The organism is Calothrix sp. UHCC 0171 (genome assembly GCF_034931845.1).
GTDB lineage: Bacteria > Cyanobacteriota > Cyanobacteriia > Cyanobacteriales > Nostocaceae > Brunnivagina.
Genome location: NZ_JAYGHN010000024.1, coordinates 1 through 57,671 on the forward strand (window position 1 = coordinate 1; position 57,671 = coordinate 57,671).

The 57,671-nt window shown below is 39.3% G+C and carries 38 protein-coding genes (1 of these 38 running past the window's edge); 18 read left to right on the forward strand and 20 right to left on the reverse strand.

All coding sequences use genetic code 11. The features are described 5' to 3' along the window. Positions 1-300 precede the first annotated feature (300 nt). Positions 301-813, forward strand: coding sequence for an outer membrane beta-barrel protein (locus VB733_RS17645; RefSeq protein WP_323341371.1), 513 nt, complete (start codon positions 301-303; stop codon positions 811-813). Between the two features lie 159 nt (positions 814-972). Here VB733_RS17645 and VB733_RS17650 read toward each other — a convergent pair whose 3' ends face one another. Beyond that, positions 973-2,811, reverse strand: coding sequence for an iron uptake porin (locus VB733_RS17650; protein ID WP_323341372.1), 1,839 nt, complete (start codon positions 2,809-2,811; stop codon positions 973-975). Between the two features lie 187 nt (positions 2,812-2,998). Next, the gene (locus VB733_RS17655) at positions 2,999-3,460 is read right to left on the reverse strand and encodes a molybdopterin-binding protein (RefSeq protein ID WP_323341373.1); all 462 of its coding nucleotides are present in this window, start codon (positions 3,458-3,460) and stop codon (positions 2,999-3,001) included. 94 nt (positions 3,461-3,554) lie between these two features. Here VB733_RS17655 and modA point away from each other — a divergent pair, with 94 nt between their 5' ends. Genes modA through modB form a run of 3 tightly spaced genes read left to right on the forward strand, consistent with a single transcriptional unit; the run spans position 3,555 to position 6,386 of the window. Further along, positions 3,555-4,349, forward strand: a complete 795-nt coding sequence (modA, locus tag VB733_RS17660; protein ID WP_323341374.1) for a molybdate ABC transporter substrate-binding protein — start codon at positions 3,555-3,557, stop codon at positions 4,347-4,349. 45 nt (positions 4,350-4,394) lie between these two features. Beyond that, on the forward strand, positions 4,395-4,550 hold the full coding sequence (locus VB733_RS17665; RefSeq protein ID WP_323341375.1) for a hypothetical protein: 156 nt from the start codon (positions 4,395-4,397) through the stop codon (positions 4,548-4,550). Positions 4,551-4,571: 21 nt separating this feature from the next. Continuing rightward, the gene (gene modB / locus VB733_RS17670) at positions 4,572-6,386 is read left to right on the forward strand and encodes a molybdate ABC transporter permease subunit (protein ID WP_323341376.1); all 1,815 of its coding nucleotides are present in this window, start codon (positions 4,572-4,574) and stop codon (positions 6,384-6,386) included. Positions 6,387-6,811: 425 nt separating this feature from the next. On the opposite strand, the gene VB733_RS17675 is transcribed toward modB, so the two are convergent. The 4 genes from VB733_RS17675 to VB733_RS17690 form a co-directional block, all read right to left on the reverse strand. After that, entirely contained in the window at positions 6,812-7,078 is a 267-nt protein-coding gene (locus tag VB733_RS17675; protein ID WP_323341377.1) for an NIL domain-containing protein, read from the reverse strand. 31 nt (positions 7,079-7,109) lie between these two features. Then, positions 7,110-7,949 carry a sulfate ABC transporter permease subunit CysW gene (cysW, locus tag VB733_RS17680; RefSeq protein ID WP_323341378.1) on the reverse strand — a complete coding sequence of 280 codons (840 nt, stop codon included), beginning with the start codon at positions 7,947-7,949 and terminating at the stop codon, positions 7,110-7,112. Beyond that, positions 7,939-8,814 (reverse strand): sulfate ABC transporter permease subunit CysT, encoded by an 876-nt coding sequence (cysT, locus tag VB733_RS17685; protein WP_323341379.1) that lies wholly within the window; start codon positions 8,812-8,814, stop codon positions 7,939-7,941. Before cysT ends, cysW begins: the two co-directional genes overlap by 11 nt. A gap of 205 nt (positions 8,815-9,019) precedes the next feature. Then, positions 9,020-10,174 (reverse strand): sulfate ABC transporter substrate-binding protein, encoded by a 1,155-nt coding sequence (locus VB733_RS17690; RefSeq protein WP_323341438.1) that lies wholly within the window; start codon positions 10,172-10,174, stop codon positions 9,020-9,022. A 324-nt stretch (positions 10,175-10,498) separates the two neighbouring features. Between VB733_RS17690 and recQ the strand changes: the two genes are divergently transcribed. Continuing rightward, on the forward strand, positions 10,499-12,661 hold the full coding sequence (recQ, locus tag VB733_RS17695) for a DNA helicase RecQ (RefSeq protein WP_323341380.1): 2,163 nt from the start codon (positions 10,499-10,501) through the stop codon (positions 12,659-12,661). Positions 12,662-12,690: 29 nt separating this feature from the next. Then, complete coding sequence (locus VB733_RS17700) at positions 12,691-13,860, forward strand: AGE family epimerase/isomerase (RefSeq protein WP_323341381.1); 1,170 nt, start codon at positions 12,691-12,693, stop codon at positions 13,858-13,860. A 40-nt stretch (positions 13,861-13,900) separates the two neighbouring features. Here VB733_RS17700 and VB733_RS17705 read toward each other — a convergent pair whose 3' ends face one another. Next, a complete protein-coding gene (locus VB733_RS17705; RefSeq protein WP_323341382.1) occupies positions 13,901-14,494 on the reverse strand; it encodes a chromophore lyase CpcT/CpeT in 594 nt (197 codons plus the stop codon). Between the two features lie 259 nt (positions 14,495-14,753). Between VB733_RS17705 and VB733_RS17710 the strand changes: the two genes are divergently transcribed. Continuing rightward, on the forward strand, positions 14,754-15,968 hold the full coding sequence (locus VB733_RS17710; protein ID WP_323341383.1) for a hypothetical protein: 1,215 nt from the start codon (positions 14,754-14,756) through the stop codon (positions 15,966-15,968). 70 nt (positions 15,969-16,038) lie between these two features. Here the strand turns inward: VB733_RS17710 and lepA are convergent, their stop codons facing one another. Further along, a complete protein-coding gene (gene lepA / locus VB733_RS17715) occupies positions 16,039-17,850 on the reverse strand; it encodes a translation elongation factor 4 (RefSeq protein WP_323341384.1) in 1,812 nt (603 codons plus the stop codon). Between the two features lie 761 nt (positions 17,851-18,611). Here lepA and VB733_RS17720 point away from each other — a divergent pair. From VB733_RS17720 to VB733_RS17730, 3 genes are all read left to right on the forward strand, one after another. After that, positions 18,612-19,322 carry an acyltransferase gene (locus VB733_RS17720; RefSeq protein WP_323341385.1) on the forward strand — a complete coding sequence of 237 codons (711 nt, stop codon included), beginning with the start codon at positions 18,612-18,614 and terminating at the stop codon, positions 19,320-19,322. A gap of 889 nt (positions 19,323-20,211) precedes the next feature. Beyond that, positions 20,212-20,448, forward strand: a complete 237-nt coding sequence (locus VB733_RS17725; protein ID WP_096616452.1) for a hypothetical protein — start codon at positions 20,212-20,214, stop codon at positions 20,446-20,448. Between the two features lie 200 nt (positions 20,449-20,648). Next, positions 20,649-22,424 carry an ATP-binding protein gene (locus tag VB733_RS17730; protein ID WP_323341386.1) on the forward strand — a complete coding sequence of 592 codons (1,776 nt, stop codon included), beginning with the start codon at positions 20,649-20,651 and terminating at the stop codon, positions 22,422-22,424. A 358-nt stretch (positions 22,425-22,782) separates the two neighbouring features. Here VB733_RS17730 and VB733_RS17735 read toward each other — a convergent pair whose 3' ends face one another. The 8 genes from VB733_RS17735 to VB733_RS17770 form a co-directional block, all read right to left on the reverse strand. Continuing rightward, complete coding sequence (locus tag VB733_RS17735) at positions 22,783-23,124, reverse strand: cupin domain-containing protein (RefSeq protein WP_323341387.1); 342 nt, start codon at positions 23,122-23,124, stop codon at positions 22,783-22,785. Between the two features lie 87 nt (positions 23,125-23,211). Then, a complete protein-coding gene (locus VB733_RS17740) occupies positions 23,212-24,531 on the reverse strand; it encodes a YcjF family protein (protein WP_323341388.1) in 1,320 nt (439 codons plus the stop codon). A gap of 419 nt (positions 24,532-24,950) precedes the next feature. After that, on the reverse strand, positions 24,951-26,042 hold the full coding sequence (locus VB733_RS17745) for a glycosyltransferase family 4 protein (RefSeq protein WP_323341389.1): 1,092 nt from the start codon (positions 26,040-26,042) through the stop codon (positions 24,951-24,953). A 612-nt stretch (positions 26,043-26,654) separates the two neighbouring features. Then, entirely contained in the window at positions 26,655-27,752 is a 1,098-nt protein-coding gene (locus VB733_RS17750; RefSeq protein ID WP_323341390.1) for an FAD-dependent oxidoreductase, read from the reverse strand. 287 nt (positions 27,753-28,039) lie between these two features. Continuing rightward, positions 28,040-28,588, reverse strand: a complete 549-nt coding sequence (locus VB733_RS17755; RefSeq protein WP_323341391.1) for a hypothetical protein — start codon at positions 28,586-28,588, stop codon at positions 28,040-28,042. A gap of 189 nt (positions 28,589-28,777) precedes the next feature. After that, the gene (locus tag VB733_RS17760; protein WP_323341392.1) at positions 28,778-30,031 is read right to left on the reverse strand and encodes a glycosyltransferase family 2 protein; all 1,254 of its coding nucleotides are present in this window, start codon (positions 30,029-30,031) and stop codon (positions 28,778-28,780) included. 473 nt (positions 30,032-30,504) lie between these two features. Next, a complete protein-coding gene (locus tag VB733_RS17765; RefSeq protein WP_323341393.1) occupies positions 30,505-32,694 on the reverse strand; it encodes an HAD-IIB family hydrolase in 2,190 nt (729 codons plus the stop codon). Positions 32,695-32,966: 272 nt separating this feature from the next. Continuing rightward, a complete protein-coding gene (locus VB733_RS17770; RefSeq protein WP_323341394.1) occupies positions 32,967-34,223 on the reverse strand; it encodes a glycosyltransferase in 1,257 nt (418 codons plus the stop codon). 578 nt (positions 34,224-34,801) lie between these two features. Here VB733_RS17770 and VB733_RS17775 point away from each other — a divergent pair. Continuing rightward, positions 34,802-35,632: an SDR family oxidoreductase gene (locus VB733_RS17775; RefSeq protein ID WP_323341395.1), complete on the forward strand. Its 831-nt coding sequence runs from the start codon at positions 34,802-34,804 to the stop codon at positions 35,630-35,632. An 86-nt stretch (positions 35,633-35,718) separates the two neighbouring features. Here VB733_RS17775 and VB733_RS17780 read toward each other — a convergent pair whose 3' ends face one another. The 4 genes from VB733_RS17780 to VB733_RS17795 form a co-directional block, all read right to left on the reverse strand. After that, entirely contained in the window at positions 35,719-36,201 is a 483-nt protein-coding gene (locus VB733_RS17780; RefSeq protein ID WP_323341396.1) for a DUF2141 domain-containing protein, read from the reverse strand. 159 nt (positions 36,202-36,360) lie between these two features. Further along, positions 36,361-37,344 (reverse strand): NAD(P)-dependent oxidoreductase, encoded by a 984-nt coding sequence (locus VB733_RS17785; RefSeq protein WP_323341397.1) that lies wholly within the window; start codon positions 37,342-37,344, stop codon positions 36,361-36,363. Positions 37,345-37,507: 163 nt separating this feature from the next. Continuing rightward, positions 37,508-38,683 carry an ABC transporter permease DevC gene (gene devC / locus VB733_RS17790; RefSeq protein WP_323341398.1) on the reverse strand — a complete coding sequence of 392 codons (1,176 nt, stop codon included), beginning with the start codon at positions 38,681-38,683 and terminating at the stop codon, positions 37,508-37,510. Between the two features lie 152 nt (positions 38,684-38,835). Then, positions 38,836-40,035: an ABC exporter membrane fusion protein gene (locus tag VB733_RS17795; protein WP_323341399.1), complete on the reverse strand. Its 1,200-nt coding sequence runs from the start codon at positions 40,033-40,035 to the stop codon at positions 38,836-38,838. A gap of 1,275 nt (positions 40,036-41,310) precedes the next feature. Here VB733_RS17795 and VB733_RS17800 point away from each other — a divergent pair. The 7 genes from VB733_RS17800 to VB733_RS17830 all read left to right on the forward strand — a co-directional run. Further along, complete coding sequence (locus VB733_RS17800) at positions 41,311-42,699, forward strand: ParB N-terminal domain-containing protein (RefSeq protein ID WP_323341400.1); 1,389 nt, start codon at positions 41,311-41,313, stop codon at positions 42,697-42,699. A gap of 738 nt (positions 42,700-43,437) precedes the next feature. Beyond that, positions 43,438-43,716 carry a hypothetical protein gene (locus tag VB733_RS17805; RefSeq protein ID WP_096618488.1) on the forward strand — a complete coding sequence of 93 codons (279 nt, stop codon included), beginning with the start codon at positions 43,438-43,440 and terminating at the stop codon, positions 43,714-43,716. Between the two features lie 525 nt (positions 43,717-44,241). Further along, a complete protein-coding gene (locus VB733_RS17810; RefSeq protein WP_323341401.1) occupies positions 44,242-49,935 on the forward strand; it encodes a polyketide synthase in 5,694 nt (1,897 codons plus the stop codon). A gap of 87 nt (positions 49,936-50,022) precedes the next feature. After that, positions 50,023-50,556 carry a carboxypeptidase regulatory-like domain-containing protein gene (locus VB733_RS17815; RefSeq protein WP_323341402.1) on the forward strand — a complete coding sequence of 178 codons (534 nt, stop codon included), beginning with the start codon at positions 50,023-50,025 and terminating at the stop codon, positions 50,554-50,556. 146 nt (positions 50,557-50,702) lie between these two features. Beyond that, positions 50,703-52,427, forward strand: coding sequence for an SDR family NAD(P)-dependent oxidoreductase (locus VB733_RS17820; RefSeq protein WP_323341403.1), 1,725 nt, complete (start codon positions 50,703-50,705; stop codon positions 52,425-52,427). Positions 52,428-52,613: 186 nt separating this feature from the next. Beyond that, entirely contained in the window at positions 52,614-57,326 is a 4,713-nt protein-coding gene (locus VB733_RS17825; RefSeq protein WP_323341404.1) for a PfaB family protein, read from the forward strand. Positions 57,327-57,426: 100 nt separating this feature from the next. After that, positions 57,427-57,671, forward strand: the 5' portion of a protein-coding gene (locus tag VB733_RS17830; RefSeq protein WP_323341405.1) for a PfaD family polyunsaturated fatty acid/polyketide biosynthesis protein. The gene runs 1,420 nt beyond the window's last position; the window shows 245 of its 1,665 coding nt (coding positions 1-245); its start codon is at positions 57,427-57,429; its stop codon lies off the right edge, out of view.

A 57,671-nucleotide genomic window follows, 5' to 3' on the forward strand; every position in this document is an offset into this window, starting at 1 on the left:
TTTTATACCAATTCGCAATTCGCAATACTCGCTCCGCGAGAAGCAAGCTACGCAATTCGCAATTAAAAAACTTAGATGCAGCAAAGCTTTCAGGATTTACATATGTATCAGATTTTTCGTGAAATGCTTTTAGGTAACTTTACTTTTCGTTATATACTACTCTGCGAGAAGCCGCTCCGCGTCTACGGTTTATTTGCACCGTTCTACTGACTATTGATTCCCTAAAATAGGGAACTTTTGGAAATAAAACTATTCTATAAGTGTGGAGAGATAAGACTTTCTCCAAGTGAGGTTAAGAGTATGAAGACTATTGCTTTAGTAACCTCCACATTAATAGCTGCTTCTATTTTTCTTTCCGCTAATATTGCGAATGCAAAACCAGCAGGCATGGATGGTAATTACATTGGTGCTGGTATTTCTGCGGGAACAACACGTGGTGTAGGTAATAGTGATGATGCAGTTTTTGGAGGTAATATCCAAGGAAGATATGCAATTCCTCAAGCACCTGTTTCCGTTCGTGGTGCGGTTCTATTCGGTGGTGATGCAACGGCTATTGTCCCAACATTAACGTACGATTTGCCAATAGCTAAAAATACCAATTTGTACTTTGGTGCTGGTTATTCATTTATTACCGACGGGGGAGAAAATACCCAATTAGGTGATAAAGATGCTGCTGTAATCACCCTTGGGGCTGAATCTGGAGTTAGTAAAAATGTAGTTGTTTACGGTGATGCTAAGTGGGCTATTGATGCTTATGAAAATAGCAGTGGTGATGCCCTTAGCTTCCAAACTGGTGTAGGTTGGCGTTTCTAATTATTAATGCCTATTGATTTTAGGAATGCTAAATTAAAGTGAAACTTTTCTACATTATTGAACCAAATAGGTTGGAAAACTGGAAATGATTAATTAATGATTGAGCGTCCTTTCACTTAAGGGTGTGGGACGCTCATTAGTAACCCTATTCAAAAATATTTAAAACCGGAAAGTAGTACGAATAACTCCTGTATATATTGTGTCGTTATTGCTGTTATGTTCTGGATTGAATATCACAATCAAACCCGGTGTAATCGAAAGATTGGGATTGACTTGATAGCGATACAATGCTTCAAGATGAAATGAAGTATCAGCATCTTTTCGACGTGCAGTTGTGGGAGTCAAGATAGTTGAACCAAAATCATTACTTGTCACCTTTGGTGGTTGACCAAAAATAATGCCACCTAAGTTACCTTTTTTACCCAAGTCAGGAAATGCCAGAGTCACAGCCCAGTTCCAAATATCAGCTTTGTCACCTTTGTTGACTTGGTTTGTCGTTGAATTTGTACCGGAACTGACTTCTGCTGTTGCCTGAGTATATCCACCCCACCCAGAAAGCATAAATTTGGGGTGAAAACGGTAACTTGCTTGAACACCGTAGTGATTGGCAGAAGTAGCGATCGCTGCACCAAAGGGTGTGTTTGCAAAGGCACTTCCATAGCTACCAGAAACCGTGACATCACCAGCAACACCGCTCAGATATGAATGAGCATAGGTTAATGCCAGAGTTGCATCTTTGTTGGGTTGAAATGCTAATTGTGCTAAAGTCCCGTAGCTACCATCAAATAAGCCTCTACCTGATGTTGGCTCGTTTCCTCGTCTGGCAATATAACCACCGGATAAGGTGATTTGGTCGCTGATTTTGAAGATGGCACTAACGCCGGAACCAACATTTTGCCCTGAGCCCGTATTACTGGCACGGTAAATGGGGGAGAAACGACCGAAGCGAGACACGGAGCCAATCGGAACTGAGGATAATAGGGGGTTAACTGTATTGAAGTTGTCGTAGAATTCTCCGCCAATCGCATCGACGATGACGTTGATTTTGTCGCCAACTGGGAAACGATAAAACAATTTACCCATGACAACATCATTACCATTGTTGCCATCCCAAGATGCACGAGTCATGTTTGTACCCGTGACAGCGCCACTAAAAGCTGTGGTGTTGTTTGCTTCCAGTCGGGTAAATAATTGGTCTTTACCAGTGAAGCTAGAAACTAAGTTCACACGAATGCGATCGCTCAAAATTGTATTATCTTGCAAGCGTGAACCAGCTGCACCAAATGCAGTTGCTTTTCTAGTCTCCCTTTGTGCGGGAGTTGTGGCAGCTTCGATATTGCGCCATTGATCGGAGTTGAGCGCTCTGTCCCCACCAAATACACCACCAAGACTAACTATCACTTCTGCTTGTAATTTGGTAGTGCTGGAAAATTGCTGACTTTCCAAAACGGCTGTTCTTTGTTCTAATGGGTCAATTCTGCCGCGCAGTTCAGTGAGTCCATCGGCAAATTCTTCAGATAGTTTACGTATGCTTTCAAAATCTTCTTTTCTGACTAGGTCAGCAGTACCAGTCGCAATCAATTCATTAACTCTTTCCAAACAAGCATTCAACCCAGCTGCAAATTCATACCGAGTCATGGCGCGATTGCCACGATATGTTCCATTCGGATAACCAGCAATGCAACCATAACGCTCTACCAATGATTGTAATGCTTGAAATGCCCAGTCAGTAGGTTGTACATCACTTAATTGTGATACCGATGTCACCTGTGGCATGGAAGTCTCATCGGGCTGTTGCAGTGAATCACCAATATTAATTGCGGATGTTTCGGGAAGTGAGCGATCGCCTATTTGTAGTTGAGTCAGGTGTATCTCATCATTTGATTTTTTCTGAATTTCTTGTTGATTTGGATTCGCGGATGCCATCCCCATCTCTGCAATACTAGACACAAGCAAAAACGGCACTACCCACAAGGGACTGCGTAATAATTTAGACATTTTCCTCACACCTGAAACATATACCAACTTTACTGGTAAAAAATATATTACCAACTAAGTTGGAAAACTGTATTATTAATTACTCAATTTTTAGTATTTCTATGTATTCTGTACGTTGGAAGAGAGTCACAGAAACAAATTTGTCAAAAATTCGTAACTACAGCAAAGCTAGTCCCCCTGAAGGGGTCTATTCCTTCGCGATCGCGATATCTGTAGATTTAATCACGGCGTAGGCTTCTTCCCCAACAGCAAGTTCGAGTTCTTCGGCTGAAACTTGGGTAATCACAGAAGTTAATTTGACTTTATGGACTATTTCTAATGTGACTTCGCTGTTAACCGCTCCAGCAACTACTTTTGTGACAACACCCTTAAGAACATTACGCGAACTAATTTTCAGAGGCTTTTTTGTCAAATAAATTTCAACTTCTGGGAGTTGAGCCTCTACTTCAGTAGGCGTTTGCACCTGCTCCTTTTTTGCGCGCTTGGTTGGTAATGATGGAGTTTGTGCTTCTTTCTCACTGAGACTACGTACAAACTCCCTCAATATCTCGGTTTTAGTACGCTGTGACTGCTGGCAAAACTCTTCCAGCACTTTGCGTTCTTCATCCGATGTTTGAAAAGTAATCCATCCTTGTTCTTTTCTTGGCATAAATATTACCAAATATCTTGGTAAGTAGGTAAAAAGTTGGTACGATACTACCAACAGTCAATTTTATGAGAGATTTCCCATTAGCATGTTTCATATGAACAGAAGACAACTTTTTGCCTTTATTGGTGCAGCAGTTGCCAGCTTGTTGCTGACTCTTAGTTTATCATTTTTGCCTTCCTCAAATGTTGTGGCGCAATCAAATGGGACTGTGTTAGTCTCTGCGGCAGCAAGTTTGAAAGATGTGATGGAGGAAATTAACACTGCTTATAAACAAAGCAATCCAGGAGTCACCATCAAATATAATTTTGGGGCTTCGGGGGCGTTGCTACAACAAATCCAACAAGGTGCGCCAGTAGATGTATTTATTTCTGCTGCGAAGAGGCAGGTGGATACTTTAGAACAGTCGGGACAACTGGTTGCAGGTACTCGTGGGGTGTTGGCAAAGAATCGCCTAGTTTTAATTGTGCCAAAAAGTGTGACGGGCGTTACGAGTTTCTTTAATTTGACGCGGGATAATATTAAGAAAATTGCGATTGGTGAACCGAGGAGTGTTCCCGCAGGACAATATGCGGAACAAGTTCTGCAAAAGTTGGGTATTTACAACAAAGTAAAGGCAAAGTTTGTCTATGCCAACAACGTCCGACAAGTTTTAGCTGCTGTGGAAGCTGGGAATGCGGATGCAGGTTTAGTTTATCGAACTGATGCGAAAATCTCTGACAAGGTAAAAGTTGTAGTTGCTGCGGATGAGAAGTATCATTCGCCAATAGTGTATCCAATGGCAGTATTGAAGAGAAGTAAAAATGTGGATGCAGCGAAGAATTTTATCCAGTATTTGTCGAGGGAACAATCGCAAGGCATTTTGAAAAAATACGGCTTTCTTCTACCTTAATTTTGGAAATTCTCAACTTATTAAGGAATCATGTAAAAATAAGTAGTGCAAGCGTCTCGCTTGCTATTTTTCAAAGGTGGGCAAGATGCCCACACTACTTGTTCAATGCTGAATATTCACTTTATCCACTTTCTCAGCAAAGTCAAACTAAAAAAACCTAGTGCAGACAAAGCCAATAATCAATTAATTTATAATTTATAATTCAAAATTCAAAATCATACCATGCCTCAAGATTTATCTCCTCTATGGCTATCAGTAAAGATTTCTTTATTGGCAACAGTGATTACTTTTTTTGTAGGTATTGCTGCGGCTTATTGGATGTTAGGGTATCGAGGTAAAGGTAAATCTTTGATTGAGGGACTTTTTATCTCACCATTGATTTTACCACCAACAGTTGTGGGTTTTTTATTATTAATGTTTTTTGGCAAATTTGGACCTGCGGGACAGCTGATGGATAAATTCGGCTTGAGTGTCGTTTTTACTTGGTATGGAGCTGCGATCGCGGCAATTGTTGTCTCTTTCCCATTAATGTATCGCACTGCATTGGGTGCTTTGGCACAAATTGACCAAAATCTGCTGTTGGTGGCGAAAACCCTGGGTGCATCTCAATGGACAATATTTTGGCGGATTATGTTACCTCTGGCATTACCGGGAATTTTGGCAGGGACAATGCTGGCTTTTGCCCGTGCTTTGGGTGAGTTTGGTGCAACCTTGATGCTGGCGGGCAATATTCCCGGACAAACCCAAACAATGCCCATCGCCATCTATTTTGCTGTGGAAGCAGGTGCGACAAATGAAGCTTGGTTTTGGTCATTAGTAATTATGAGTACATCCCTATCTGGGATTATTTTATTAAATATTTGGCAGCAATCAGGGGCAAGGAAAGGGAAAGGAAAAGGGAAACGACAGAAAAAAGCTAAAAGTATTTCTATGCCTGATTCTACGTCTTTTACTTTATCTCCTACTGCCCAAGGATTATTCGTAGATATTGAAAATATACTACCTGATTTTCACCTCAAAATTACTTTTAATGCAGACAATCAATCTTTAGGATTATTGGGTGGTTCGGGTGCAGGGAAAAGTATGATTTTACGTTGTCTTGCAGGTATCGAAACACCAACTAAGGGAAAAATTATTCTTAATGGCAAAGTTTTATTTGATTCGGAAAAAAATATTAATATACCTCCAAAAGAACGCCGAATTGGCTTTTTAGTTCAGAATTATGCACTTTTTCCCAATATGACTGTGGCGCAAAATATTGCATTTGGTTTACCGAAAGAGCTTTCTCAAGCTGCGGCAAAACAACAAGTAAATGCCCAATTAGTTGCAGTCCAATTACAAGGACTTGGAGATAGATATCCCCATCAGCTTTCTGGAGGACAACAGCAACGGGTTGCATTAGCAAGGGCTTTGGCAAGTCAGCCGGAAGCACTACTCTTAGATGAACCATTTTCAGCTTTGGATACTTACTTACGTAGTCAATTAGAACAGGAAATGGTAGCTAGATTAGCGGACTATCCAGGTGTCGCCCTATTTGTCACTCACAATATGGAAGAAGCATATCGAGTATGTCCAAATTTATTGGTTCTCGAAGATGGTTTAGCAGTCCAACATGGTTCTAAACATGATATTTTTGAACATCCAAATACAGTTAGTGTGGCTCAAATTACTGGCTGTAAAAATTTTTCTCGTGCAGAAGTAAAAGAATTAAACAAAATTGTCGCCATCGATTGGGGTTGTAATTTAGAAGTGATTGAGCCAATACCAAATAAATTATCCCATGTTGGTATTCGTGCCCATCAAATTAACTTTACAAATGATCCAAATCAAGCAAATACTTTTCCTTGTTGGTTGGTGAGAACTAGCGAAACTCCCCATCGGATGACAGTATTTTTAAAACTACACAGCCCTGCGGAAAATAGTAGTGATTATCATCTACAAGCGGAGGTTTTTAAAGAGAAATGGATAAGAATTCAAGATTTACCTTTTCCCTGGTACGTGCGCTTAGATGCATTTCGCTTAATGTTGATGGAATAGAAATCAATACGGTACTGCTCCGCAGTAGACGCGCTAGCGGCTTCTCGTAGAGTAGCAAGCTACAGTTAAGAATATAAATTAACTACCAAAATCTGAGTTCGGGTTAAGAGTTTTGTTTCAATTTGAATTAAGAAGGCTTATAATTCGTCACTCCCAAAAATTTTTGTATTTCTTATTTGGAGGGGGCTTGGGGGACGCAACCGTCCCCCAATTGGGGGTTTGGGGGAGAATCCCCCAAGTCTTGGTTCTCAACAAATCGATTACTGACAATAGAAATAGCCGTTTCCAAATATTTTTGCGAGAACAACTTGACAAAAAAAATCCTCCTCGCCATCAAGTGTGACGCAGGAAGATATCTACAAGTTCGAGAGGAGTTACTACAAGCTCAAAATTTAAACTAGCAAAAGGCTGGCAAATTAATTGATTCACCAACTACCTTTGTTAGTATTATCCCAAATTTCCAAAGCCAAATTACGCAAATAAGTTAGAGCAAGTTCAATTTGTTCGGTTGTTCCTTGTAAATCTAAGTCGAACCAACCATCACCAACAGCATTTGCCCCTAAGATAGCAGCCCGAATATTAATCACTAAACCATAGTCAGAAACGAGACGGGAAATAACAGGTTCCTCACGGTAATCTTTGGGGATTCTGACTCGGATTTGCTTATGTATGAGTGTATCGTTAGAAGTCATAACAAAATGAATCCTTTTGTAATACGATGCTTTATACTTTTTTGGAAGTGCCCGTTTTCTTTTCGAGAATATCCTTTAAAACCAATGTCACTAACGCCAATAAAGCCAAAATCACGGCAGCAGAATATGCAGCTTCAGTTTGATATTGTTTGTAAGCATCCTCAATAAATAGAGGTAAACTTTGAGTCTCACCACCAATATTTCCCGAAACTACCGAAACCGCACCAAATTCACCCATTGCTCTGGCATTAGTTAAAAGCACGCCATACAACAAACCCCAACGAATGCTAGGCAATGTAACGCGCCAAAAAACCTGCCAGCCACTTGCACCAAGAGTTTGTGCTGCTTCTTCTTGATCTTTTCCTAATTCATCCAACACAGGAATGACTTCCCGTGCTACAAATGGCATACTCACAAACGCTGATGCCAATATCATACCTGGGAGGGCAAAGACAACCTTGATATCATGCTCTATCAACCAGGCACCAAACCAACCAGTACGTCCGTATAACAAGACAATCATCAATCCAGCGACGACTGGGGAGATAGAAAACGGCAAGTCAATCACGCTTAAAACAAAAGCGCGTCCAGGAAAATTTTTACGAGTCAGCGCCCAAGCTGCACATAAACCAAATACGGTATTTACTGGCACAGTAACTACTGCCAATATTACTGTTAACCAAGCTGCATGGAGAAAGTTAGGTTCAGTCAGATTATTCAAAAAGGGACCAACTCCATTTTTGAAAGCTTGGACAAATACGTTAGCTGCGGGGATGTAAAGAACTAAAGCCAGGTAGGTAAGAGCGATCGCAATTAAAATTGTGGGAACCCAGTTTTTCTTCTGATTTGATCGGGATTTATTAATGGTCATATCTTCTTCCCCAGGCTTGTAAGAGGTTAATTGCGATCAACAATACTAACGAAATCAATAACATTACCACGCCAATGACAGTGGCACCTGAATAGTCATACTGTTCCAAACGTTGGAAAATTAGTATGGGTGCGATTAAATCCTGAAATGGTGTATTGGACGCAATAATTACTGTCGAGCCAAACTCCCCTACTGCGCGGGAAAATCCTAAAGCCACACCAGTCAAAATCGAAGGTAGCAAGGGTGGTAAGATGACTCGCGTAAATGTCTGTAATTGATTTGCCCCCAAACTCCAAGCTGCTTCTTCAATTTCTTTTTCCATCTCTTGAAGTACAGGTTGTACTGTTCGCACCACAAAAGAGAGGGAAATAAAGGTCATGGCGACACCAACACCAAGGCGAGTGAAGGCTATTTTGATGCCAAAAGGTGCAAATAAAGAACCAATCCAGCCATTCTCGCTGTATACAGTCGCTAACGTTAACCCTGCTACCGCAGTGGGCAGAGCAAACGGTAAATCTATGGAAGCGTCAATAATCTTCTTGAGGGGAAAGTCATAACGCACAATTACCCAAGCAAGTAAAGTCCCAAATATACCATTGATGAAAGCAGTTACTAAAGAGGTCGTAAAAGTTACATCATAAGCAGACAAGGCAACTGGACTAGTGGCAATTCTCCAAAATTCTGGTAGAGGTTCAGCACTAGATTTGACCAACATAGCGACTATCGGCACTAACAACATCACTGTTAGATACACGATTGTAATTCGCCATGCCCAAGAGCCTCCAGTCAATAGGCTGAAAATCTTGTTTGGGAGGTTATTTCGAGAATGCGATCGCGAAGCAACTTCGGGTGAGGATATTGTCATAGAAATTTGGGATTTGAGATTTGGGATTAGTAGTTGTCATTTAGTCATTAACCACGAGACAATGACTAGTGACTAATTACACTTGTTTAATGCCTAACTACTAGTCTGTCAGGGTTGAAATGAGGGACTGTAGTGCGGGCATCTTGCCCGCGTGAGCGAGACGCTCACACTACCAAAAACCCCTCAAAACAAAATTGACAGACTACTACGCTCTCTTCTTCGCCGCTTGGATTTTGTCAAAAATAGCTCCATCTTCAAAGAATTTCTTCTGAGCACCATTCCATCCTCCAAAATCTTGAACTGTTCCCAAAGTTTTGACTACAGGATACTTGTCTTTGACTTCTTTAGTTTGGGCGACAGTTTCATCTACAGGACGGAATCCAACCTTGGCGAACTCTTGCTGTGCTGCGGGGGTATATAAAAACTTCACAAATGCTTCAGCAACTTCGCGGTTTCCATGCTTATCAACATTTTTGTCAACTACGGCAATGGGGTTGTCAATAGAAATATTCACATCTGGAATCACATAAGATACCTTCTCACCCTTCTGCTCTGCGAGAATAATCTCGTTTTCATAGTTAATTAGAGCATCACCCTGATTTTGTTTGAAAAATGCATCAGTTGCTTCACGGGCATCTTTTGTTAGAAGTGGTACGTTATTATACACTTTAGTGACAAATTCAGTTGCTTTTGCCTCGTCTGCACCAGATTTAATAGCTGAATTCCACAAAGCTAGGAAATTCCATCGAGCGACACCAGAGGTTTTCGGGTCTGCGGTAATTACTTTAATTCCATCTTTCCCTAAATCTGACCAGGTTTTAATACCTTTAGGATTACCTTCTCTTGTCACTAATGCCGCAACAGATTTAGAAACAATACCATCATTGGGGGCTTCTTTTTCCCATCCCGGCTGAATTAACCCGGCTTTTTCAATTCTTGTAGTGTCTAATGCTAGCGCTAAGTGAACAATATCAGCTTCTAAGCCATCAATGACTGCACGAGTTTGCGAACCGGAACCACCATAGCTAGTTTTGAAAGTCACCTTTTGGCTATGTTCTTTTTGCCATTGTTCTGTAAACTTAGGAATGATAGCTTCGTGGGCAGCTTTTGTAACCGCAAAGGAAACTAGTGTCAGTTGTACATCTCCTGTTTTGGCAGCAACCGGACTTGCACCCTTGTCTGCACCAGCATCTCCAGAGGTTGAATTATTCGCACCGCCACCACTACAAGCAGCCAGTGTCAAGCTGAAAACTGTTCCGATTAAAAATAATGATACAAAGGTTTTTAAAGAATTAAATCTAAAATTCCTCCCCCGATTAATCAACTGTAATAATCTCTGGGGACTTTGCCAAAAACTCATTTTACGTTCTCTCATGTCAATCTACGGCTGTTCGATAGGGTTTTAGTATAATCTACCTATGGTCATAGATTACACAGAATTACATAAAAGTTCAAGAGCAAATCTACATTTTGTTTGTGGGGAATATGTAGATTATATGTTCATGGTAAATTAATTGAGAACTAAAATTAAGTGTCTGTGGCTAAATTTTAAGTTAAAAATATCCCCCATCACGATAGAATCACACAATAACCAAAATAAATATATCCATTTGTGGTTTGATAATTTTGGGTTTGATAAAATTGTCGCTGCATTGACTCGCACCCAGTGCCTGCTACCAAATCAATGATTACGCATTCTAATTTAGAACAATCGTTAAAATATTACTTTGGTTACGATAATTTTCGTCCCGGACAAAGGGAGATAATTGAAGCCGCATTGCACAATCGTGATTTATTGGTGGTAATGCCAACTGGGGGAGGGAAATCATTGTGCTTTCAGTTACCAGCACTAATGAAAAAAGGTCTCACGGTGGTGGTGTCACCTCTGATAGCATTAATGCAAGATCAAGTGGATGCATTACGTAAAAACGGGATTGCAGCGACATTTTTGAATAGTAGCTTGAATAGTTATAATGTGCGATCGCGGGAACAAGCAATACTCGAAGGTAAAATTCGCTTGTTGTATGTCGCGCCCGAACGGTTGATGAGTGAGAGGTTTTTGCCGTTTCTGGATTTGGTACACCATAAAGTTGGTGTTTCTGGTTTTGCCATTGATGAAGCGCACTGTGTCTCGGAATGGGGACATGATTTTCGTCCAGAATACCGTCAATTAATTGCTTTGCGATCGCGATTTGTGAATGTGCCGATGCTGGCACTGACTGCGACTGCCACAGATAGGGTGCGTTTAGATATTATCGAACAGTTGGGATTAAAACAACCGAATATTCATATTGCTAGTTTTAATCGCGAAAATTTGTATTACGAAGTTCGCCCTAAAAGTAAAAATTCCTATGGTGAGTTATTGGAGTTAATTCGGGAAAATGATAGTTCAACTATTATTTATTGTCTGACTCGCAAACAAGTTGACGAACTGGCTTTGAAATTGAAGCACGACAAGGTATCTGTCCTCGCATACCATGCGGGTTTAAGTGACGAAGAACGTAGCAGCAATCAAACCAGATTTATTCGCGATGATGTGCGCGTGATGGTGGCAACAATTGCTTTTGGTATGGGAATTAATAAACCTGATGTTCGCTTAGTTATTCATTACAATTTACCTAGAAATCTGGAAAGTTATTATCAAGAATCTGGACGTGCGGGTAGAGATGGGGAGCAGTCGAGATGTACTCTATTTTTTAGTTTTGGGGATGTGAAAACAATTGAATGGAGTATTAATCAAAAAAATGATGAGCAAGAACAAAAAATTGCCAAACAACAGTTAAGGCAAGTGATTGATTATGCCGAAAGTACGATTTGTCGGCGGACAATTCAACTGGGCTATTTTGGCGAACGTTTCTTCGGAAACTGCGGCGGCTGTGATAATTGTCGCTATCCGAAACCAACCCAAGATTGGACAGTAGAAGCAATGAAATTTTTGTCATGCATTGCCAGAACGAAAGAAAGATTTGGCATGACACATATTATTGATATTTTACGTGGTGCGAAAACTGAAAAAATCAAGCAATACGAACACGAGAAATTATCTACATATGGGATTGGTAAAGATAAAACTGTTGATGAATGGCGAATGTTGGGGCGTTCTTTATTGCATCAAGGATTACTCGAACAAAGGACAGATGGCTATTATATCTTAAAGTTGAATGATTTTAGTTGGGAAATTATGCGCCGTCAGCGTGAAGTTGCGATCGCAGTTCCGGTAGTACAAAAAGCTAATATTAAAGCAACAAGCATTAACACGATTGAAAGTGAAATGTTAATGCAAAAATTGCGTATCTTACGCAAGACTTTAGCTGATATTCAAGGTGTTGCTCCCTATATTATATTTTCTGATGCAACTTTAAAATCAATGGCACATATTCGCCCACAAACCAAAACAGATTTAAGTAAAATTTCTGGCGTAGGTAGTAAGAAGTTAGCTGATTATGGTGATAATTTCTTATCGGCTATTCGTGAATTTTGTCAAGAGCATAATTTAACACCTCAAAAACCCGAAGTCAAACCCACGCCCGTTAATAGTTCACCTTCCAGTACAGAATTAACTACATTGAGAATGCATCAGCAAGGGATGACGATTGATGAAATTGCCAGAGAAAGAAATATCCGTCCCACCACAGTCATTCGTCATTTGTCAGACTTGGTTGAAAAAAATGAGGCAATAAATCTTAGTGTATTAGTGCCAGAGAATAAGCAACAAGTAATTTGGAAAGTTTTAGATACTTTAGGTGATGTTGCACTCACACCAATTAAAGAATATTTAGGTGATGATTATAGCTTTGATGAAATTAGAATAGTTAAAGGTATGTGGCGACGGAAAAGTAAAAAATAAAAATCTTAAAATCTCATCAGGAAACATCCATGAAGTACAACTTTCAGGAATTAGCAACACTTTACAAAAATACTCTCCTTAATGACGTACTTCCATTTTGGCAAAAATACTCTCTAGATAAGGAAAAAGGAGGTTACTTCACCTGCTTAGATAGAACAGGCAAAGTTTACGATACTGATAAATTTATCTGGCTACAAAACCGTCAGGTATGGACTTTCTCAATGCTTTACAACCAGTTGGAAAAGCGAGAAGATTGGTTACAAATTGCAGATAACGGTGCAAAATTTCTCGCACAACATGGTAGAGATTCCCAAGGAAACTGGTATTTTGCCCTTAATCGCGAAGGACAGCCCTTAGTTCAACCCTATAATATCTTTTCAGATTGCTTTGCTGCCATGGCTTTTAGTAAATATGCATTAGCTAGTGGTGAAGAATGGGCAAAAGATGTGGCACTGCAAGCATACAATAATGTTCTCCGTCGTCAAGATAACCCGAAAGGCAAATATACCAAAGCTTATCCCGGTACTCGTCCCCTGAAATCCCTAGCTGTACCAATGATATTAGCGAATTTAACCTTAGAAATGGAATGGTTACTGTCGCCGGAAACTTTAGAAAATGTCCTCGATGCCACCGTTAAGGAAGTAATGGGGGATTTTTTCGATTCCGAAAGTGGATTAATGTTTGAAAATGTCACCCCCAATGGTTCCCATCTAGATTGTTTTGAAGGGAGGGTAATTAATCCTGGACATGGAATAGAAGCCATGTGGTTTATTATGGATATTGCTAACCGCAATCACGATACCAAAACAATTAATCAAGCTGTTGATGTGGTGTTAAATATTCTCAATTTTGCTTGGGATCAAGAATATGGTGGACTATATTACTTTATGGATGCCAAGGGATATCCACCCCAACAGTTGGAATGGGATCAAAAATTGTGGTGGGTGCATTTAGAAACTTTAGTCGCCTTAGCAATGGGGTATAAATTAACAAAACGTGATGCTTGTTGGCAATGGTATCAAAAAGTGCATGAATATTCTTGGCAGCATTTTGCGGATACAGAATATGGCGAATGGTTTGGTTATTTAAATAGACGTGGGGAAGTATTATTAAACCTCAAGGGAGGGAAGTGGAAAGGATGTTTTCATGTACCCCGTGCTATGTATTTATGCTGGCAACAATTTCAAGATTTAGTTTAATATTTTACTATTGCTGAATACTTCCCGATTTTGTGAATTGCTACAGCATTTTCACTTCATCTGCAAAATTATGCCATCTGACAAAGTGGAAAGCACCTGCAACCGAACCCCAAGCATGTTCGTCAGTTTCAAAGTCTCTGCCTCTATCTAAACTGAAAAATTTATCTGCATCGATTTCAAATTCATTATCCAGGTAAGTTTTTTGGTCATTTCGTACCACAACACAAGCTTTACCTGGTTCGACTTTCCCTTTAAAGCTGTTACCAGTCCATTCCACAATCATATTGCAACCACACATTTTTTCTAACTGATCGCTAGTTAGAGTTTGCAAGCGTTCAACATCACGGGATGCACCGTAATATTTTGACTCATCCTTAACTGTGTAATGTTCAATAATAATATGATTATCAGCCGCAGTAAGTTGCATAACTCGCATTCGGTAGGGCTGATTCAGGGCAAAATCATAAGCTTGTTCCAGAAATAAATTTACCCCAGGCAGAAGTTCTTGTGGTAGGGGACGGATACATACACGGATGTGAGCAAAAAAAGGTGGATTTTCAAATGCTTGTTCTTGGTTACTAAAATCTGCTGCCATCCAACGGGCGAGGGTGGTAATGTCTGTAGAATGAGTCATTGTGTAAGTTTGGGTAATCATGTCACAGCACTCTTCCCGTAGGGATTCAAGGGTAGAGAGTGGAAAATGAAACAATATTATCAATATTTATTTTAAAACCTATGGGAACTTGTTTCGCAGGAGAATTTCTAGCTTGATGTCGTCTATGTAAAAGGATAAATAGTTAATGGGTAATGGTGGCACAATACTGCTGTTTTGGATAAATTCTCCATACCCTATTTTCAATACTCAACACCTTACTCTCAATTCTAAATTACTTATGATTCACCGTTTAAGTATTATTACTACATTATCATTGTCCTTAGTATTTAGTTCTACCGCGATCGCCCAGACGAAAAAACAACCAACTCCTGATAAATTTCCGCCAAATCCTCTGGAAATTAAGGTATCTGATCCTTTGTTACCGCGCAATCCTGATAAACAACCCTTGACGGAACAGGAACAGCAACAATTAGCATTAGCACTGGATAAATTAGATCAAGAAGCGATAGCAAAGCTCCAAGCTGGCGACAAAATGGGTGCATTTGATACTTGGAACCGGGAATTACGGTTACGGCGATATTTGGGCACTCTCAACGAAGTACAAGCACTGGAAAGAGTTGGAGAAATTGCTTGGCGAGAAAATGACCGTCCCCAAGTGCAATTTATTACACAACGGTTGCAATCGATTCAAAAACCCAAAAAACTACCACCTGTCACTGATTTAGGGATATTACAAGCTCTAGGGGAAGCATATCAGAAAGTGCGATCGCCAAAATTAGCGATCGAAGTGTATGAGCAGGTTTTAGCTGGGGTTAGACAACAGAAAAATCAAGTTGAGGAAATTGAACTCCTCAAAACTATTGGCACAATTCACATGAGTTGGTTTGATTATCCGCAGGCGGCTGCTACTTATGAGCAATTATTCGGTTTAGCATCTGCAAGAGGCGAAAGCATCGACGAGTTAGCCTATCTACAACAATTAGCTTATATCTACGATCAAAGTAAACAATACCAACAAGCTATTAATACCCGTAACAAAATTGTCGAGATTTACACTCAAAATAATAATTTACTCGCACTACCTGAATTACAAATTGCGATCGGTTCTGGCTACGAAAATTTAGCTAAAGAAAACCCTAGTGTCTTAGACAACGCCTTTCAAAACTACCAACAAGCCTATATTACAGCTTGGGAGCAACAACAATATGCCCGTTCGGGAGAGGCTTTACAAAAATTAATTGCCCTCTATCGTTCTCAAGGACAACTTGATGAAGCGCTCCAAGCCAGTCAAATTTTACTGCAAAGTGAAGAACTGGCAGGTAATTTTTACGGTTTAATGAAAGCCTACGACCAAATTGGACAAATGTACCTGGAACGCAAAGAATATCCCCAAGCAAGAAATGCATTTGCACAAGGACTAAAATTTGCTCAACAACTTCAACATGACGAAGGTTATTTTAACCAACAAATTCAACAAATTCCGGCAAATTGATGGTGACTGCCAATAGGGAAGGGAAAAAGGGGAAAAACACCTTTAACCCTTACCCGAAAGTATTACTTGCCTACTGTTGATCCAATCGCAAAACAGCCATAAAAGCTTCCTGGGGAACATCCACCGTACCGACGGCTTTCATCCGCTTTTTACCTTTTGCTTGTTTCTGCAAGAGTTTCTTCTTCCGGCTAATGTCACCACCATAACATTTCGCCAATACATCTTTCCGTAATGCGGGAATATGTTCACTGGCAATTACTTTACTACCAATTGATGCTTGAATTGGCACTTTAAATTGATGCCGGGGAATTAATTCTTTTAACTTTTCAGCCATAGAACGTCCCACACCATAAGCTTTGTCACGGTGGACAATCATCGCCAGTGAATCTACGGGGTCTCCATTGATCATAATATCCAGCTTCACCAAAGGGTTTTCCCGGTAGCCAATCAAGTGATATTCCATACTCGCATATCCCCTTGACCTAGATTTCATCTGGTCGAAAAAGTCAGTAACTACTTCCGCCAAAGGCAATTCATAGGTTAAGGTCGTCCTTCCTTGGGTGAGGTATTTCATGTCTTTGAATATACCTCGACGATTTTGCGACAGTTCCATCAAAGTCCCGACATAGATTTCCGGAGTAATCATCTCCACTTTGACGTAGGGTTCTTCGATGCTTTGACGTTCGTTGGGAGATGGTAAGTGGCTGGGATTATCTATATATAAATCTTCACCTTTGATGGTGATTACCTTATACACCACCGAAGGCGCAGTAATAATCAAATCCAAATTATATTCTCTCTCCAATCGTTCCTGGACGATTTCCATATGTAGCAAACCCAAGAACCCGCAACGGAAGCCAAAACCCATTGCACTGGAAGTTTCCGGTTCAAAGTGCAGCGCCGCATCATTGAGACTAAGTTTTTCCAACGCTTCCCGCAAATCCTCAAATTGATCAGCATCAATGGGAAACATGCCACAGAATACCATTGGATTGGCTTCGGTGTAACCAGGTAATGGTTCGGGCGCTTTAGCATTAGCCAGGGTAATCGTATCCCCAACCCGTGCATCACCAACAGCTTTAATTGCTGCTGCTAGATAACCTACTTCCCCTGCGTGGAGTTCATCAACAGGTTTTTGAGTGGGTGAGAGTACGCCAATTTCGTCAATCTCGAATTCCTTACCCGATGCCATCAGGTAGATTTTGTCTTTTCTCTTGAGAGTGCCATCCATCACCCGGAAATAAACAATTACTCCCCGATAGCTGTCGTAATAGCTATCAAAAATTAACGCACGTAACTTGTCATTAACAGTATTTTTTGGTGGTGGTACTTTCTCAACAATGGTTTCCAGAATTTCGTCAATCCCAATACCTTCTTTTGCAGAAGCGAGGATAGCACCGCTACAGTCCAAACCAATAATTTCTTCGATTTCCCCAGCAACTCTGTCTGGTTCAGCACCAGGTAAATCAATTTTATTTAAAACGGGGATAATTTCTAAATCATGCTCCAAGGCTAGATAAACATTTGCCAAGGTTTGCGCTTCCACACCCTGGGAAGCATCCACTACTAATAAAGCCCCTTCGCAGGCAGCGAGACTGCGGGATACTTCATAGGAAAAATCCACATGTCCAGGAGTATCAATTAGGTTGAGTACGTACTCTTGACCATCCTTTGCCTTGTAATTCATCCGGGCAGCTTGCAGCTTAATTGTAATGCCGCGCTCCCGTTCCAAGTCCATATTATCGAGAAATTGTTCCTTCATCTGCCGTTGTTCCACGGTTCCAGTCACCTGTAACAAGCGGTCAGCTAGGGTAGATTTCCCGTGGTCAATGTGGGCAATAATGCAGAAATTGCGAATGCGAGCTGCGGGAACGTCAGTCATATACTTTATTTGCCGTGTTTAGCAACCAAGATAAAAAAGAAGATATAGCTTAATGTATTTTAATGCTTTATTTGCCAAAACGCTGTTATTGGGTAGTATTCGGCAGAATGAGTTTTTCTGAGTTAGCTGAGGGTACTGGAAGTAAATGTGATGGATAGAGTTTTATACCCAAGAATACGGAGATGCGATCGCAACACAGTATTTTGACTTACCTAAAAACTAGCAATAAGCCAAGTTGCAAGCCAAAAAAGACTCTCAGCCAGTGATAATGTGATTTAAAATTATCAGAATTTGATAATTATTTATCATTACTTTATACTACACTCAATAGGAGTTAGCTATTATAGTTGTGATCAAAAATTGGATTAGACTTATATATTTAATCTTGATATTCTGGGTTGAAGTTTACTAAAGCCAGATTTGTCTAAGTTTATTAGTTATTTATATAGTTATAAAAAGCGCCAATACATGGTCATGTATGAGATTTAAACTAGTGAAATTATAGTGATTTGTTGATATTTTGGTTGCACAGCAACAAAGTATCAATTTATCTATCTAACTTAGAAGAGTGATGTACGAAGATGTATATTCTAATATTTTTTTAACCAAAACCGTTCAAATAACTTGATTGAATTCAACTTAATCAAAGATAGTATCTTACTAATGGACATGTATAGAAGTTATCTTTAGCTAAACTCTTAAGTATCAAAATCAGCCTCTGATTGTTTCGATAAGCTTCTGAAAAATACAATATTGAGAATATGGATAACAATACTTTTGCTACGAAAATTAACCGCTTTTTAGAAGTTTTCATAACCACTCTATTCGGCGATATTCCGACTCTATTTTTAGGTTCCAAATTACGGAATATTTTTTACAAACTTATTTTTAGCAAGCTTGGTAAATCTGGATATATCCAAAATGGGGCTGAATTTATCAATACTAGCTCTATCTCTATCGGCGATGGAGTGCATATTTTTAAACATGTCCGTCTAGATGCTAAGGGTGAGAATAATAATCTTGATTTAAGTGATGGAGTTGCACTTGAGCAAGGAGTGAAAATTGGAGCGATGGACAATACAACTATTCAGATTCATGAAAACACATTTCTTGGTCCCAACGTTTGTATAGGAGGACCAGGAAATATTACAATCGGCAAGGATTGTTTAATCGCAGCAAACTGCGGAATATTCGCAAATAATCATATATTCACAGATATTCATCAGAAAATTACTGCACAAGGTATCACTCGTGAAGGAATTGTCATTGAAGATAACTGCTGGCTAGGATGTGGAGTAATAGTAGTTGATGGAGTTACTATTGGTGAGGGAAGTGTGATTGGTGCAGGTTCTGTAGTAACGAGAAATATCCCTCCTTATTCAGTCGCAGTTGGTTCTCCTGCAAGAGTCATTAAATCTCGCAAACAGAAAGAATCTGTTTTAGCTACTGCCAATATAAGTAGAAATCAATAATCAGCATTCGATCGCCAAACAAAAGGTATATATAGTATTTGATGCCGCCGTCACATTAATTTAGTGCAGAAGTTTCTATTGGCTCTATAAATTTTGGATTGAGAGGTTACGTATAAAGTAAACCTTAAGATCAAAGAAACCCGGTTTCTTGGATTTAAGTATCAAGCATCATCTGACTTTTTGATGAGAAACCGGGTTTCTTCCTGCGCGACTATTCTTAAATCCTTAATATTTACTTTATAAATGGTCTCTGACTTCATCAATCAAGTAGTTGTTTCCAAGAAAAAGAAACTATTAGTAAAAATGAACTGACAGCAGATAGCTATAATCTCATACTTTTGTGTTCAAGCCTTTTGTTCAAGGATATCTCTGACTTCTTCCTAGAAGTTAGGTATATGGGCTATTTATATGCAACATTCAAACAAAATAAAGCTTATTTATGTAGTATAATTACTACATGTAAGTATGATTCATACTGCTACCCCAATCCACCATCATCTCAAGCTGAAATCATTGACGTTAACTGATTTTCAATGCCACATAGAGTTTTAAGATATATTGCTATACAATTTTTGTGTTATTAAATTGAACCAAAGAAGGAAACTTGACAGTCAATTTATATTAAACCTATACACAGAGAATCTGGCGTTGGGGAAATAGCAGCGTACAATAAACAGTGAAACAGTTGCCAGACTCGGTTTGCGTCTTGGTAAACTATATGTTTGCTAAAAGCTTTCCCTAAGGGATACCGAAGGGTGAATGTCCGTAAAACATCAATAGTATTGGAGGTACTGGGTATTGCATTTGCTATCCTAAACTTACTTACCACTTACTAGTAAAGCGTTCTTAGCCAGTTATTGGAGAAAACCAGTTTCAGGTACATCAACCTATGAATATGAAAGATAAAGCAACTGATGCGGAACAGCGTGTCACCGATAAAGTTGAAATTGCAGTCCGTCTAGATTCTGAATTATTAGAACAAATCCAGCATCTGACAAATGATCCCAGTAAAGTCATTGAGGTGGCGATTCGCCAATGGTTACGTGGAGATGTACCCAGAGATGATGAATTAACCCGCACTCCCGTTCGCAAATCTATGCCTCCTCGCGGTGAGTGGAATGACTAAAATTCATAATAACTCTTGGGAAAGATATTAAGAAATGTGAATTTTGCCATGCTGGAGTGAAGAACAAATGAAAAACTGCGGGTAAGTATGCCAAAGCTGTAAAAATTTATGCCAAACTTTAAGCAGCAATACTCCAAGTTTATACGCGGAGCTATTATCTCCTGATTTTGGTATGTCATTAACTTATCCAAGTTTGAGCCATGAGCATTACTGCTAATTCCCAAATTTCAAAGGTATTTTCAACAACATTGGAATCGATCGCTAGTAACACTAATGGTTCATGGGCAAGTTTAGGAGCCGAACTTGTTTATACTCAAGATCGGACAGGGGAGTATTTGAGCTTTAATTGGCATTTAGACCAAAACTTGCAGAATACAGGTAGTAATGCCCAAATTAATTTGGGTAATATTGTTGCTGATTTAAATGGGGATGAATCATTTGCGCCAGTTGATCAATCTGCGTATTTGCAAAGATTACACCGAATTTTAACGACATTAGTGCCGGAACGCTGTCAGTGCTGGTTTCGATATCGTCAGTATTTGTATGAGTTAGAATTGGTAATTTCTCCAATTATGCCACCACTGGGTAGTGCAGCAACGACGGTATTGGTGATGGGAAGATTATTGCAGTCGATCGCAGTTCAACACCCCAACCAAATCTCATTGCCAATGTTAACTCAAATGGAGTTAACCTTGCGATCGCAACAGCACCGTAAATTAGTTGAAAAAATCACCCGCAACATTCGCCGCACCTTGGATTTAGAGGTGATTTGGCAACAAACAGTGGATAGTTTAGGGAAAATGTTGCATTTTGAACGCTGCATTATTTGTCCCTATACTCCCGGTGACTCCACTTTAGAAGCGATCGCCGAATATCACAAGCCACATGTTAGTTCCATGCTAGGTTTAGAAATAGATTTAGCCTTGGAACCCGGATTTGCCGAAGCACTGACAAAACTCAAGCCAGTTGTCATCGAAACACCACAACACCCTTACTTACAACAACAAAGAATTTTGGTAGCGGCGACTAGTTATAAAGACCAAGTCAACAGTGTTATTGCTGTTTCTTTGTGTGATAAATGCTACCCATTGACTGGAGATGAACTAGAGTTAGCCAAAGAACTGGCTGATCAAATCGGAACTGCGATCGCTCATGCGACTCTGTATAAAGAATTAGCCGCAGCCAGACATCAAGCTGAAGAAGCAACTCGGCGTAAAAGCGAATTTCTTGCCAATGTTTCCCATGAAATTCGCACACCTTTAAATGGAATCATTGGCTTCTTAAAATTAATTTTGGATGGAATGGCAGATAGTCCAGAGGAACGGGACGAATATTTACACGAAGCACACAAATTGTCCGTACATTTATTCGACATTATTCAAGATATTCTTGACTTTGCCAAAATCGAAGCAGGTAAAACAGACTTGGAAATGGGTTCGGTAAATTTAGAGGAATTATTTGCCGATGTCGGTAATTCTATGCGTCTGCAAGCAGAATCTCGCAACCTCAGTTTCCAAATGCAAACACCCGACACCTATGATGAAGTTGTCGTCTACGGCGATTATTTGCGACTCAAACAAGTCATGATTAACTTAGTGGGAAATGCGATCAAATTTACCCATGAAGGTGGTATCACCTTGAGTGCAGACGTGGTTCGCAAAAAAGTACGCTTCAATAACTGCGAATTTCCGGGCATGGTGAAATTGCGAGTAGCGGATACAGGTATTGGTGTATCCCTAGATCAACAAGATAAATTATTTCAATCATTTTCCCAAGTCGATGGTTCTCGTACTCGTCAATATGGAGGTACGGGCTTAGGACTGGCAATATCCCAGAAACTCGTTGAAGCAATGGGGGGAGAAGTCAACTTTTACAGTCTGGGGGAAGGTTTAGGTTCGACAGTGACATTTACAGTTCCCCTTTATCAGCAACCAGTATTGAGTTTGTCTGAGACTGTGGCAGATAGTGAAGGCTAGTAAGTAGGTCGGTGTTAAAAATTGTCGTTATGACAAGGCAGGAGGCAGAGGGCAGAAGGCAGAGGGCAGAGGGCAGAAGGGAAGAGGGTTTTATACCAATTCACAATTCGCAATACTCGCTACCGCGAGAAGCAAGCTACGCAATGCTTCCTTCGGAAGAGCTTCGCTAACGCAATTAAAAAACTTAGATGCAGCAAAGCTTTCAGGATTTACATCTGTATCAGATTTTTCGTGAAATGGTATTAGGTAACTTTACTTTTCGTTATATACTAATCTGCGAGAAGCCGCTCCGCGTCTACGGTTTATTTCCACCGTTCTACTTATCATCTTCGGCTAATTACTGCATAAATTTGCATAATTACCGACAATTTTCCGAGAAGATGAGTAAAAAAGCAAGATTTTCTTCTGATTTTAAAGCGTGACGAGTTCCTAATGGCATAGATACAAAAACACCAGGTTCTAGGGAGACTTCTTCACCTGCCAATGTGAGGATTCCTCGTCCAGCTATTACCGTAATTGTCGCATGACGATTTGTGCTGTGTTCAGCTATATTTTGACCTGTGGCAATACAAATAAGTTTATATTGGCAATTATTATCTTGGAATAAAACCTTGCTAAAAACTTGATTACTTGGATATTCACATTGTTCTCGTAATTGGGTAAACCAAGATTTATTAGCTTCATTTACTAAACTAGTCATGATTTTTCTCCTGCATTTAGTAAATCTAATCGTACAAAATAAAACGCGAATAGGGGAATTTCTATGCCTTTAGAATGACAAATAGGCTCAAACTTTCATTCCCTTAAACCTTTCTTTCGCTTCTTGAAAAGATTGTTTCATCACAGCTTGAATTTGTTGTGGCTCCGGTTTCTTGCCACCCATTAAATCACCAAAGTAAACACAAGCTGCTTCTCCTAAAGACCAAGTATAAGCAGCAGCCCAGGAAGCAGCAATTACGCTACCAAAACCAGGAATAAATTTAACTAATTCACGCCCGACAATTTGAGCCAGAAAACCACCTGCGATCGCACTAACTATACCACCTGCTTGCGATCGCGTCAGGTTTTGTCCGTATACTTTTCCTAATAAACTCACCATTGATACCTGTAATGCTGTTAAAACTGGCATTGTTGCCAGGGGCAGGGGTATAGCCGCCAATGTCCCCGCCATAATTGCAAAAGCAGACATGTAGCGTCGAGCCACATCACGATACAAATTACCAATTTGTTCGCTAGCGTCTTTGTCTAATGTCAGTAATTGATTCAGAGCCGCAGCTTCGGCTTCTGGAAGTAATTCGGCTAAATTATCCCGCAGCTCCTCTAAACCATAAAATACTGGATTGTAACGGTCTTCTTCCAGGGTAAAATCAATCAGAATGGCGCGATCGTATAACCCTTGAAATGCTTCTTTAATTGCTGCAAAAGGTCGATTTACTTCGGAAAAATTTGGTGGATATTCTAAGTGATTATCTATACTATCTGGGTAAACTTCATGTAAACAAGTAACAGCCAGTAAACATGGAATATTTGGATATTTTTGACGAATTTCTTGAGTAATTAGACGTAAAGTTTCGGTAGCAAAATCGTTAATTTTTACAGTCAAAATCAAAACCCTAGCACCACGACTTTGCTGCTGTAAATCACCAATTAACTCTTGAATCACACTTTGAGTATCTTGGTTAATATCCCCTAAACCTACAGTATCGGTAAACAAGATGAGAGGTAAATCGCTGGAAGGATAAGCATAGCGTTGGGTATGTTGGGTGTGGGGACGAAACCCTTGTCCGATGATTTCCGCAGAAACCCCCGTCAAAGCCCTAACTATGGAACTTTTTCCCGCTTGCGGTTTGCCAATTAATAAAGCTTCAGTAGTCGGCAGTTGCGATCGCGCTTTTTCTAAGATATCAGCCATTTGCGCTTCGCTAACATTGAACCACCCAGATAGATTTTGCGCTATCTCTCCCACGGGAATGAGTTTTGCTAATCCGGCTGCGGTGTGATTCAAAATATCGATAATGGGATTCTTCCAAGTGTTGGTAATTGACTTCTCATCGTCACTATCAATTACTTTGTCAAATTTTTGAGAATCCCCTGGTTGTTTTGTCATATCAATCAACTATTTATTGAGGCAGTATTTATGTAGTATCGTTCAAACAATTAACTCTCAAGAAAGTGTAAAAAATATCAACAAATCTAGAATCTAGAATCGTATTTGCTATTGTCTGAAACAGAGAGATAATAAATATCTGTACTAAGAGGTTATGTATAAAGTAAACCTTAAGACCAAAGAAACCCGGTTTCTTGGATTAAGTATCGAGCATCAGAAATCGGGGGGTTTCTCCCTGCGCGACTATCCTTAATATTTACTCTATAAATAGTCTCTAACTTTATGATATGACATCCCATGTAACTCCGTGTTGTGCCCAACTTCTCAGGCAACAGCAGCAGATAAATCGTAAAAAAACTTCCCCACATAACGTAAGGAAGACTTAAACACACCGAAATTACGGGAATTTATTCTTGGCGTTAAAACTTTAATGCAGTTAATGACTCTAAAGATGCTCGCAAAGCTTGCATGTACCAACTTCTGTCAGTACGCTCCCTGACTATTTTTTCATAAATTGCCTCGTAGCCATTGACCATTTGCGTAACACTAAAGTTATTTTCTACCCATTCACGACACTTACTACGGTCTAACTCTAATACCATAGGAAGTACCTCAGCCATTTCCTCATAGCTATCACATACCATACCCGACTCCCCATGGGCAATCACTTCCGGAACCGAACCCATTCTCATGCCAATCACTGGTGTCCCGCAAGCCATAGCCTCAATCATCACCAAGCCAAATGGTTCCTTCCAAGTAATAGGGAAGAGTGTAGCTGCGGCATTTCCTAACAACTCCGACTTTTGCGAGTGGTTAACTTCACCTAAAAATTCAATTTGCCTACCATCGATATGGTGAGCAATTTCTTGGTCAAAAAACTTTTGGTCTACAACATCAACCTTACCAGCCATTTTTAATTTTATACCCGTTTGCTTGGCGATCGCGATCGCATGTTGTGGTCCTTTTTCTGGAGAGAAGCGTCCTAAAAATGCCAAGTATGGGGGGTCTTGGGGTTTTTCTACAAAGGGATATTCCTCGACTACAATCCCGTTATAAACTGTACCCACATAATTTAAATCTGCTTGTCGCTGGGAATTGCTGATACTAATATATGGTTGCATTCGATACTCACCAAATACCTTTTGACTGTCCTTTGTGAAACTACCGTGGAGAGTATGAACTGTAGGTGTAGATACCATACTAGCCAGCGCTAACGACCAGACTCCAACATGGGAATGGATAATATCAAACTCAGTTGCGCGTTGGTACACTTGTCCAGGTGCAAGTACCTCATAAATGATGGGTTCCTTAATTTGAGAGTCTAAACGCAATGCGCCGGGAGTAACAGGTTCCAACTTTGCTAATGTTTCTGAGTCTCCAGATGCAAACAAGGTGACTTCATGACCTCGACGCACTAATTCATCAGTAACACGACTCACAACTAGTTCGATGCCTCCATAGGTGGGAGGGGGAACTCTTTCCCACAGGGGAGCAATTTGTGCAATTTTCATAAGTTGTATAGGTTCAGCAGGTAAAAAGCTCTAAGACGGGGACTCCAATCGAATATTGGTAGAGCCATTTCACCCCGGCATCAGCAAAACACTAACCCCAATGGCTAGTCTAACTGACTAAACCTCACCTCCAAATTACAGTTGAGACTTCAGATAATTGAATCGAAGCAATAATATTGCTTAAAATTATTTAAGTTCATCTATCCCTAGATGCATATAAGTTTTACAAATTAATTAATAATTCAGCTTTGGAATTTTCAGCAAATGCTTGAGTAAATCTGCACAAAAAGAATTAGTTATGAATTAATATTTACTTTTAATCTCAGTCTTTTTTCTAGGTATTTAGGACTTACGCAAAGAAACTCGGTTTCTATGCAAAATTATTATTTTGACGACCAGATATTGGCGAATAAACCGGCTTTCTGGCTTCACTTGCGTAAGTCCTGGTATTGTAGTAACGCACCAAACCCTTATAAAGGTTTTGTTATGATAAATGATAAAAATGGTACGGCTTTTAATCATTTTTTCTCACTAGTTATTAGCCGTACTTAATCTAATAATCTAACATCTTTATTAACTTACTTTTTGCGATATGTAGTTAATAATTGCTACTTATACACTTGTTGCCAGCTTCTTAATTCGACCAGTTTCTTGACTTTTGGCTCTACTTGTTAACTGTAATTCATGTACAACAGGAAGACGTTCTTGTTGATACCCAGCTAATGCAGCTTCAATTGTGGCAGAGGAAGTTAAATATTTTGATAATAAAACTGCATCTTGAAGCCCACTACTCATTCCCTGGGCACGAGCAGGACTTTTTGCATGGGCAGCATCTCCTAAAAGCACGACATTTCCAGATACTATTTGTGGTAATGGATCAATATCATAAGAATATCGACAGACTATATTTTCTGGCGGAGTCATTTCAATCGTCCGGCGCATTGCTTCGGGAAGTTTTTCTAATTCAGTTGAGGGAATTTCGCAGTTTTTTGGTACTAATATTCCCTTTTCATCTTTCGGTTGATCATGTTCAATAAAAAAGCCCCAATGTAAGCTTCCATTACCAATATCAAACGTATTGGCATAAACACCACGCGCACGAATGTACACCACAAAATATCCATCAGGACAAACTTCTGTAGTCGGTAAAATTCCTCGCCAAACCATATCACCTAAATAAGATAGTCGAATTCCAGGTGCAACAAAATTTCGCACTTGCGAATTTAATCCATCTGTACCCACTAATAAATCTCCTTCCCACTGCTTACCATTACGAAATGTCGCAATCACCTGATCATTTTTCGATGCAATAGACTCTAAATAATGGTCGAAATGCAAACATTTAGTAGGAACTCGACGTAATAAAGCTTGGGAAATATTTTCTCGATGAATTGTCAAATTTGGGAAGCCAGATGTAACTTCTGAATCTCCCGCAGAATCAGAACTGACAACTTTACCTAATAAGCTACGAAATTCATAAGTACGAACTTTTACCCCAGCTTGAATTACCTCATCACATAATTCCCGACTGTGGAAAGATAGCGCTTCCAACCCACTAGGTATCAACAAAATCCCGCAGCCTTCAACCCTAGCTTGAGGAGCGCGTTCAAATACAGAAACCTCAAAACCCGCATCTTCTAAAAGAATAGCTAAATATAATCCAGTAGTCCCACCACCAACAATGCCAATTTTTTTCGGCGTTGAAATCATATAATATTCCTCTTGAATAGCGCTGATGCCAATCTTTCTGCCAAAAAGATAAATCCACTTACACACCGAAGTTGGTAGCGTTCATAAATTTTAACAAATATATATTGACAGATAGGCTGTAATCTGATTTTAAGCTAATTATTCATGAACATCCAACAATTGCAATAATTCCCACGTCACCAGGGAAAAAGCACCAGAATATTATGTAAATTTTGCAAGCTTGTTCCAGAAAACGAGTTCTTGCATTTTCTTGTATTGTGGCGTGTGTACACTATTCAAATGAAAGGTTACTTTTGCACCTTTGTTTCGTCAATCGCAGTAATCAGCTTATAAATTCCATCTTCGTAAACCTGTGTCGTTCGGACTCGATGGTTGTTATCTACCAGAGCAATCAATTCGTTGTAGTATGTTTTATGTCCCTCAACAGTTCGACTGCCTCGGTAAACTATCAAATCGTCAGTTACAGCCCAAGCAATTCCCGAAAACCCCGATGCTTTTTCTCCTCCCAACGTATAAACCTCATCTGTTAGGGGGAAGACAAGCTTACCCTCACAGAAATTCCCAAAATATTTAGCTGTTACTTCCCTGGGGGTATTAATGCGAACAGTATTGGTTTGAACATACTGCGAACCTTCAACCTCGATTTTGACGCGAACTAAGTGTTCATCTATCAATTTCCCCTCTGTATTTACCCGTTTTGCAGTACCTTCCCAGGTTCCACAATTGTTCAAAAAAGCAAGTGGTACATCAAACGTGTTGTAGCTAACTGTAGGAATTACTAATTCTCCAGCTTCATTTGTGGGAAAAGGGAGAGTAATTTGTGGGAATTCAGTCATTGCAATATCTCCACTTTTTCAAATATATGTGCTTAAGTAGTTGTATTTTCATATTACTTATGGGGTTGATATAGACACTACTGATACAAATTTCTAGATAAAAAGTAATTTATATAAACACAAAAAGCTCTCTAACTAAGAAAGAGAGCTAAATAAGCAGGAATTGAGGCAATATTTGAGCAATTTTTGTTACAAAGATATTTTGTTTTGATTAGATTTGTTAACAAATCGATACGGTATATATTCCACTAATTCAATATTCCAAGGGCTTTTAATCCGGTAGCGAACACCTCGCCATTCAATACTCTTGACCCATAGTGAAGATAACATAACTAAACCAGATGTCCATTGAGTAAATGGAGTAGCAATAAAAATTTTGGCTACGGTTGCCAGAGAAAGACTGGGGATGATTTCATTGCGATCGCGAATAATCCGGCGAATGCAACTGTCAATAATTAATGTGAATATAACTAAGACAACTGTATAACTAAAAAAAACAGCAAATGTAAAGCCTGCTGTTTGCTGTTCTCCAATCAAAAATAAGATGAGACTCAAGGCTAAAATTGTAGTTGGTAATAGGATTGTAAATACTGAGTCGGCTACAACCAAAATCCAACATGGATGGTATAGTCGCGAAGTTAGTAATTGCCGACGCAACCAAGGGAGTAAATTAAATAATTTACATTCTTCGCGATTCAGAATAATTATTGAAGGTACAAATTGAACTCGTAAACCATGTTTTTGAAAGAGACTTCGCAAAATTGTGTCATCAGTATAAGAATGCTTCCAAACATCTATTAAGCCTGTTTTGCGGATCGCTTCAGTTTTAATTGCTAGAGAACCACCCCAAGCAATTTGATACATCACCATCTGAATAACTGCGGAAACATTCCAGAGGTATCGCACCATTGAACCCCAATAATCCCCAGTGGGTAAATACCAACGGTTTCCTGTCGTTGCCCCAATTTTGGGGTTACTCAAAGGACTAACTAAGTCCCGCAACCAATTAGGATGAACAACTGCATCCGCATCAACCAAGGCAACAACTTGATATGAAGAATCTAATTCGGAAACAGCTTGTACGATTGAACTGCACTTGAGGCTACAGGTTGAAAGTGGGTTTCTTAATGGACTAATTTGCACGTTTTGGGCGTTGTATTCATTAATGATACTTGTTGCTACATCCCAAGCTGGGTCTTGCAAACTATCAACAACAATCTTTAAATTGTATATCGGGTAATTTTGCTGTAGAAGCGATCGCAATGTGTGCGATAAAAAGGGGTCTGCTCCTCGAAGCGAAAGAATAATTGCAGCCTTCGGTAGTTCTTCATCAGATATAGACTGACCGGAACCTAGAGAGTATAAAAATTTACTAATAATAGTAATTTGAACAAATAACCATCCCAACAAAATCTGTGATAGGAATAATACTAAGTCTTTCATTTTTGCGCTGACAGATTAGATTGCAGTTCTCAATTTCGGCAGATTACACCATTGCTTCATTTTTCCGTAGTTGTTTCCTGTAGAGAATGGAAAAATTAGGATTTTGAAACTTGATAACTTTGCTAATTTGTGTTTCTACGGCTTCAAATCTGTAGAAACTTATGAATATAATTAACTTTTCAGTTTTATTCTTCTGTACATTCGGCGACAGATTTTGTCATATCATGTTCGGCTAATCACTTATAATTAAAATTTCTCCGCGTCCCCGCGTCCCTAAGTCTCCGTGTCAGCCTTAATAAGTGTCAGTATTAATAACAAGTATTCAACTAGACATGATATTAGTTGGTCAGCTAATCAGTAGTACTATTTACACAAAATTAAGCAACAAATGGAATTAAAATAATCCGTGAAGGTTGCTCTGCTGAACTATTAGTAACTTAGTTAATTAAAACGGGCAATTAGGTATTGAAATTTCAGAGCGAATTAGCTTGAGGTAGATTGCCAAAAAAATCATAATGTTCTAATGCTTCCAAAATTCCCCAGGCATAGTCTCCTTCCGCAAAATAAATTTGGGGATAACCGCGCAATTTTTCGATTTCTGTGCTGTAATTTCCCACCACAACTGCCAATGTATTCCCAGCTAACATTGATTCATCATTACCTGATGCCCCCGCAACTAGGAAACGCTTCACAGGTAATCCCCATTTCAAAGCTACATAACGAATTGCATCTCCCTTGGAAGCTCGAATTGGTAGCAAATCAAGATACATATTGTGGCTAAAAACTCCTTTCACGGGAAGTTGCTGCTGACGTAGATGACGAATAATTTCTCGGAAGCTAGGGGCTTTGGCTAAGTCAACAAAGTAGCTAATTTTAAACTTTCCTTGAGCATCTGGTGGTTGCAGTTCAACTCCAGAAATTTCTTGCATTGCTTCACGAATTCTATTCGCTTGCCAATTAATACCGATGTGTTTTTGCCAACTCGTATCCGTAACAATTTGCGGACCATAATAGATTTCACTACCTGCGGATGTGATTAATAAATCCGGCATGGGGAAGCGCCATTCCTCCAGCATACTTAAAGCACTTTTGAGACTGCGACCTGTAGCAATGCCAACTCCGGTTGTGTGTCCCTGATCACGAATTTTTTGAATTAGCTGCTGTAAAGCTTCGCGATCGCCCAATAAGGTGTTATCAATTTCGCAAACTAGGAAGCGATCGGCTGTGGGTAAGCGGTTGGTGTCGGGTATATTCCAGTCGGGATTTTCTAAGGCTGGAGATTTGCGTAGGGGACTAAGTAGGGATTGTACTTTTTGTTGGGGAAAACGGCGTATTTGCTCTAAATATTTGTCTACGTGACTATCCCAAGAGAAATATTTGCGGACATTCTGCACACCATTGCTAGACCAGGATTGCCACTTTTCAGTATCTTTTAAAACTGTTCGTAGTGCATTTTGAATATCTTGAAGATTGAGGGGATCAATTAGCAAACCATTCTTACAAGCTGCGATAATATCTCGTGGTCCCCCATCTGCTGTCGCAATAATCGGTGCGCCAGATGCTGCTGCCTCAATCAAAGTTAAGCCAAATGGTTCTGTGAGGGCGGGATTGATGAAAACTCCCCGTGTTTTTGCAGTCAAGCGATATAAATCTGGGACATCATCAGCATTGTGGTGTTTGGGATAAGCAACCCGACCATACAAATCATAACGATCAATTAATTGCAAGATTTCCATAAACACCTGGCGTGGACCAGATTCCATCGCGGCAATATCTTCTCGTTTACCGAGGACAATAACAAGATTCGCCAGTTCCCGCAGTTCGGGGTCTTCGCCATAAGCTTTAATCAAGCTAGTGACATTTTTACGTATCGCCGGACGGGAAATTGCCATAATCATTGGCTTGTGAGGCTCTTTGAGGAAGCGATTTAATTCCTTGGCGATCGGTGGATTTTGCCAATCATCGCTTGCTGGGTAGAAACGTTCTAATGTCACCCCAGGAGGGATTACCACCATCCGTTCGGGTTGATATTGGTCATAAACACTATATTGTTCCTCCACCTCTTGATGGGTGCTAGCAATCACTAAAGCTGCACTACCAAGAGTCAGTTCCTCAGCTTCGATCCTGGTACTAATGTGAAAGTGGTCTTCAATGACATCTTGTTTAGTCCCCTGTTCGAGTAAGCGTTGCTGTTTGACTCGTCCTAGTGAGTGACCTGTATGCACCAAGGGAGTTCCTAACCAACCAGCCAGCCGACAACCGACATAACCCGCATCGGCGTAGTGTGTATGAATCACGTGGGGTACTTTCCCAACTTTGCGGATATGTCTGAGTAATTCATCTGCAAAGGAATCTAAATATTGCCAAAGAACTTCTTTGCGAAGGTAGCGACGTGGACCACAAGGAATACGGATGATTTGGGCTTTTTCGGAGAGGATTTCTACTGGTTGAGCATAATCTGGGCTGATTTTGGGGTCATTCACCAGACGAGTACAGAGGTCAACCCTTTCTACTTGAGGGTTTTTAGCTAATGTGCAGGCAAGTTCAACCGCATACTTGGTTTGCCCGCCTGTATCTGCATCTCGTCCCAACTCCAGATTATGCCCCCGAATTAAACCGTGGATACTGACTAGTAGAATATACAACCCTGAGCTTTGTGACATCCTGTCTTCCTCTAAAATTGACTCTCTCGCAGGTGATCAAATCGACCTTTTTGCACGATTATCCTTGAATATTACAGGTTCATCTATAATTGTACGTTATTTGTACCTATATACTATTTTTACTAATCAGATTTATCCGATTCTCAAAAAAATAACCTCCATCTGGAGGTATTGATTTGGTCTTTTTTCACAATTACTTCCGGCTTTGCTCTGTCAGCAGAACGTCAGATGTTGCAAGACATAATTGCAATGTTCTCGGCAACTTACTAAGCTTATTGATTCGCATTGTGTGAGCTTCTATAAATTTCCCAAAGTTTATTTTCAAAGTTTTGCATACAAGCTGACCAATCAAATTTGAGAACTGATTGACGCGCTTGCTGGGACATCTCTGCTTGCAATTCTGGATTTTCGAGAATTGTAATCACCTTATTGGCAAAGTCAACTGGGTTATTAGCTTCTGCAAGAAAACCATTGACTCCGGGTTCTACTTGTTCTAGTGCAGAGGGAGATTTGGCTAGAACAATGGGAGTTCCTGAGGCGAGTGCTTCGTTATTGGAAGTACATAAATTTTCGGTTATTGATGGATTTACAAAAACATCAGCACGGGCATACCATCCTAATAGTTCATTCCCATAAGATTCACCCCAAATAGTCACACCTGACTTATATTTTTCTGCAAGTTGTCGCATTTTTGCATCTAACGGTCCACTACCGACAATAACTAAATGAACATTGGGGACTTTGGCGGCAATATGTGGGAAAGATTCCAACAGTTGGGTAACATTTTTTTCTGCGGTAATTCGTCCCACAAATAATAATATTTGTCTATCATCGTCAGGAATTGGATTATGAATGATATTTTGAGGATGAAATTTTTGACAATCAACGCCTTGACAACGTAAGTATTCGCTACGTTGAGAATTAAGTTTTTGGTACCGAGTTAATTGTTCTTGGGATGGGAACAAATTCAAATCATATAATTCGCTAAATTTTTTAATTGTGAATGGCAAAATTGGACTAATTAGGTTGAATATTTGCTTGCCCAAGTAGTATTTAATGTAAGCAATTATATCAGTATGAAATAGCGATATAATCGGTGTACCTGTCAACTTACCGTATTCTGAGCCTATGGGACGACCATAACCTTGGAGAAACAATGAGTAGAAGCCTCTCATTTGTGGCGCTTCTTCGACAACAACAATATCAGGTTGAAATTTTTTTAATACCTCCGTATCGCTCCAATGTCTATAACTTAAAGGTTGAGGCAGAGACTTATAAAATATTAATGGTTCTGTGGGATATGCAAAGGAAGAAAAATTTGGAAATACCTGAGCTTCACTTAAGCCAGACATTGGGCGATCGCCAACTTTTTTGGGATATTTACTATTAAACTCTGGATGCATCAATAGAACATGATGTCCTTGTTTAAGTAGCCAACAAACTCGTTGATGTACTCCTGTAGAAACTCCTGATAAGAATGGTGCGTACAAGCTTGTAATAATTGCAATCCGAAGTGTTTGATTACTCATAATTTGAATTATAATTGGTATTCTTCAAAAAGATAGACTTATTTAAAACTAGTAAACTCATTCATACTGGTACTTGTGAATTTCGGTATATATATCTCCAACTAATGGGAAAGTTTCTTATATATTTTTCACTTATCTAAGCTAATTTTAGCGGTATTAAAATCTTTACTTACTTAGTAATAATACTGTCACTAAAATATTTTATTGTTTAGATAAACTATTGATTTAACTACACTCAGCCAATTAGTTTTGGCGAAGGCTGATAATGAGTGCAAATAGATTACAAATATTGTATTCCTTTAATCAAAGTATAAATGAATAATTGATCACAAAAATACTAATATTTTGTAAACAAATTATTCGTGACAAATATATCAGATACAAACCAGTATTTTTAACAGTAATAAATAATCCATCAAAAAAGTATTAAAAAGGTCAGAAATAATATTTAATTGAGCTAAATTAGCAATTACTATTTATCACGATTTAGAGTATAAAACAAAACTGTATTTTTTATTTATCAATGCCTGATTGGAATTCAAAATTAGTGATTGTATACAAAGTAAAAGGCTGAAAATATGACTAATATCACAGGCAAAACAGTATTACTAACTGGTGCATCAGGGGGTATTGGCGAATATATTGCTCGCGCCTTAGCAAAAGAGCAAGCAACTATTATTTGTGTTTCGCGATCGCAAAATGCATTAAATAAATTATGTATAGAAATCAAAGTCTTAGGTGGAATAGGAATTGCTTTACCTTTTGATATCAGTAAAGTTGAAGAATTACCAGTTTTAGTCAAACAAATTCAGGGAATAGTGGGTTCTGTTGATATTATAATTAATAACGCAGCAATTGAAAAATACCGTCCATTTCAATATTATTCTCTGGAAGATATTAGCTCAATTTTAACAACTAATTTAATTGCTGGAATGGAATTAACCCGGTTATTAATTCCTGCAATGATAGCTCGTAATAGTGGTCATATTGTGAATATAGCTTCCGGCTCCGGTAAAAAAGGTGCGCCATATAACAGTATTTATTCTGCTAGCAAAGCAGGGTTAATTATGTGGACAGATTCACTACGACAAGAATTGGCAAATACCAATGTTGGAGTTACAGTTATTTGTCCTGGTTACACTTCAGCAGGAATGTTTTTAGCATTTGGCTTACCAGCACCAAGACTAGCCCATATCTCCAAACCTTCAGCAGTTGCGATCGCAGTTATTAGAGCTATCCATAAAAATCAAGCAGAAGTGATGATGGATGGTTTTTTAACTAAACTTTTATTTGCATATATTCAACTTTTTCCTGATTTTGGTGATAGACTTTATCGATGGATTGGGTTAACGAAACTCAATAAAACCTGTGCTGAAAATCAAATGCAAGTGCCGCGAAAGCGTCATTAAAAATACTCAAATATTATCTATAAACATAATACATCCCTACATAAATTTTTCCTCCCTTTCTACCTCACTATATATGTTGATTGAATTTATGAATCAAGGGAATATTTCATTTGAATATTAATAGTTGTATCTTTTTTCACTGGAAAACTCGCATCACTAAATTTTGGTGTACCTGTTGTCACAGAAACTTTAGGATTGAGAGAGATACCAAAACCTTCTTTTGGAATACCTAACCAGTCAGTATTCAATTTTTCATCTCCGTTTTCATCAGCAATTACGCCAACTGCATAAGTCCCAGGTTTTAAACCTTTAAACTGTTGTTGAACGGAATTGCCTGTAATTTTGGTACAAGCACTTTTTACCTCACTCTCATTACCATTAGGAAATCCCCGATCGCCAGAAAAAACTCTAAAACAAATCTGTCCACGCTGCGATTGTAATCCATCTACCACAACTGTGAGTGTTGCATGAGATTTCGCATTTGCCATAACATTTAATTGTGTGCCAAAGTGAATACTGGCTACAGTTGTCAAACCCAAAAGACTCCAAAATATCGGTGTTAGTTTCATCTGATTTTTCCTACAAGTCAATTTAATGTCGTTGCAATATTTTTTTGTTGACAAAATTGAGATTTCGATTGAGCGAGAAAACAAAAATTTAAGTTAATAATTAAGAAAAATATTCTCTATTCTTCTTAATTATTGAAAAAAACTAATAGCTGCGAATTATTATTCGCATGGTAATGATTCCTTAATCAAACGCATACCTTGCTCAAGATTTATTTTTGGCTCATAATTTAAGATTTTTTTCGCTTTTGCAAGGGAGTAAGCATAGGGACGGGACATAAAATCAACCGATTCAGGTAATATATCTGCTTCTTTCCGAAATAGTTTTTGTCCTTGACACCGGACGCGGAGAAATAATTTGATTTCGTCTTTTGATAATGAAAAAGGAGGCGCTAAATTTGCGATTTCTGCAAGTTGAGTAAAGTATTCTTTCCAACTAGTCTCACCTCCATCTGTGATATTAAATATTTGACCATAGGTTTGTTTTTCAATAGCAAGAAAAATAGCATCCACAAGATTATCGATATATACATGGTTCATAACTCCTTTGCCATCGTTAACAAAAGCAAATAAATTTTGACGCATGAGTGAAAGAGGACGAATTACCCAAGGAATGCTTCCAGAACCATAAATATCACCAGCACGTATGATAATAACGCCAAATTCTGGTGGAGAATTATGCTTCAAAATAGTCGCCTCTGCTTCAATTTTGGTTTGGCAGTAGGGATTTTTTTCATTAGCTAGTGGTTCGTCTTCAGTAATTTTATTGATGTAATCAAATCCATAAACCAAAACACTAGATAGATGGACAAAAGTCTTTACACCTGCTTTTTTAGCTGCATTAGCTATATTTGCAGTCCCATCTACATTCACTTTCCGAAAATCTTGGAGCTTTCCACCTTCTTTGGCAATTTCAACTGTATGTAAAACAATATCTACACCTTGACAGGCTTTTTGAGCGATCGCACTATCATTGATACTACCAATAATTAGCTCAATTCCTAATTTCTCTAATTCTTGATTGTTCTCGGCAACTGTTTGCAAGCCTTTAACTTTGAAACCTCGTGCAATTGCTAGTTCCGCAGCCCGTAATCCAACAAATTCATTAATTCCTGTGATTAACAGAGTTTGATTTTGAATACTCATTATTTTTAGAAATGGTTTGTGGTGAGTTGTAAATTGCCAAGTAGCTAGTACGTGAAGGCAGAAGGAATAAAGCTTATTTAAGAAGCTTTTTGTCATTTGAGAATGGTTGCTTCATTTCCGCCGTACTGTACTAGTTAATAGTTAATTATTAGTGCCAAAACTATTAAAAAATATCAGCAGGGTCAGCAGAACGGAGTTTATTAATTGCTAAAACTCCAGAAATAATACACATCAAAATTGCAGAAACAAAGACAACTACTGCATTCTGAAAAGTCATCATGATTGGTAGCTTAGTTGTATCCATTGCAAAGTCGTATAATCCTAATGAAAAGATAAACCCAGGAATATAACCTAATATTGCTAAGATTAAAGCTTGCTGAAATACAACAATTAATAAGTAATTGTTTTCATAACCAATAGCTTTCAATGTTGCATAAGCAACAAATTGACTGGAGATATTACTGTAGAGAATTTGATAAACAATCACAACTCCAACTATTGAACCCATCGTCAACATCAGGTTCAGAATAAAGCCTATCGGAGTTCTGGCAGCCCAGTATTTCTTCTCATAATTGCTAAATCCTTTATAGGTGAAAATTGTCACATCATTAGTAAGATTTTTGCGAATATTTTCCACCACTTTTTCTGGATTTGCACCAGGTTTAAGGGAAATAACACCGATATCTACTCTATCTGGCGATCGATTCGGGAAAATTCGTCTAAACGTTGTATCACTGACAATCAAATTTCCATCAACCCCAAAGGAGGGACCAATACTAAATAAACCAGCAATTCTCACTCTGTAACCAGTTGAATTATTGAATGGAAATACCTCAACTACTTGCTCAGTTTGTCCTTGATCAAGGTTTTTGACTATATCACCGAAATAAGTACGGGAATCTCTATCAAATAAGATGACATCTGGTATTTTTAGTTTATCGAGATTATTCTCTACTTCGGGTAAATTAATAATAGATTTACCTGGTTCAAATCCAATTACATATATTGGATATTTTTCTCCTGTATCTGGATTTTTAAACTTGGCAAATTCTAGATACATCGGACTTACAGATTCCACATCATCAAATCCCAATACTTGATATAAACTAGTACGTGGGAAACTTTGATTAGATGTGAGAGCTTTATATTGAGAACTGACAAGAAATAAATCACCACGCAAACTTTGATGTACCGATGTGGCGCTAGAATAAAGTGCATCTTGAAAGCCCAATTGTACGAACATTAGTAGTACAATAAAAGCCATGCCAGCAACAGCTACGCTAAAACGTCCTTTTTGTTGAATTAGTTGCAGCCAAGCTAGGGGAGTTTTAAAAACCATAATTCAGTCTTCCAAAATTGGGTGTGAAGTGTAATACCAATTTGGGATTTGTGATTTTAGATTTGTGATTTGTGATTATGGATAATCTAAACCAAATTTTGCGAACCTAAAATCAAGTGGTATTGCTGATATTTCAATGTTAATAATTAAAGTTAGATGTTAATTGCAACATCTACTTGTAAATTGGTTAAACCTGCAACTCTTTGACTATCACTAGGATTGTCTATCCGAATTTTCACTTCAACGACTCTGCGATCTGTATCGGCAGAAGGGTTGACACTAAGAATACTCTGACGCTCGACTTGTAATCCAATATTGTGTACAGTTCCCTGGATTTTGCCGCTAAATGCAGTGCTACTAATAATTGCTTTTTGTCCGATACGTACTTTCTCAATATCGGTTTGATAAACTTCAGCGACTACATACATTTGCGAGGTAGTACCCAGTTCAACTATGCCATTACTACCGATAACTTCTCCTGATTTGGCATGTATTTTCAGAATTTTGGAGTTTACTGGAGATTTAATATACGTCAACTCATGTTCTGCTTGTGATTGTTTGACTGCGCTCATAGCACTCTGGACTTCTGCTTCAGCTAATTGAATATCAACTGGACGGACTTCACTCAAACTTGCTAACTTCGCTTCTGCCTCTTTGATTTGATCTTTTAAGGTGGCAACTGTACGAGTTAGCCCCGCCTGAGCTTCACGAATTTGTTGTTCGACTGTCTGTAACTGCAAGCGTTTATCATCAGCAATTGATGCAGCAACAGCACCCTGTTTATATAGCTGCTGATAGCGATTATTTTCCGTACGAGCATTATTTAACTGTGCTTGCAATCGAGCTATTGTTGCTTGTTGGGCTGCTACTTCACCTTTAACTTGGGCTTGTAATCTAGAAATAGTCGCTTTTTGAGCGTTAATATCCCCTGTTTTTGCTCCCGCTTTCGTTTGCTGTAGTTTTGCCCGTGCGACGCTCACTCTGTCAATGGCTTGCTGAAGTGCAGCAGCACTTCTGGCATATCCTTCTAGCCATGCCACAACTTGCCCTGTGCGAACAGTTTCACCTTCTTTGACGAGAATATTTTCCACTCGTACACCACTTAAGGAACTTGGTGCTGATAAGCGTCGCACTTCTCCTTGAGGTTCTATCCGCCCTAATGCTGTCACGGCAACTCTGGCAGGAATCGTTTTTGCCGCTTTTGCAGTTTCTTTGTGAACTGATGCTTGATGCCTTGTCAAACTGTAAATAGATATCAACGCCGCCACTAACCCCACCGATACAGCAACAATTATTCGCCAACGTGGGTTTGATTTTGATGTATAAAATTGACTATCGTTATCTACGGTCATATTTCTATCCCAATAATGTACGCAAAGAATTAGCCCCACTGTATAAATTTATTAATATTGACTTTCGCGAAGATTCGCAGCATTTAAAAACTTGACTACTTGTGTAATTTTGCTCAAGTTTTTATTTTGATACTTTATATTGGAGCTTGTATATTTTTCTGTATGTGATGTTTCGAGAATTTAGGATAAAGAAGCAGTTTGCCGTTAGCTATGTATAAGTAATTACAGAAACAAGTTTCAGCCGTGGCTTTCATTAAGCATCACATTTGGTGATTACGCAGAGTCTTTGTTCAAAAATTAATTATGAACTTATGCAAGTTTGTACTAAGTATTGAGATAATGACTGCAATTGTAGAGTTTTGCTGTCATTAACATTGTAAATGTACACCCAAATTTAGGCTATAACTAGACTCTAAATTTAACAATATTATCCAATAAAAATGTGCAAATTTAACCTAGCCAAATTTCACTGACTCAGCATTAATTTGGTGACAAATTTATTTTTTGAAATACAACGATGCGTGATGAAAAACTTATTGAGTCAACTTACATTCAAATATGGCAAATAAGTTTACTTTTGTCAAGTAATCATATTTGGATACAGTAATTGTCAATTCAAACTGGAATTATAAAATATTAGCAACCCTTAATTTCACTTTATTCACGACAATTTCCGATAAAAGTCACATAAACTACAGAACTTAAACTACGATTCCAAATATTTCTGAAGAAATGCCATAGTTTTGCAATGATGGTTTCAATGCATGTAGATAACAAGTAACCACGTTATCTAGTTTTGTCAGCAGAATGAAAATACTTACAGCAATTTTATTGGATTTGCATGATTTTGGGTTGCCCCAAAATCGAAATTTAGTGAAAAATAACATAGGGAACAAGATGCTAAAAATATCAGTCTCAGGTCTTAATAGTTATCCATGTACATATTAACGGGGAAGAAATGTCAACAGCGAACATAATTGTACAATTTTGTTTGTTTTCGTTTCCCAATAGTCAATTTAGTGGGTGCTTTGATTCGGTATATTTGTAATATATAGCTACTTGCTGCATCGAAAAAATGCTCTGATAATAAATCTACTCTCGATTTTTAAGCGGCAGTTCAGCTTCAATTCATAAGTCAACTGGAATTCTCAAAAAAATAGACATGTCAACTAGAATTTTCATAAGACTTAGGGTTATTTATAATACTCATGAAATACCTTGGGTATATCGTATTGTTAATGATTTCACTGGGCACTAGGAGGAGAAATAATCATTATGCCGACGGTGCTAGCAGTATTTATTGATCGTATTAATATTGGCTCTAACCGTCGTCCCATCAAAGACGACAAAGTTGTCGAACTAATGCAGTCAATTCGCGCCAATGGTTTATTGAACCCAATTACAGTCGATCGCAAATTTAATTTGATTGCGGGATTACATCGACTCACCGCTTGTAGGTTGCTAGGATTCGACCAAATCGAATGCAAAATCGTCAATTATGAAGATGCCGATCAAGCCAGACTCGCAGAAATTGACGAGAACTTTATCCGTAACGAACTCGAACCTTTAGAAAGATACGAACTCTGGTTAGAACGCGATCGCATTTTAGGACGCATGGGTTTACGCTTCAAGCCAGGTGACAACCAACACACTGCCAAAATTAGCATCACAGGTGGTGAAATTAATTCACCACCTCCAAAAACGACTTTAGAACTGGCAAAAGGTTTTGGCTATAGTGAGCGTTCTTTCCAGCAAGGGAAGCAAATAGCCAGAGATATTCACCCCGATGTCAAACAAAAAATAATTGGCACATCTTTGAGCAAAAGTCGCACTATCCAACTCAAAATCGCCCGAATTGGCAACTTTGAACGTACACAAGCCGAAACAGCTGAAAAAGCCTTTGAAGCCGCAATGCAAAAAGGTGATAAAGTGGAAGCCGAATACCAAGCTTCTTTAGCCAAGCAAGCTAGAGAAAAGCAAAAAGAGTTGCAATTACAAGCCTTTCAAAGTGCGATATCCCAGGATAAACCACGGAATAGCTATCCGAAAAAAATTACCAAACCAATACCTAAAAAAGAGGCACTAATATCAGAACCCATCAAAAATGGGAAACCCATCGTGGCGAAGAATCAGACAGGGGTTGAACCTGGTGAAAAATGGATGTTAAACAAGCATCTAGTTTACTGCGGGAATACAGCAGGTAAACAATTTATCAACCTTCTACCTTCCGATGCGGCACTGGCGATCGCCACTTTATCAAGCTTTTGGGAACATGATTACCTCATCAACGAAGCTAGGGTTGTAGCAGTATTGCGTTCTCCGGGACATGTGAATAATTTTTGTAGCAGCCATCAAATGCCATTTCAGTACGAATTTATTTTAAATAACATCTATGTCAGTATTTTTTCCCATCACCCAATTCCCAAGCCAGAAAATATCATCAATGTTGAAGGTATTGAAGGAATTATTAGCTATTTGTTAAATATGTACAGTCATCCTAATAGTTTTGTGATATCTCCATTCATGGGACATGGCGAAATTCTCATTGCTTGCGATCGCTTAGGACGTACATGTTTTATTGGTGACGAAAATCCCGAATTAATTCATCGTGGGATTCAGCGTTGGCAAAGTTTAACTTCTAAACAAGCAAGAAAAATAATTTAGGTTTTTGGGCATAGTTATTTGTGCCATTTTTACTGACAAGATTCTTGCTTAAAAACTGTATATTACTCTACTGAGAAACACTATATTCTCTGAGGGCGTAGCTTGACTTTCCTTGGGAGTAAAGTCATATGCTGACAACTGGGGATGGCAAGAAATCGACTTAGTTTTAAGTCAATGTGTATGTATCCCTACATATTTCTTTATTTCTAAACCAAAAAACAAGATTAAAAAGCCCGATTTCCATAGAAATCGGGCTTTTTAGTTATCTGTAAGCTATTTTTCCAAAAAACAAATTTAACAACAAAAAAAACTATCCCAACAACTACTAAAAAAACGTATACAGATAACAAATTTAATTCTTATTTATGGCTGATTAACCGTAACTTTATATACTGTTTTATTTCTCTTTACATTTACATTATTAATTATGCATCAAATCCCTAAAAAACTTGAAGCTCTTATCCGAAAATTCATAGATATGTTAGTGTTTGAAGTAATTATGAAGTTCCTAAGCAGTTAAGCTCCTAGCTACTGCATCCAGAGCATCATAATCTATTCATCCTGCAAGCACGAACAACAGCCAAATTATCGCGATCGCTGGATAATATGGCAAAAATTCGGCTGATGTTTCTAGAGATTTCAAAGAGTGCGATCGACAGGGGTGTGTTTGTAACAGATTTGTCAGACTTAGGTTTGTCAAAAACTTTAAATTATATTATCTTGGACGCTAAATTAGCTATGGCATTTATCAAGATACAGAACGTTGTAATTAACACAAGTTATGTTGCCGCAGTAAAATTAGATAGTAGGACTAGCTCTGGCGAAAAAAGCGTTTCTGTCTTAATAGCTACTCCCAAGTTTCCATTATTTCAATTAGAATCAATTTCTCAAAATCTGTACCACAACGAATGGATTGAGTTTACTGGTCAAGCAGCTAGTGCATTACAAGATTATTTTACTAGTTTCAACAATGTCATTGACCTATCACCACAGTATCAAGAATCATCAGTAATGTAGCAATATTGGCAGTCTTATCATTTTGTTTGAAGCTATTTACAGATGTAGTTTAGGGGAATCACAAGCAATAAATTTCCGACACCTCAACTGATAAATCTGTGGCATTTTTTAGACTAAAATGATATTAATATTGCTTTGACATCGCTGAAATGATTAAAAACGTTAATTATTAGTTAATAGGTATTGGTTAATAGGTATTAGTTATTCAGTATTAGTTCTTCCATATTATTAGTGATTAGCGAAGGGTGGGTAATACTCACCCTACAAAACTCTAAAAATTAACTGTTAACTATTAACTTATTAACAACTGACACTAATTAAATAACGCACAAACCTTTGATTACTGCAAGTAAATAGCTGCTGTCAAGAACATATAGCTCATTTTTGGTTGGTAACAGAAATTACCATATCTTCATCCGAAGTTTTGTGAAAGAAAAGCGTCCCCCTGAGTTTACCTAGAGGAAACCTCTCCTGACAACTTCTCTTCACCAACTTCTCGTCATCAACACTACCAAAGATTAGCCTATGTCTGCTTCTTGGATCGATACTGCTTTATCGCAATTAGAAGACCAAATAAACAATTGTGAACAGGCATTATTCAACTTAATTGAGGAGAAAAAGAGGATGTCGGACAAACCTATGTCAATCAACAAGATGAACAGGCAATTGCAAGATAATCCGATTGCGATTATTGGAATGGCAAACCTCTTTCCCCAAGCGAGAACTCTGCGTGAATATTGGGAAAATATTATTAATAAAGTTGACTGTATTACTGATATTCCAGACTCGCATTGGAACGTCGATGATTATTATGACCCCAACCCGCGCACTCAGGAAGACAAAACATATTGCAAGCGGGGTGGGTTTATTCCTTATGTTGATTTTAACCCGATGGAATTTGGTTTGCCACCAAACATTTTAGAAGTAACTGATGTGTCGCAGTTACTGAGTTTGGTGGTTGCTACAGAAGCGATGGAAGATGCTGGCTACAGCACATCCCGCGAATTTAATCGCGAAAATGTCGGTGTAATTCTTGGTGTTGCTTCCGGAAAACAACTTGCAATGCCTTTAGCTGCACGCTTGGAATATCCAGTATGGGAAAAGGTACTCAAAAATAGCGGTTTATCTGACGAGGACACCCAGAAAATTATTAGCAAGTTCAAAAGCGCCTACGTTAAGTGGGATGAAAACGCTTTCCCCGGTATGCTCGCGAATGTTGTTGCTGGACGAATTGCGAATCGCCTCAATTTTGGGGGTACTAACTGTGTAGTTGATGCCGCTTGTGCAAGTTCATTTGCCGCCTTGAAAATGGCAATCAGCGAATTAATCGAACATCGTAGCGATATGATGCTCACGGGTGGAGTAGATACTGATAACTCCATCATGGCGTATATTTCCTTTAGTAAAACTCCGGCAGTTTCCCCTGGTGACAAGGTACAACCATTCGATGCTAAGTCTGATGGGATGATGTTGGGTGAAGGCATCGGTATGATTGTCTTGAAACGTTTGGAAGATGCCCAACGAGATGGGGACAAAATCTACGCAGTAATTCGTGGTATTGGAACATCCAGTGATGGACGCTACAAGAGTATTTATGCACCCCGTCAAGAAGGACAAGTCAAAGCTTTACAACGTGCTTACAACGATGCTGGGATTAATCCTGCCACCGTTGGCTTAGTAGAAGCCCATGGAACTGGAACCATGGCAGGTGATCCAACTGAGTTTGCATCGCTGCGAGAATTCTTTGGTGACGATAATACCAGAAAGCAATATATTGCTTTAGGTAGTGTGAAATCCCAAATTGGACATACCAAAGCGGCTGCGGGGTCTGCTAGTTTGATTAAAATGGCGCTGGCATTGCATCATAAGGTTTTACCAGCGACGATTAATATTACCGAACCAAACCCTAAACTGAATATTAAAAATTCGCCATTTTACCTAAATACCGAAACCCGTCCTTGGATTCGGGCAGAGCATGAAGCACCAAGACGTGCAGGTGTCAGTTCCTTTGGATTTGGTGGTACTAATTTCCACGTTATTTTGGAAGAATATGTAGCTCCAACAGCTAATCCTACTCCTTATCGTCTTCACAGCACACCTTCAGCAATACTTCTATTTGCTCCCAATACCGCATTGTTGCAAAGTCGATGCGAAGAAGTGTTAGCAAAGTTACAATCCGATGCTGGGCACAAAAATTATTTGGAACTAATTGAGGAATGTAAAGTTAAAGAAATTCCTCTGAATGCTGCAAGAGTTGGATTTGTCGCAGAGTCGAGAACCGAAGCTTGTAAGTTGTTGCAAATAGCGCTGGAATTATTGCGAACCAAATCATCGTTGCCAGTTTGGGAACACCCTCAAGGCATTTTCTACCGTCAAAGCGGGATGGAATTGGGTGGTAAAGTTGTAGCTTTGTTCTCTGGGCAAGGTTCACAATACCTGGAAATGGGACGGGATTTAGTGATGAATTTCCCGGAAATGCAGCAGATGTTTGGCTACATGGATAGTCTGTTGCTCAAGGATAATTGCGCTCCGCTTTCGGAAGTTGTTTTCCCCCATCCAGTGTTTGATGAGATGGAGAAAAATGCTCAAATTGCCGCATTGCAATGTACCGAATATGCTCAACCTGCAATTGGGATGTTGAGTGCAGGAATGTACAAAATTTTGCAGCAAGCTGGCTTTAAGTCAGATTTTGTGGCTGGACATAGTTTTGGCGAACTAACGGCATTGTGGGCTGCTGGTGTATTCAGTGATGAAGATTACAGCCTGTTGGTGAAGGCACGGGGGCAGGCAATGTCACCACCGCAAGACCCCGACTACGACGCAGGGGCAATGTTGGCTGTCAGAGAGGATTTGAGCAAAGTTGAAGCGGCGATTAAGAATTATCCTCGCGTTACTGTTGCTAATTATAATTCTCAAAATCAGGTGGTTTTAGCTGGTCCTACGGCTGATATTCATCAAGTGCGGCAAACTTTGCAAGACCAAGGCTATACAGCGATATTACTACCTGTATCTGCTGCCTTCCATACATCGTTAATTGCCTTCGCCCAAAAATCATTTACGATCGCCTTACGTAACGCCAATTTCCAAGCACCCAAAATTCCCATCTATAGCAACGTTACGGGTAATGCTTATCCTCAGGAACCGCAAGCAATTCAACGCATCCTGGAAACTCACCTGGCGAGTTCCGTACTATTTAAACAGGAAATCGAAAATATCTACGGTGCTGGTGGTTATTGCTTCGTTGAATTTGGTCCCCGTAAGGTTCTTACCAACCTAGTTAAAGATATTTTGGGAAATCGTCCCCACATTGCTGTTGCTCTCAACGGTAGCAGCCAGAAAAATAGCGATCGCACTTTGCGCGAAGCTGTTGTACAATTGCGCGTAGCGGGGTTGCCCCTCAAAAACCTCGACCCTTACCAAGTACCACTCACTTTACCTCCAACTAAGACCAGCAAAAGCTTAAATATTCGTCTAAACGGTGCTAACCACATCTCCGAAAAAACTAAAAAAGCCTGGGAACAAGCGCTGCAAGATGGATATAAAGTTCAACCCCTAGGTCAAATTCTTCCCACTCCAGAACAAGTAATCGAAGAAACACGACCAATTGGCAACATTGACTCTGAAAAGCAACTATTGAAAACCTCTAGCATGTCAATCTCTGCGAATCCCTCAGTTAACTCTAGTAATGGTCATCACTCAACAGTTGAAACTACCAGCATTACTAGTAACGGTGTCAAACCAAATCTCACATCAAATTCCCCATCAACTGTGTCAGGTTCGCATCAAGAATCAAAACCAGCAACTTTTACGTCAAACCATACGAATGGCAGTAAAAATGGTAATTCTGAACTGAAGTCGAATTTAGTAACCAATATTCAGATTAACACTCAGAATTTAGAACCAGAGAAATCTGTCCCACCTGTTACTCAACCAGCAAGACAGTCACAAATGCAACCTACATCTAACAATCTAGCTTACTACCAACGGGTTTTAGAAAGCTTAGAGTACGTCCTGGCACAATTTCAAAAAAATCAAAGTGAAAATTTACAAGTTCACGGATTGTATCTAAATCATCAGCAGGAATACGCACAAACATTTTTCCAACTGATGCAGCAACAAAATGCATTGTTTGCGAACTTTGATGCTACTAATCCTACCAAACCTCTGGTGATGGAAAGCTTAGAACGCAGCATGATGCAATTTCACTCGCAACAAGGTGAAACCCTGCGGATTCATGAACAGTATCTTCAGCATCAAGTTGAATACACCAAGAACTTTTTTCAAGTTATCCAGCAAGAGTATACGCAGATTATTTCTGGGGAATTGGTTAATGCTGAAGTTCCTGGATTGTTAACAACTTCACCAAGTGTCGAAAATTCCAGTTCTCCAGCAGTAGAAAAGCTAGTTACATCTACACCTGTTACTCACACGGCAGTTAAAACTACCAATAAAGTTGTTGAAATCTTACCCATAACACCAGCTTCCCCTGCTGTACCAGTACCAGAAGTCGCAAAAGTTTCAACTGTTGAACCTACCATTGAATCTTTGAATCATGGTGTTTCTTCCGCACCAGTGCAACCAGTAGTTAAGGAAACAGTAATTGAGCAACCTGTAGTTGCCAAAACAGCAGTTGCCGACACAACCGAAGTTGCAATTACCACACCTTTAACTAGCACAGTTGACTTATCCGACTTAAGCGACAGATTACTTGCCATCACCAGCGAAAAAACAGGTTATCCAGTCGAAATGCTTGAACTCGACATGGATATGGAAGCTGACTTGGGGATTGACTCAATTAAACGAGTAGAAATCTTGGGAGGATTGCAAGAAATCTACCCAGAGTTACCTCAACCAAATCTGGAAGAATTGGGTGAAAAACGCACCATCGGTCAAATTGTCGAATATCTGCAATCAAATAATTCTCGCCCAACAGTACAAAATAACGCAGATATCTCTCCTGCCGTCACAGGCGTAATTGCAGAAGCTCCTGCTCCTCAAGTTGCAGCACCAGTGGCAACCCAAGTTTCAACTTTAATTCCAACTTTAATTCCAACTTTAATTCCAACTACAAATGTAGAAATTGAAGTTCCCACGATCGCCACAAATGCCACAAATACAGAAGTAACCACTGTTGATGTCGAAAATATCGACCAAGCATTACTGGCTATCACCAGCGAAAAAACAGGTTATCCAGTCGAAATGCTCGAACTCGACATGGATATGGAAGCAGATTTAGGAATTGACTCCATCAAACGAGTTGAGATTATGGGAGCATTGCAAGAAGCATTCCCCGACTTGCCAAAACCCGATAACATGGAGGAAATCGCCGAACTGCGGACAATTGGTCAAATCGCTCAATATCTCCAGCAACTTGCTGGGGGTGAAAAAAAAAAGCCTCAATTTGATCCGCTTGACCGACCAACCGATGTAAGTGTTTTTGGTGATGTCGATGTAGATTTGGATATAGATTTAGATACGGGGATTCCCAGACTCCCCGCCCATATCCAAATCCTCAATCAGCCAGATTGGCTGGATTTCCAACTTGCTGAAGGTTATGTGGCTTTAATTACCGATGATGGTTCTGAGACAACAGCAAAAGTTGCTAGCAGCTTAACTGCACAAGGATGGAAAGTCGTAGTCTTGAACTTTCCGGCTGTAATCTCCGCCAACAAATCCACTTTACCTGCGGGTGTCGAACGGGTAGCACTGACAGAAATGAGCGAAGCACATTTGCAAGCACAACTGGAGACAATAAAAAATCAGTACGGTTCTGTCGGTGCATTTATTCACATCCATCCAGTCTTTCAAGCTCCGAATGGAAATGGTCTGTTTTACAGCACAGAAGAAAAAGCAATTGTCAAACAGGTGTTTTTAATTGCCAAACACTTGAAAAAATCCCTCAACGAAGCCGGATTACAAGGGCGCAGTTGTTTCTGTACAGTAGCCCGTCTGGATGGAGCTTTCGGACTTGGACATCAAGTAAATGGACATCCAACTAATTATGGTGCGATCGCTGCTGGTTTATTTGGGTTAACTAAAACCATGATTTGGGAATGGTCTCACGTATTTTGTCGAGCGATCGATATTAGCCCTTCCTGCGACGCGGAAACATCAGCAAAACACATTATTGCCGAATTACACGATTCTAATCGTCACCTTACTGAAGTCGCGTACGGAACTCAAGGAAGAGTAACGCTGATAGCTAAAGGAGGTAGGTAGTCAGAGGGACGCAGAGAGGGAGAGTGGGAAAACACGTCCTGTGTCTCCCGTCTCCTTATCCCCATCACCCAATTCTCAAATTTAAATATGGCAAAAAAAAATACAATAAACTATATCGGTCGCGTGATTGACTATGAAAAACAAGCACCGATTCGGGGAGCGAAAGTTTCATTAAATACTGATGAAATCTCTCTTGTTTCTTACACTGATTTAGAAGGAATTTATCGTTTTCAAGTTAATCCTGATAAAGCGAAGGATGTCCGGGGTGAAATATCGGTTGAGGCTTCAGGATATAGGACTTATCAATATTCTATTTGGTTGTCATCTGATAAAAAAGACTTAGGTGATGTTCGTTTAGGAGATTTTGGAGGCAGCAATACAAGTATTGCTAGTAGTAATAGTAGTAGTAGCCGTAATCATAATAGTAGTAGCAATAGCAATAGCAATAGCAATAGTAATTTAATTGCGATCGCAGCCATTATTATGATAGCATTTTTCATTTTTGTGTCGCTATCCATGAGAAATTCCAATCGCGGCGATGATATTGATGATAATGGCAATAGTCGCCGGGAAAGGTCTGATTTACTTAATTATCAAACTCAGAGCTTGGGACTCTTGTAAATTAAATTACATGATGATTGTACTAGTCTCTGCGGTCTATTTATTCCCATCATCTTTTCTTCAGATTTAACTGAATAGTGATAAATATATCCTCAATACATTGCTCTTAATTTGCTCAGAAAACTCAAATATCTTAATTAAAAGCTATGCCAATTAAAAGTCATATCCACAACGAATCCGTATTTGTTGTTAGCGGCGGAGCCAAAGGAATTACTGCCAAATGTACAATCAAATTAGCCCAAAAATATCCTTGCAAGTTTATTCTCCTCGGACGTTCGGAATTAATCGCCAGCGAACCAGAATTTGCAAAAAATTGTTTTGATGAAGCGACATTAAAAAAACGTATCATGGAATACCTCTTGGCTACTGGTACAAAACCAACACCAATGAGTGTCCAAAAAATGTACAATCAAATCGCTTCTAATCGTGAAATCCAACAAACATTAGCAGCAATAAAACAAGCTGGTGGTTATGCTGAATATTTAAGCGTAGATGTCACCAATATTGAAGTATTAAAAGCACAATTACACCAAGCCACCAGTAAACTGGGTAAAGTTACGGGAATTATTCATGGTGCGGGGAATTTAGCCGATAAGCTGATTGAAAAGAAAACTGCCGATGATTTTGAAAAAGTTTATACCGCAAAAGTCCAAGGACTAGAGAATTTACTTAATTGTGTTCCTGCAAGTCAACTAGAACATTTAGTTTTGTTCTCCTCCGTGACCGGATTTTATGGCAATATTGGACAATCGGATTATGCGATCGCTAATGAAATCCTGAACAAATCAGCCCATTTGCTCAAACAGCAGCATCCTGAATGTCATGTTGTTGCCATTAACTGGGGTGGTTGGGATAGCGGCATGGTGACACCCGAACTCAAAAAGGAATTTGCCCGTCGAGGTATTGATATTATTCCTGTAGATGCGGGTACGCAGATGTTGGTAAATGAACTCAACCCAGCCCATCAAGATACGACTCAGGTAGTTATTGGCAGTCCCATGATTTTACCGCCCGCACCTCTGGGTAATGAGTTACGCACATATCGGGTACGTCGTCGTCTCCAAGCGGAAGCAAACCCGTTTTTAGCTGATCATACAATTGCTGGAAATTTGGTTTTACCTGCGACTTGTGCTGTATCTTGGATTGCAGATACTTGCGAACATTTATACCCAGGATATCGTTTTTTCTGCGCTAGCAATTTTAGAGTTTTGAAGGGTATTACTTTTAATGAAAATCTTGCCAGCGAACATATTGTTGAATTACAAGAAATATCGAAAATTGACGGACAAGAAGTAGAATTACAAGCAAAAATTTTCAGCTACAATGCTGCTGGTAAGCCAGTATTTCATTTCAGCGCCAATCCTAAATTAGTCCGGGAAATTCCCGCAGCACCCATATACGAGAATCTTAACCTCGAAGCAGATCATATCATCTCGTTACGTGGTAAAGAATTTTATCAACAAGAGCCATCATCATTATTTCATGGTGCTTCATTCCAAGAAATGAAGCGCATAGTCAATATTAGTCCTGAAAAAATCACTGCTGAATGTTTTTGGAAACCAATTAGTTTTAAGCAGCAAGGACAATTTCCAGTTGATTGGATGAATCCCTATGCCACTGATTTAAGCACTCATCCATTATGGATTTGGCTATATCATTTCCATCAACAAATTTGCCTGCCTGGACAAATGGAAAGATATGAACAATTTGCCAGAACACCTGTAAATCAACTGTATTATGTTTCTTGTGAAATTCAACAAAAGACGACAACGGGTATTAGTGCTAATTTCATAGTTCATGACCAAGAAGGTAATATTTTCTCACGTTTGTTAGGAACCAAAGGTATTATTTTACCAAAACTATTGGGCTAAGATTTAGTTTGCTATTTATCCCAAATTCTGGACATGACAGCTTAAATGTAACTACCAACTTCGTCACTCCAGAAAAAGCATTTGATTGGAAACATACTGCGACTGAAACAGTATATCCATAAATATAAATAGGCAATGCTGTAATTCCGAATTATTAACTCCTCACTCATTATCTCAAATTATACCGTGGAAAAGATTGCAATTATCGGATATTCATGTTTATTTCCTGATGCCAAAAACCCTGATGAATTTTGGCATAATCTTATCGCTCAAAAAGATTCCACCTCAACAATTACTGCTGAGGAGATGGGAGTAGAACCTAATATTTTTTTCGATTCTAAAAAAGGTCAGCCAGATAAAATTTACTCCTTAAAAGGCTCATTTATTCGGGATTTTAAATTTGATGCTAAAGGTTATAAACTACCTGCTGATTTTTTAGAAAGTCTCGATAATACCTTCAAATGGTCACTATATGTAGCCCAGCAAGCTTTACGACAATCTGGCTATTTAACAAATCCCGAAATTCTCGCCAAGTGTGGAGTAATTTTAGGCACTTTATCTTTACCCACGAAATCATCAAATCAACTATTTGCGCCAATTTATCAGCAAATTCTCACACCTCCAGTTCGCGAATTACTACAACAAAATGATTTTGATTTAGCAAATTTACCTGCTAGCAATAGCCCCTCCAATCATAATGCGATGATATCGGGTTTGCCAGCCGCAATTATTGCCCAAGCACTAGCATTATCAGATATTCATTACTGTATTGACGCAGCTTGTTCATCACCTTTATATTCCATCCGTCTAGCATCCCATTATCTCTGGACACATAAGGCAGATATGATGTTGGCTGGTGGCATTAGTGCATCTGATCCATTGTTTTTGCGAATGCTATTTTCTAGCATTCAAGGATATCCCGAAAATAACGATATTAGCCGTCCGCTTGATAAATCATCACGAGGATTAATCACGGCTGAGGGTGCGGGAGTCTTTGTCTTAAAGCGTTACAGCGATGCAGTTAGGGATGGGGATAGAATCTATGCAGTTGTCGCTGGAAATGGACTTTCCAATGATGGACGAGGCAAGCATTTACTTAGTCCCAACTCAAAAGGACAAGTTCTTGCTTTTGAACGTGCTTACGCAGAGGCAAATCTCAGTCCGAAAAATATTGATTATATGGAGTGTCATGCTACAGGCACTTTACTTGGTGATACAACCGAATTTAATTCCATTGAAACCTTTTTTGGTAAACATCAAGCCTCGCCCCTAGTTGGTTCCGTGAAGGCAAATATAGGACATCTTTTAACTGCTGCGGGTGCTGTGGGGTTAACTAAGGTGCTTCTCAGCATGTCTAAAGGGGTTATCCCAGCTACTATTAACATTAAAGAACCCCTGGGAACAGGAAACAACGTTATTTCTCCGAAAAATATTGTCCGTAGTGCCACTAACTGGTCAAGTAAAGCACCCGTGAAGCGGGCTGCGGTGAGTGCATTTGGATTTGGTGGTACTAATGCACATATAATTTTAGAGCAAGGTATGACTACGCACCCAACCTATGCCGAAGAACCACTGACACCCACTAAAATGGCGATCGTGGGGATGGATGCTTTTTTTGGCAATTGTAATGGTTTGGATGCCTTTGAACGCAGTATTTACGACGGAACACAGCATTTTGTGCCTTTACCAGCAGAACGTTGGCATGGTGTAGAAAAGCAAGCAGATTTACTTAAGCAGTACGGGCTGCCGGAAGGTAATGCACCCCAGGGAGCATATCTGCAAAACTTTGATGTCGATACATTAGCTTACAAAATTCCACCCAATGAATTGGCAAAGTTGAATCCGCAACAATTATTATTATTGAAAGTTGCTGACAGAGCTTTACAAGATGCAGGTATTAAGGAAGGTAGTAATGTTGCAGTGTTAGTTGCCACTGAAACCGAGTTGTCGGTTCACCAGCTACAGCAGCGTTGGAATTTAGATTGGCAGATTAAAGAAGGTTTGCTTGCCGGGGAAATTGCCCTACCTGCGGAGAAGGTTGCTCAATTGCAAACAGTTGTCAAAGATGGGATTCACAACCCGGTGGAGACGAGTGAGTATGTCAGCTACATTGCCAATATTATGGCAAGTCGGATTTCTGCATTATGGGATTTATCGGGACCAACATTCACTGTTACAGATGGTGAAAACTCAACATTTAGGGTATTAGAAATTGCCCAGAATATGCTGACAACTGGGGAAGTTGATGCAGTGTTAGTTGGTGCTGTGGATTTAGCGGGTAGTTTGGAACATATTTTATTACGAAATCAACTTGCACCAATGAATACAGGTGCGAAAACACTGAGTTTCGATCAAAAAGCCAATGGTTGGAATGTTGGTGAGGGTGCTGGGGCAGTGGTGTTGAAGCGTCACGATGTCGCCAAAGCGAATCAAGAACGGATTTATTCGGTAGTTGATGCAATTAGCTTTAGCCAGCAATATACAACTGGGAATAGTTTAGATAAATTAGACAAATCCCTGGTGACTCCTGATGCATCGCAGGTATATCAAGTTTGCACATCAGCCTTACAAACGGCAAATGTCCAAGCTAACGATGTGGAATATATTGAAGTATATGGTAGTGGTGTCACTCCCGAAGATGATGCGGAAATTACGGGATTGCTACAAGCTTATCCGGTGGGAAAGAATGGATTGAGTTGTGCGATTGGTAGCGTTAAATCTAACATTGGTCATACTTATACAGCATCGGGAATCGCCAGCTTAATCAAAACAGCATTGTGCCTATATTATCGATATATTCCCGGTACACCCAAATGGACTGGTGTCAAAAATCCAGCAGTGTGGCAAGGTAGTCCATTTTACGTTGCTTCCGAATCACGACCGTGGTTTTTGGGTAAAGATGCCAAAAAACGTGTGGCAGCCATCAATGGTATGAGTATCAACGGCACTTATGCTCATCTAATCTTATCAGAAGAAGTGGAACAGGTAGAGCGTCAGAGCCAATATTTGCAGCAGACACCATTCCATCTATTTCCAGTTGGGGGTAATAATTTACCAGATTTGCTTACCCAACTAGAAAACTTGCAAAATCTGATTACTCAGGATTCTCACCTCAACCAAGTTGCCAGTCAGACTTTTAGTACATTCCAAACCAGGGAAAATTCAGACTATATCCTCGCAATAGTTGGACGTAATAAAACTGAACTAACAAAAGAAATCGATAATGCAGTCAAAGGAATTACCAAAGCGTTTGCTACGGGAGAAGACTGGCTAACACCACTAGGTAGTTACTTCACTCCCAAACCCTTAGGTAAAGATAGTCAAGTCGCATACATTTATCCTGCTGCCGTCAACTCATATATTGGCATTGGACGTAATCTGTTCCGCTTATTTCCACGAGTGCATGAAGACGCAGCCCTAAAGAGCTTGTACAGCGTTGTCGCCGACGTTTCCCGTCTCGTTTTTCCCCGCAGCCTCAACAAACTTTCCACTCGTCAACTCGAAAACCTCGAAAAACAACTCCTAGAAGACTCCCTAGCAATTTTTGAAACCGACATGGCTTTTGCGCGGTTAATTACAACAATTATCCGCGACGATTTCCAAGTCAAACCCAAATATGTATTTGGTTATAGCTTGGGAGAAACCAGCATGATGTCATCAACAGGGGTTTGGAGTGACTTTAGCAAAGGTATTAATGCCTTTCATACCTCCCCCTTATTTGGAGACAGAGTCTCAGGAGCAAAAAATGCGGTGCGGGAATATTGGGGAATGCCAACAGTACACCATACAGGAGATGATAGCTTCTGGAGTACCTACCTATTAATGGCAGAAGCCGACAAAGTTCGGGAAGCATTGAAAAACGAACCTCGCGTTTACCTCACCCAAATTAATACACCCGAAGAAGTCGTCATTGCTGGAGATACCCAAGGATGCGATCGCGTGATTAAATCCCTTGGCTGTAATGCCTTTCGCGCTCCCTTCAACCACGCCATCCATAACGAAGCAATGCGTTCCGAATACGGAGAGATAGCCAGAGTTAATACATTGCCAACCGTAAATATACTCGGAGTCAAATTCTATTCCTCCGCAGAATATCAACCAATCGAATTAGAATGCGATCGCATTGCCCATAGTATCGCCAAATGTTTGTGTGAACCTCTCGATTTCCCCCGTCTCATTAACCAAGTTTATAACGACGGAGCCAGAATTTTTCTAGAAACAGGTTCCGGTAACATTTGTTCGCGTTGGATTGACAAAACTCTAGAGAATAAACCCCACATTACCATACCCTTAAATCGTCGGGGAGTAGATGACCATACCTCGATTGTGAGAGCCTTAGCCAAACTTCTCAGTCATCAAGTACCTCTCAATTTAGCACCCCTTTACTCAACAACAAAAGTCAGTAGTAAATCCAGTAAAACTAATATGAAAACTGTTGCCATTGGCGGAGATGCAATCACAGACAAAATACTCACGCCAGAAAATAGGCAAATCTTCCAAAACTTATCAATCGAATCAGCAAAAGTCAGTAACAAAGTAACTAAAACTAATTTTATCAATCCACAACCAAGCATTAAAAAGCAAGAGGAATTACCCATGAAAAAGGTCACGAATAACAGTTTGAATTCCAGCATTCCTCTAGAATTTGAAGAGTTATCTGGAACAGCCAAACCAAATCCAGAACCTTTTTCACAGATACCAGTAGCTACACAAAAAATCGCAGCCAAAAATTATCACTCCCACATTAGTAAATTGCACTTAGACAAGTTAAATACTAATAATTTTAGTGTTATCCAAAATCACGCATCCTTCTTAAATAACCGTCAAGAATATAGCAAGCAAATTAGTGAAATTATCCAATTACAACTAGCTTGTGCAGAAAACTTATTGCGTGAATAGAGATTGGTTAATTGTGAATTGATAGTCAAGAGAATGGGGGAATATTTTCCCTCCTCTCCTTCTTCCCTCTGCGTTTTGAAAATATTCGAGGAATAAATCAGTGAGAACTGTTGGTACGGTGGTAAATTCACAAGAAAATGGTCTTAGTTTTCCCAACTTTTCCTTTTACCAAAACCAAATATGGAAAGGTTCGCTCGATTGCATCTCTTTTGATCGTCATAGTATCAAAGATAAATTATTAACTTTAAATAAACCTTGTTATATAGTTAGAGTTGATGGTAACATTGGTGTTACTAATGATGGTTATATTTGTCCTACAGAAAATGGGAAAAATGGGCAAGTTGA

Coding starts and splice junctions, on each gene's coding strand:
- VB733_RS17645 (WP_323341371.1), top strand. CDS start 301: ATGAAGACTATTGCTTTAGTAACCTCCACATTAATAGCTGCTTCTATT.
- VB733_RS17650 (WP_323341372.1), bottom strand. CDS start 2,811: ATGTCTAAATTATTACGCAGTCCCTTGTGGGTAGTGCCGTTTTTGCTT.
- VB733_RS17655 (WP_323341373.1), bottom strand. CDS start 3,460: ATGCCAAGAAAAGAACAAGGATGGATTACTTTTCAAACATCGGATGAA.
- modA (WP_323341374.1), top strand. CDS start 3,555: ATGAACAGAAGACAACTTTTTGCCTTTATTGGTGCAGCAGTTGCCAGC.
- modB (WP_323341376.1), top strand. CDS start 4,572: ATGCCTCAAGATTTATCTCCTCTATGGCTATCAGTAAAGATTTCTTTA.
- VB733_RS17675 (WP_323341377.1), bottom strand. CDS start 7,078: ATGACTTCTAACGATACACTCATACATAAGCAAATCCGAGTCAGAATC.
- cysW (WP_323341378.1), bottom strand. CDS start 7,949: ATGACCATTAATAAATCCCGATCAAATCAGAAGAAAAACTGGGTTCCC.
- cysT (WP_323341379.1), bottom strand. CDS start 8,814: ATGACAATATCCTCACCCGAAGTTGCTTCGCGATCGCATTCTCGAAAT.
- VB733_RS17690 (WP_323341438.1), bottom strand. CDS start 10,174: ATGAGTTTTTGGCAAAGTCCCCAGAGATTATTACAGTTGATTAATCGG.
- recQ (WP_323341380.1), top strand. CDS start 10,499: ATGATTACGCATTCTAATTTAGAACAATCGTTAAAATATTACTTTGGT.
- VB733_RS17700 (WP_323341381.1), top strand. CDS start 12,691: ATGAAGTACAACTTTCAGGAATTAGCAACACTTTACAAAAATACTCTC.
- VB733_RS17705 (WP_323341382.1), bottom strand. CDS start 14,494: ATGACTCATTCTACAGACATTACCACCCTCGCCCGTTGGATGGCAGCA.
- VB733_RS17710 (WP_323341383.1), top strand. CDS start 14,754: ATGATTCACCGTTTAAGTATTATTACTACATTATCATTGTCCTTAGTA.
- lepA (WP_323341384.1), bottom strand. CDS start 17,850: ATGACTGACGTTCCCGCAGCTCGCATTCGCAATTTCTGCATTATTGCC.
- VB733_RS17720 (WP_323341385.1), top strand. CDS start 18,612: ATGGATAACAATACTTTTGCTACGAAAATTAACCGCTTTTTAGAAGTT.
- VB733_RS17725 (WP_096616452.1), top strand. CDS start 20,212: ATGAATATGAAAGATAAAGCAACTGATGCGGAACAGCGTGTCACCGAT.
- VB733_RS17730 (WP_323341386.1), top strand. CDS start 20,649: ATGAGCATTACTGCTAATTCCCAAATTTCAAAGGTATTTTCAACAACA.
- VB733_RS17735 (WP_323341387.1), bottom strand. CDS start 23,124: ATGACTAGTTTAGTAAATGAAGCTAATAAATCTTGGTTTACCCAATTA.
- VB733_RS17740 (WP_323341388.1), bottom strand. CDS start 24,531: ATGACAAAACAACCAGGGGATTCTCAAAAATTTGACAAAGTAATTGAT.
- VB733_RS17745 (WP_323341389.1), bottom strand. CDS start 26,042: ATGAAAATTGCACAAATTGCTCCCCTGTGGGAAAGAGTTCCCCCTCCC.
- VB733_RS17750 (WP_323341390.1), bottom strand. CDS start 27,752: ATGATTTCAACGCCGAAAAAAATTGGCATTGTTGGTGGTGGGACTACT.
- VB733_RS17755 (WP_323341391.1), bottom strand. CDS start 28,588: ATGACTGAATTCCCACAAATTACTCTCCCTTTTCCCACAAATGAAGCT.
- VB733_RS17760 (WP_323341392.1), bottom strand. CDS start 30,031: ATGAAAGACTTAGTATTATTCCTATCACAGATTTTGTTGGGATGGTTA.
- VB733_RS17765 (WP_323341393.1), bottom strand. CDS start 32,694: ATGTCACAAAGCTCAGGGTTGTATATTCTACTAGTCAGTATCCACGGT.
- VB733_RS17770 (WP_323341394.1), bottom strand. CDS start 34,223: ATGAGTAATCAAACACTTCGGATTGCAATTATTACAAGCTTGTACGCA.
- VB733_RS17775 (WP_323341395.1), top strand. CDS start 34,802: ATGACTAATATCACAGGCAAAACAGTATTACTAACTGGTGCATCAGGG.
- VB733_RS17780 (WP_323341396.1), bottom strand. CDS start 36,201: ATGAAACTAACACCGATATTTTGGAGTCTTTTGGGTTTGACAACTGTA.
- VB733_RS17785 (WP_323341397.1), bottom strand. CDS start 37,344: ATGAGTATTCAAAATCAAACTCTGTTAATCACAGGAATTAATGAATTT.
- devC (WP_323341398.1), bottom strand. CDS start 38,683: ATGGTTTTTAAAACTCCCCTAGCTTGGCTGCAACTAATTCAACAAAAA.
- VB733_RS17795 (WP_323341399.1), bottom strand. CDS start 40,035: ATGACCGTAGATAACGATAGTCAATTTTATACATCAAAATCAAACCCA.
- VB733_RS17800 (WP_323341400.1), top strand. CDS start 41,311: ATGCCGACGGTGCTAGCAGTATTTATTGATCGTATTAATATTGGCTCT.
- VB733_RS17805 (WP_096618488.1), top strand. CDS start 43,438: ATGGCATTTATCAAGATACAGAACGTTGTAATTAACACAAGTTATGTT.
- VB733_RS17810 (WP_323341401.1), top strand. CDS start 44,242: ATGTCTGCTTCTTGGATCGATACTGCTTTATCGCAATTAGAAGACCAA.
- VB733_RS17815 (WP_323341402.1), top strand. CDS start 50,023: ATGGCAAAAAAAAATACAATAAACTATATCGGTCGCGTGATTGACTAT.
- VB733_RS17820 (WP_323341403.1), top strand. CDS start 50,703: ATGCCAATTAAAAGTCATATCCACAACGAATCCGTATTTGTTGTTAGC.